54 protein-coding genes are annotated in these 56341 nt (G+C 71.5%); 15 read left to right on the top strand and 39 right to left on the bottom strand.

All coding sequences use genetic code 11. From position 1 onward, the window contains the following. Positions 1-686: 686 nt before the first annotated feature. Positions 687-1463, top strand: coding sequence for a DUF899 family protein (locus EBO15_RS19215; protein ID WP_122195790.1), 777 nt, complete (start codon positions 687-689; stop codon positions 1461-1463). A gap of 124 nt (positions 1464-1587) precedes the next feature. Then, the gene (locus EBO15_RS19210; protein ID WP_122195825.1) at positions 1588-1971 is read left to right on the top strand and encodes an Imm32 family immunity protein; all 384 of its coding nucleotides are present in this window, start codon (positions 1588-1590) and stop codon (positions 1969-1971) included. Between the two features lie 58 nt (positions 1972-2029). On the opposite strand, the gene EBO15_RS19205 is transcribed toward EBO15_RS19210, so the two are convergent. From EBO15_RS19205 to sigJ, 4 genes are all read right to left on the bottom strand, one after another. After that, positions 2030-2542 carry a GNAT family N-acetyltransferase gene (locus EBO15_RS19205; protein ID WP_122195789.1) on the bottom strand — a complete coding sequence of 171 codons (513 nt, stop codon included), beginning with the start codon at positions 2540-2542 and terminating at the stop codon, positions 2030-2032. Positions 2543-2613: 71 nt separating this feature from the next. Beyond that, positions 2614-3651, bottom strand: coding sequence for a ribosome small subunit-dependent GTPase A (gene rsgA, locus EBO15_RS19200; protein ID WP_233616294.1), 1038 nt, complete (start codon positions 3649-3651; stop codon positions 2614-2616). A gap of 295 nt (positions 3652-3946) precedes the next feature. Then, positions 3947-4888 (bottom strand): NAD-dependent epimerase/dehydratase family protein, encoded by a 942-nt coding sequence (locus EBO15_RS19195; protein WP_199744655.1) that lies wholly within the window; start codon positions 4886-4888, stop codon positions 3947-3949. An 83-nt stretch (positions 4889-4971) separates the two neighbouring features. Further along, positions 4972-5913, bottom strand: coding sequence for an RNA polymerase sigma factor SigJ (gene sigJ / locus EBO15_RS19190; RefSeq protein ID WP_122195787.1), 942 nt, complete (start codon positions 5911-5913; stop codon positions 4972-4974). 87 nt (positions 5914-6000) lie between these two features. On the opposite strand from sigJ, the gene EBO15_RS19185 reads away from it, so the two are divergent. Continuing rightward, entirely contained in the window at positions 6001-6609 is a 609-nt protein-coding gene (locus EBO15_RS19185) for a hypothetical protein (protein ID WP_147481549.1), read from the top strand. Positions 6610-6670: 61 nt separating this feature from the next. Here the strand turns inward: EBO15_RS19185 and EBO15_RS19180 are convergent, their stop codons facing one another. After that, positions 6671-6949, bottom strand: a complete 279-nt coding sequence (locus EBO15_RS19180) for a hypothetical protein (RefSeq protein ID WP_122195785.1) — start codon at positions 6947-6949, stop codon at positions 6671-6673. Between the two features lie 851 nt (positions 6950-7800). Next, entirely contained in the window at positions 7801-8058 is a 258-nt protein-coding gene (locus EBO15_RS19175; protein WP_122195784.1) for a DUF397 domain-containing protein, read from the bottom strand. Positions 8059-8218: 160 nt separating this feature from the next. Here EBO15_RS19175 and EBO15_RS19170 point away from each other — a divergent pair, with 160 nt between their 5' ends. Continuing rightward, a complete protein-coding gene (locus tag EBO15_RS19170; protein ID WP_233616293.1) occupies positions 8219-9136 on the top strand; it encodes an NADP-dependent oxidoreductase in 918 nt (305 codons plus the stop codon). Here the strand turns inward: EBO15_RS19170 and EBO15_RS19165 are convergent. The 3 genes from EBO15_RS19165 to EBO15_RS19155 are packed head-to-tail and all read right to left on the bottom strand — an operon-like array spanning position 9105 to position 10134. Then, the gene (locus EBO15_RS19165) at positions 9105-9299 is read right to left on the bottom strand and encodes a DUF397 domain-containing protein (protein ID WP_122195823.1); all 195 of its coding nucleotides are present in this window, start codon (positions 9297-9299) and stop codon (positions 9105-9107) included. The two genes, EBO15_RS19170 and EBO15_RS19165, sit on opposite strands and share 32 nt — an antisense overlap. Before the next feature lie 2 nt (positions 9300-9301). Next, the gene (locus tag EBO15_RS19160; RefSeq protein ID WP_122195782.1) at positions 9302-9904 is read right to left on the bottom strand and encodes a DUF5753 domain-containing protein; all 603 of its coding nucleotides are present in this window, start codon (positions 9902-9904) and stop codon (positions 9302-9304) included. 17 nt (positions 9905-9921) lie between these two features. Continuing rightward, positions 9922-10134: a helix-turn-helix domain-containing protein gene (locus EBO15_RS19155; protein ID WP_122195781.1), complete on the bottom strand. Its 213-nt coding sequence runs from the start codon at positions 10132-10134 to the stop codon at positions 9922-9924. A gap of 129 nt (positions 10135-10263) precedes the next feature. Between EBO15_RS19155 and EBO15_RS19150 the strand changes: the two genes are divergently transcribed. Then, positions 10264-10494 (top strand): hypothetical protein, encoded by a 231-nt coding sequence (locus EBO15_RS19150; RefSeq protein ID WP_122195780.1) that lies wholly within the window; start codon positions 10264-10266, stop codon positions 10492-10494. 85 nt (positions 10495-10579) lie between these two features. On the opposite strand, the gene EBO15_RS19145 is transcribed toward EBO15_RS19150, so the two are convergent. Then, the gene (locus tag EBO15_RS19145) at positions 10580-11557 is read right to left on the bottom strand and encodes an aldo/keto reductase (protein ID WP_122195779.1); all 978 of its coding nucleotides are present in this window, start codon (positions 11555-11557) and stop codon (positions 10580-10582) included. Positions 11558-11621: 64 nt separating this feature from the next. Here EBO15_RS19145 and EBO15_RS19140 point away from each other — a divergent pair, with 64 nt between their 5' ends. Further along, a complete protein-coding gene (locus EBO15_RS19140) occupies positions 11622-12104 on the top strand; it encodes an Lrp/AsnC family transcriptional regulator (RefSeq protein WP_122195778.1) in 483 nt (160 codons plus the stop codon). A gap of 4 nt (positions 12105-12108) precedes the next feature. On the opposite strand, the gene EBO15_RS19135 is transcribed toward EBO15_RS19140, so the two are convergent. Genes EBO15_RS19135 through EBO15_RS19115 form a run of 5 tightly spaced genes read right to left on the bottom strand, consistent with a single transcriptional unit; the run spans position 12109 to position 15567 of the window. Then, positions 12109-12927 carry a MerR family transcriptional regulator gene (locus EBO15_RS19135; protein WP_122195777.1) on the bottom strand — a complete coding sequence of 273 codons (819 nt, stop codon included), beginning with the start codon at positions 12925-12927 and terminating at the stop codon, positions 12109-12111. Beyond that, positions 12920-13453, bottom strand: a complete 534-nt coding sequence (locus EBO15_RS19130; protein WP_122195776.1) for a VOC family protein — start codon at positions 13451-13453, stop codon at positions 12920-12922. The genes EBO15_RS19135 and EBO15_RS19130 overlap by 8 nt, the downstream gene beginning before the upstream one ends. 33 nt (positions 13454-13486) lie before the next feature. Then, a complete protein-coding gene (locus EBO15_RS19125; protein WP_122195775.1) occupies positions 13487-14257 on the bottom strand; it encodes a phytanoyl-CoA dioxygenase family protein in 771 nt (256 codons plus the stop codon). Between the two features lie 46 nt (positions 14258-14303). Next, a complete protein-coding gene (locus tag EBO15_RS19120) occupies positions 14304-14861 on the bottom strand; it encodes a prepilin peptidase (protein WP_122195774.1) in 558 nt (185 codons plus the stop codon). Between the two features lie 10 nt (positions 14862-14871). Beyond that, on the bottom strand, positions 14872-15567 hold the full coding sequence (locus EBO15_RS19115; protein ID WP_122195773.1) for an SseB family protein: 696 nt from the start codon (positions 15565-15567) through the stop codon (positions 14872-14874). A gap of 155 nt (positions 15568-15722) precedes the next feature. Here EBO15_RS19115 and EBO15_RS19110 point away from each other — a divergent pair, with 155 nt between their 5' ends. After that, a complete protein-coding gene (locus EBO15_RS19110; RefSeq protein WP_122195772.1) occupies positions 15723-16634 on the top strand; it encodes a hypothetical protein in 912 nt (303 codons plus the stop codon). Here EBO15_RS19110 and EBO15_RS19105 read toward each other — a convergent pair. The 4 genes from EBO15_RS19105 to EBO15_RS19090 all read right to left on the bottom strand — a co-directional run bounded on the left by EBO15_RS19105 (position 16627) and on the right by EBO15_RS19090 (position 22071). Continuing rightward, positions 16627-18765 carry a glycoside hydrolase family 31 protein gene (locus EBO15_RS19105; RefSeq protein WP_199744654.1) on the bottom strand — a complete coding sequence of 713 codons (2139 nt, stop codon included), beginning with the start codon at positions 18763-18765 and terminating at the stop codon, positions 16627-16629. The two genes, EBO15_RS19110 and EBO15_RS19105, sit on opposite strands and share 8 nt — an antisense overlap. Positions 18766-18861: 96 nt before the next feature. Next, on the bottom strand, positions 18862-20028 hold the full coding sequence (locus EBO15_RS19100) for a pyridoxal phosphate-dependent aminotransferase (protein WP_122195770.1): 1167 nt from the start codon (positions 20026-20028) through the stop codon (positions 18862-18864). Between the two features lie 94 nt (positions 20029-20122). Next, entirely contained in the window at positions 20123-21103 is a 981-nt protein-coding gene (locus EBO15_RS19095) for an alpha/beta fold hydrolase (protein ID WP_147481548.1), read from the bottom strand. Beyond that, positions 21100-22071, bottom strand: a complete 972-nt coding sequence (locus EBO15_RS19090) for a hypothetical protein (RefSeq protein ID WP_122195768.1) — start codon at positions 22069-22071, stop codon at positions 21100-21102. The genes EBO15_RS19095 and EBO15_RS19090 overlap by 4 nt, the downstream gene beginning before the upstream one ends. A 155-nt stretch (positions 22072-22226) precedes the next feature. Here EBO15_RS19090 and EBO15_RS19085 point away from each other — a divergent pair, with 155 nt between their 5' ends. Next, positions 22227-23660, top strand: a complete 1434-nt coding sequence (locus EBO15_RS19085) for a carboxylesterase/lipase family protein (protein ID WP_233616292.1) — start codon at positions 22227-22229, stop codon at positions 23658-23660. Here EBO15_RS19085 and EBO15_RS19080 read toward each other — a convergent pair. From EBO15_RS19080 to EBO15_RS19065, 4 genes are all read right to left on the bottom strand, one after another. Beyond that, on the bottom strand, positions 23657-24262 hold the full coding sequence (locus EBO15_RS19080) for a response regulator transcription factor (RefSeq protein WP_122195767.1): 606 nt from the start codon (positions 24260-24262) through the stop codon (positions 23657-23659). The two genes, EBO15_RS19085 and EBO15_RS19080, sit on opposite strands and share 4 nt — an antisense overlap. Continuing rightward, positions 24259-25497 carry a sensor histidine kinase gene (locus EBO15_RS19075; protein WP_158628278.1) on the bottom strand — a complete coding sequence of 413 codons (1239 nt, stop codon included), beginning with the start codon at positions 25495-25497 and terminating at the stop codon, positions 24259-24261. The genes EBO15_RS19080 and EBO15_RS19075 overlap by 4 nt, the downstream gene beginning before the upstream one ends. 95 nt (positions 25498-25592) lie before the next feature. Beyond that, positions 25593-26417: an ABC transporter permease gene (locus tag EBO15_RS19070; RefSeq protein WP_158628277.1), complete on the bottom strand. Its 825-nt coding sequence runs from the start codon at positions 26415-26417 to the stop codon at positions 25593-25595. Then, positions 26414-27337 (bottom strand): ABC transporter ATP-binding protein, encoded by a 924-nt coding sequence (locus tag EBO15_RS19065; RefSeq protein ID WP_122195765.1) that lies wholly within the window; start codon positions 27335-27337, stop codon positions 26414-26416. Before EBO15_RS19065 ends, EBO15_RS19070 begins: the two co-directional genes overlap by 4 nt. Before the next feature lie 124 nt (positions 27338-27461). Here EBO15_RS19065 and EBO15_RS19060 point away from each other — a divergent pair, with 124 nt between their 5' ends. Then, positions 27462-28265 (top strand): carbon-nitrogen hydrolase family protein, encoded by an 804-nt coding sequence (locus EBO15_RS19060; RefSeq protein ID WP_122195764.1) that lies wholly within the window; start codon positions 27462-27464, stop codon positions 28263-28265. 27 nt (positions 28266-28292) lie between these two features. On the opposite strand, the gene EBO15_RS19055 is transcribed toward EBO15_RS19060, so the two are convergent. Further along, entirely contained in the window at positions 28293-28934 is a 642-nt protein-coding gene (locus tag EBO15_RS19055) for an NAD(P)-dependent oxidoreductase (protein ID WP_122195763.1), read from the bottom strand. 80 nt (positions 28935-29014) lie between these two features. Between EBO15_RS19055 and EBO15_RS19050 the strand changes: the two genes are divergently transcribed. Continuing rightward, positions 29015-29599: a TetR/AcrR family transcriptional regulator gene (locus tag EBO15_RS19050; protein ID WP_122195762.1), complete on the top strand. Its 585-nt coding sequence runs from the start codon at positions 29015-29017 to the stop codon at positions 29597-29599. Between the two features lie 30 nt (positions 29600-29629). Here EBO15_RS19050 and EBO15_RS19045 read toward each other — a convergent pair whose 3' ends face one another. Beyond that, positions 29630-31786, bottom strand: a complete 2157-nt coding sequence (locus EBO15_RS19045) for an MMPL family transporter (RefSeq protein ID WP_122195761.1) — start codon at positions 31784-31786, stop codon at positions 29630-29632. 201 nt (positions 31787-31987) lie between these two features. On the opposite strand from EBO15_RS19045, the gene EBO15_RS19040 reads away from it, so the two are divergent. Further along, the gene (locus tag EBO15_RS19040; protein WP_199744652.1) at positions 31988-32674 is read left to right on the top strand and encodes a response regulator transcription factor; all 687 of its coding nucleotides are present in this window, start codon (positions 31988-31990) and stop codon (positions 32672-32674) included. Continuing rightward, entirely contained in the window at positions 32671-34224 is a 1554-nt protein-coding gene (locus EBO15_RS19035; RefSeq protein WP_122195759.1) for a sensor histidine kinase, read from the top strand. The genes EBO15_RS19040 and EBO15_RS19035 overlap by 4 nt, the downstream gene beginning before the upstream one ends. Here EBO15_RS19035 and EBO15_RS19030 read toward each other — a convergent pair. The 7 genes from EBO15_RS19030 to EBO15_RS19000 all read right to left on the bottom strand — a co-directional run bounded on the left by EBO15_RS19030 (position 34221) and on the right by EBO15_RS19000 (position 44008). Continuing rightward, on the bottom strand, positions 34221-35306 hold the full coding sequence (locus EBO15_RS19030) for a thiopeptide maturation pyridine synthase (protein WP_122195758.1): 1086 nt from the start codon (positions 35304-35306) through the stop codon (positions 34221-34223). The genes EBO15_RS19035 and EBO15_RS19030 overlap by 4 nt on opposite strands. Further along, positions 35303-36220: a lantibiotic dehydratase C-terminal domain-containing protein gene (locus EBO15_RS19025; RefSeq protein WP_158628276.1), complete on the bottom strand. Its 918-nt coding sequence runs from the start codon at positions 36218-36220 to the stop codon at positions 35303-35305. Before EBO15_RS19025 ends, EBO15_RS19030 begins: the two co-directional genes overlap by 4 nt. Then, a complete protein-coding gene (locus tag EBO15_RS19020; RefSeq protein ID WP_122195757.1) occupies positions 36217-38703 on the bottom strand; it encodes a lantibiotic dehydratase in 2487 nt (828 codons plus the stop codon). The genes EBO15_RS19025 and EBO15_RS19020 overlap by 4 nt, the downstream gene beginning before the upstream one ends. A 78-nt stretch (positions 38704-38781) precedes the next feature. Beyond that, entirely contained in the window at positions 38782-38970 is a 189-nt protein-coding gene (locus tag EBO15_RS19015) for a thiomuracin/GE37468 family thiazolyl RiPP peptide (RefSeq protein ID WP_122195756.1), read from the bottom strand. Then, positions 38942-40564 (bottom strand): nitroreductase family protein, encoded by a 1623-nt coding sequence (locus tag EBO15_RS43650; RefSeq protein ID WP_147481546.1) that lies wholly within the window; start codon positions 40562-40564, stop codon positions 38942-38944. The genes EBO15_RS19015 and EBO15_RS43650 overlap by 29 nt, the downstream gene beginning before the upstream one ends. Positions 40565-40575: 11 nt before the next feature. After that, a complete protein-coding gene (locus EBO15_RS19005) occupies positions 40576-42336 on the bottom strand; it encodes a TOMM precursor leader peptide-binding protein (protein ID WP_158628275.1) in 1761 nt (586 codons plus the stop codon). Beyond that, positions 42329-44008 carry a hypothetical protein gene (locus EBO15_RS19000; RefSeq protein ID WP_147481545.1) on the bottom strand — a complete coding sequence of 560 codons (1680 nt, stop codon included), beginning with the start codon at positions 44006-44008 and terminating at the stop codon, positions 42329-42331. The genes EBO15_RS19005 and EBO15_RS19000 overlap by 8 nt, the downstream gene beginning before the upstream one ends. A gap of 351 nt (positions 44009-44359) precedes the next feature. On the opposite strand from EBO15_RS19000, the gene EBO15_RS18995 reads away from it, so the two are divergent. Beyond that, positions 44360-45271 (top strand): NaeI family type II restriction endonuclease, encoded by a 912-nt coding sequence (locus tag EBO15_RS18995; protein WP_233616291.1) that lies wholly within the window; start codon positions 44360-44362, stop codon positions 45269-45271. Positions 45272-45313: 42 nt separating this feature from the next. Here EBO15_RS18995 and EBO15_RS18990 read toward each other — a convergent pair whose 3' ends face one another. Beyond that, a complete protein-coding gene (locus EBO15_RS18990; protein WP_122195819.1) occupies positions 45314-45853 on the bottom strand; it encodes a very short patch repair endonuclease in 540 nt (179 codons plus the stop codon). Between the two features lie 106 nt (positions 45854-45959). Here EBO15_RS18990 and EBO15_RS18985 point away from each other — a divergent pair, with 106 nt between their 5' ends. Beyond that, the gene (locus EBO15_RS18985; RefSeq protein ID WP_122195751.1) at positions 45960-47231 is read left to right on the top strand and encodes a DNA cytosine methyltransferase; all 1272 of its coding nucleotides are present in this window, start codon (positions 45960-45962) and stop codon (positions 47229-47231) included. Positions 47232-47363: 132 nt separating this feature from the next. Here the strand turns inward: EBO15_RS18985 and EBO15_RS18980 are convergent, their stop codons facing one another. The 3 genes from EBO15_RS18980 to EBO15_RS18970 all read right to left on the bottom strand — a co-directional run bounded on the left by EBO15_RS18980 (position 47364) and on the right by EBO15_RS18970 (position 51366). Further along, positions 47364-49187 carry a DEAD/DEAH box helicase gene (locus EBO15_RS18980; protein WP_122195750.1) on the bottom strand — a complete coding sequence of 608 codons (1824 nt, stop codon included), beginning with the start codon at positions 49185-49187 and terminating at the stop codon, positions 47364-47366. Then, the gene (locus EBO15_RS18975) at positions 49184-50599 is read right to left on the bottom strand and encodes a ParB N-terminal domain-containing protein (protein ID WP_122195749.1); all 1416 of its coding nucleotides are present in this window, start codon (positions 50597-50599) and stop codon (positions 49184-49186) included. The genes EBO15_RS18980 and EBO15_RS18975 overlap by 4 nt, the downstream gene beginning before the upstream one ends. 80 nt (positions 50600-50679) lie before the next feature. Continuing rightward, complete coding sequence (locus EBO15_RS18970) at positions 50680-51366, bottom strand: hypothetical protein (protein WP_122195818.1); 687 nt, start codon at positions 51364-51366, stop codon at positions 50680-50682. 311 nt (positions 51367-51677) lie between these two features. On the opposite strand from EBO15_RS18970, the gene EBO15_RS18965 reads away from it, so the two are divergent. Beyond that, entirely contained in the window at positions 51678-52394 is a 717-nt protein-coding gene (locus EBO15_RS18965) for a hypothetical protein (RefSeq protein ID WP_122195748.1), read from the top strand. A gap of 18 nt (positions 52395-52412) precedes the next feature. On the opposite strand, the gene codA is transcribed toward EBO15_RS18965, so the two are convergent. The 3 genes from codA to EBO15_RS18950 all read right to left on the bottom strand — a co-directional run. After that, a complete protein-coding gene (gene codA, locus EBO15_RS18960; protein WP_199744650.1) occupies positions 52413-53696 on the bottom strand; it encodes a cytosine deaminase in 1284 nt (427 codons plus the stop codon). Between the two features lie 11 nt (positions 53697-53707). After that, positions 53708-55126, bottom strand: coding sequence for a purine-cytosine permease family protein (locus EBO15_RS18955; protein ID WP_122195747.1), 1419 nt, complete (start codon positions 55124-55126; stop codon positions 53708-53710). A 78-nt stretch (positions 55127-55204) separates the two neighbouring features. Then, a partial coding sequence (locus EBO15_RS18950) for an AMP-binding protein (RefSeq protein ID WP_122195746.1) occupies positions 55205-56341 on the bottom strand: 1137 nt, incomplete at its 5' end.

Below are 56341 nucleotides of genomic sequence, written 5' to 3'. Positions count from 1 at the left end.
CAGGTAACGGACTTCCACAGAAACCAACCCTCTGGGCTATCCCCATATACAGAGAACACACGCTTGCGCTCCAGGAAGACGCAAGGCAGGCCCCCGCGTGTGTGGGTGCAGGCCGGAGCTGTGGGGGCGCTCCTCACGGACCTGGGGTCATCCCCCACGAGCCGGGTTCAGGGGAGTTCGGCCGCACCGTGCCAGACGGTGGCAGGGTCATCCCCGCGCGTGCGGGGGGCAGCAGAACTACGCAGGCACCAAGGGGCCAATGCAGGGGCCATCCCCGCGCGTGCGGGGAGCAGACTTACTGACCTGCACGTTTGTGCGGTCACTACGCCAATTTTGAGCACTTCATGCGAGCCCGGCAAATCGGACCTGGCCCATGCGATGCCGTTCCCGCACCCACGGGGACGCCGACACCGCTGGCGGGGCTGCGTCTGGCCGTGTGGCAGATGGTAGCCCTCGGGACGCCTTCGTGCTCGATGGCGTTCCGCAGAGTGGGCGAGGCAGGAGCTCTGGGCCTGGCGTGAGGCGGGGTGCGGCGAGGGGATGGTGGCGGGCACTGTGGGCGCGTCCGGGGTTGTCTGGCTGGGGGCGGACGACGGGGACGGGTGCGATGAGTTTGGGGTGGGGGGCGGGTCTTAGGGGGAGGCGTCGGGTGATGGGCCTGGCGTGAGAACACCGTGGAGGATGCCATGACGGAGAAGTCGAGCGTTGTGTTGCCGGGGCGGCCGGCTGTTGTTGGCATGGAGGCCTGGCAGGCTGCGCGGGACGAGCTGCTGGTGCGGGAGAAGGCCCATACGCGTGAGGGGGACGCGCTCGCTGCGGCGCGGCGGCGGTTGCCGATGGTGGAGTTCGACGGGACGGTCGAGGTCGTCGGGCCGGACGGTCCGGTGCCGTTCCTGGAGTTGTTCCAGGAGCGCAACGAGCTCATCGTCTACAAGCACATGTGGTGGGACGGCGCGCCGCATCAGGGGCAGTGCGAGGGGTGCACCGTCACGGCGTGGCACATGAAGGACGCCGTCGTGTACCTCAACGCGCGTGGGGTCTCGTCCGCCGTCCTCACGGCGGGACGGTGGGACGAGGTCGCCGAGTTCGTCGGGTTCATGGGCTACACGCAGCCCTGGTACTCCGTCCGCGACCTGGACGAGCCGGTCGGCGGCACCATGGGTTACCTCACGTCCTACCTGCGGGACGGCGACCGGACGTTCCTCACCTACTCGACGACGGGGCGCGGTATCGAGCCGGTCGACGGGGCGTTCGGGCTGCTCGACAGGACGCCCTACGGGCGCGGCGAGGCGTGGGAGGACAACCCCGAGGGGCGTCCCGAGGGGCACCGGGCGTGCTGGTACTGGCGCACGGACGCGGACGGCACCCCCACCTGGGACCCGACCAGCCGTCCCACGCCCCAGTGGACCCGCCCCAGCGCGACCCCGGAGGACACCCTCGGACGGCAGGGCCACCACCACTGACGGACCGCCCTCGAAGGCCCGATGTCATCGTCACACCGGACCTTCGAGGACGATGGTCGTCACGACTTGGCACCTACAGTAGGTGGTTCTCAGGGCTTCTATCGATCTCGCGGGAGCAGTGTTGGTGAATCTTGTGTTCGATCCCGTTTTCGATGAGGTGGAACTCAACGGGGTGGAGGCGGAGCTGGCCCGGGTGGCGGCCGTGGTGGCCGTGGGCGAGGGGTTCGTCGGTGCGGTGTCCTCGGCCCCTCCCGGTTCCGAGCCGCTGGTGGGAGTCGAGGTCAGGCGGACTCCGGGGCCCGGGGTGTCGGTCCTTCTCGACGGGCCGCGCCAGACGCTCGTGGTCAGTGGCGATGCTGTCGCGATGGCGCTGTTCGCGGATCAACTCCGTGTCATGACGGCCGCGATGGCGTCGGAGGAGGGGGGCACCCATCGCCACATCCAGCACTATCCCGGGCATCCCTACCTGGCTGAGGGGTCTGTGCCTCTGATGATCGGCATCCCCTGACGGGCGGGTGTTGTGCGCCCCGGGGGCGGGCGGTGTGGTGCTCGCCCCCGGGGCGGTGTCAGACGCCGAACGCCTTGGCGTAGCGGATGGTGCCGGACGGTACGGGTCGGGACGGGTCGAGGCTCAGCGCCATCATGTTCTCGTCCGGCACCTCGAAGGGGGGACGGATCCCGTACCGGGAGGCCGGGACGAACCCGAACCGCGGGTAGTACGGGGCGTGCCCGAGGACGAGGACGAGGTTCTCGCCCGCCTCACGGGCCGCTTCGAGCGCGGCGCGGACGGCCGCCGAGCCCGCGCCCGTCCGCTGGTGTTCCAGGGGCACGGCGCAGGGGCCGAGCGCGAGGGCCGGCGCGCCGTCGACGTGACAGCGGGTCAGGAGCGCGAACCCGGTCGCGGTGCCTTCGGGGTCCTCCGCGATCCAGGAGCCCCAGGGGAGCCAAGCGCCCGGGTCCTGGCGCAGCGCGTCGACGAGGTCGGCCTCCAGCGGGGTCGGGAACGCCGCGAGGTTGATCTCGCGGATCGCGCGGCGGTCGTGGTCGTCGGTCTCGGGACGAGTGGTCCAGGTGGTCATGTCGGTGGGTGGTTCCTCGTGAAGATGCGAAGGGGATCCAGCGGACGCGTCGGAGCGTGACGGCCGGGCGTTCATGACTGCCGGTCCCGGAACTTGTAGGTGGCCCGCAGGTGGCGGGTGATGTCCTTGCGCTGGTTCTCGCGTTCCGCCCGGAGGCGCGCGTCCTCGCGGGACGCGGCCCAGGCGGATTCGCGGAGCAGCTTGCGGTAGCTGTCCAGTCGTCGCCGCGTGAGAGTGCCGTCGGCGATCGCGGCGAGCACCGCGCAGCCGGGTTCGCTCTCGTGCGCGCAGTCGGAGAACCGGCAGTCGGCGGCGAGGTCCTCGATCTCGGCGAAGACCTGCTGGATGCCGCCCTCACTGTCGTGGACGCCGACGGAGCGCAGGCCCGGCGTGTCGATGAGGACGCCGCCGCCCGGCAGCCGGACCAGCTCGCGGTGGACGGTGGTGTGACGGCCCTTGCCGTCCCCCGCCCGCACGTCGCCGGTCGCCAGCAGGTCCGCGCCGAGCAGGGCGTTCCCGAGAGTGGACTTGCCCGCGCCGGACGGCCCGAGCAGCACGATCGTCCCCGTGAGGACGGCCGTGAGGACGTCCATGCCGTCGCCGCTGACGGAACTGACCGCCAGGACCTCGACACCGGGTGCGAGCGCGGCGACCTCGTCCCGCACCGCGTCCACGGGCCGTTCCGCCTGGTCGGCCTTGGCCAGGACGATGACCGGGACGGCGCCGCTCTCCCAGGCCAGGGCGAGCATGCGCTCGATCCGGCCCGCCGACGCGGACGCGGCGAGCGAGACGACGACCGCGACGGTGTCGACGTTCGCGGCCAGGACCTGGGCGCGGGACGTGCGGGACGCCGAGGAGCGCGTGATGGCGGTCCGCCGGGGCAGCAACGCCGCCAGTTCCGGCCGTTCGCCGGGCCGCACGGCGGCCCAGTCCCCTGTGCAGGGCGGTTCGGTGGCCGTGGACCAGGTGGCGCGCACCCAGCCGTCCGCCGTGATGACGGTGGCGTGGCCACGGTCGACCCGGGCGACGCGTCCGGGCGTCAGGCCGTCTGAGTGATGTGCGGCGAAGGCGTGCTCACACGCCTCGTCCCACCCGTAGGCGGACAGCACGCCATCAGAAGGAAAGGATGATGAAGACAACAACGAAGGAGACCCTTGTGATCAGGGGCCTCGGCGGACACGAAGAGATCACGCCGAACGATCGCGCTGAGCGGATCGACTCAGTCGAGCACGACCGAGACCCGGGAAACGAGGTTGGCCCGAACGCCGCATGCGACAGCGGCCGCCTTCGCGGTCATCAACCCCACCTCCCTCTCGTCCGTGTTCCACACCGGTACCGATGATAACGATACCCATTGCATTATACCATCCACCCCCTCAACGGAGACCCCGGTGCCAGGGCGGGTCATGGGTTGGGGGTGAGGCCCTGGCGCCAGGTGGGGTGGGTGGGCTGCCAGGCGAGTTCGCGCTTGGCCTTGGTGTTGGACGCGCCGCGCAGTTCGGTCATGAGGACGACCCCGGCTGTTCCGGCGGCCAGTCGTCCGACGAAGCGCGGCACGCGCATCGGCTTCTTGGCGCCCAGCTTCGCCGCCAGTTCCGGGAGCCATTCGGCGACCGGGGCGGGGTCGTCGTCGACGATGTTGTAGACGCCGCGGCCGCCGTTCTCCACCGCGGCGACCGTGGCCTCGGCGGCGTCCGCGATGTGGATGAACGACCACACCCCGCCGCCGTCGCCGACGACCGGGAACTTGCGCCTGCGGATCATCTCGAGCTGTTCGGAGCCCGGCGCCATGGACGTCCCGGGCCCGTAGAAGGCGCCGTAGCGCAGCACGATCCCCTCGGTCCAGGCGGCGCCCAGGACGGCCTTCTCCAGGTGCCCGATCGCGGCGATCATCGAGGCCATCGGGGCGACGGGCGCGGGGTCCAGGGGGTCCTGCTCGTCCTTGACCGGCCCGCCGGTGCGGGCGTAGGTGAACGCGCCGTTGCTCTGGGCGATGAACCGCCGCACTCCGCCCGCGGCGCGCGCGGCCGCGAGCAGGTTGTCGGTGCCCTCGGTCCGCAGCCGGTCGGTCGCGGCGAAGCTGCGTTCGAACTTGCGGGTGTCGATGTGCCCGATGGCGGTCAGCTGGTCGATGATCACCTCCGGGGCCGCCTCACGGACGGCCGCCTCGACCTGGGCGCGGTCGAGCGCGTCCGCGACGACCGGCACCGCGCCGAGCCGCGACGCGGCCGCCTTCGCGGATTCGCCGCGGACCATGGCGAACACCTCGTGTCCCGCCTCGGCCAGACGCGGCAGCAGTTCCCTGCCCATCGCTCCGGTCGCTCCCGCCACCAGGATTCTCATCATCGGCTCCCTTGCCGTCCGGTTCGGATTCGCCTCTTGAACCGGACGGCCCGCCGATTCCTGACAGGAGGCGACCGTGACGTGGGTCACAACACGAGCAGGGGCTCTCCGTGGTCGGCCGCCGCCCACTGCCCGGTCGCGCGTTCGAGCTTGTCGGGGTTGGCCTGGGTGCGGCAGGCGGCGATGCCCTCCGCGGTGACCTCCAGGCACACGACGGTGACGACCCGGCCTTCCACGACGGCCACGACGGCGGGTCCGCCGTTGGCGACCCCGGCGTAGATCTCGGGTGCGCCGCCCACCAGGGCGCGCTTGGCCTCGGCGGGCTTGAGCATGCCCCACATGAAGCGCGCGACCGCGGCGGCTCCCTCGAACGCCCTGACGCGCGCGGGGATCCTCCCTCCGCCGTCGCCGACGGCGATGGCGTCCTTGGTGAGCAGGCGCACCAGCTCGTCGGTCCGGCCGCTGGTGGCGGCCGCGAGGAACTCCTCGACGACCCGCCGGGCGTCGGCCTCGTCGACGGCGCCGCGGGCCCTCCCGTCCGCGACATGCTTCTTGGCGCGATGGAAGATCTGCTGGCAGGCCGCCTCGGTGATGTCGAGGATCGCGGCGATCTCGCGGTGCGGGTAGTCGAACGCCTCCCGCAGCACGTACACGGCCCGTTCCTTGGGCGGCAGCCGCTCCATCAGGGTGAGGACCGCGTACGAGACCGACTCGCGCTGCACGGCGGTGTCGGCCGGGCCGAGCATCGGGTCGCCCGCGAGCAGCGGCTCGGGAAGCCATCGGCCCACGTAGGTCTCGCGGCGAGCCCGCGCGGAGGTGAGCTGGTTGAGGCACAGGTTGGTGAGCACCTTCGTCAGCCACGCCTCGGGGACCTCGACGCGGTCGACGTCGGCGGCCTGCCAGCGCAGGAACGTCTCCTGGACGACGTCCTCCGCCTCGTCCGCGGAACCGAGCAGCCGGTAGGCGATGGCCTCCAGCCGCGGCCGCGACAGCTCGAACCGCTCGACGTCGTCCACCCGCAGAGACATGCGCCGATCCTAATCGCCCGCACCCCGCCCCCCCCAGTCACGAACGTTCGGTGATCTCGAGAAGGGTCGGAATTCTCTCATGACCGGATGTCACATGAGGAGGCGATGCCCGGCGTCCGATCCGCCGCCTCTCCCAACAACCGAAAGGAGCTGCAAGGCCGCCTCAACCATGGTCAACTGACCGATATGGGTGCAGCGGTGACGAGCCTGATCGCGGTGGCCGGAACTCTTCTCGGTTCCTTGGCCACATACTCCTTCCAGCGTCGAATATCGCAACAGACGGAGCGTTTCGCGCTGGAGCGGCAACTACGCGAGCAGCAAGTCTCGGTGCTGAGTGAATTCGCTCGCGCGGTGGCCGACTATCGAGGCGGCCAGACCGACCTATGGCATCGCGCGAACGAGAGCGCGGGCAGCGCCGCACATGAAGAGGCACGCCTGCGCTCCCACCGGCTACGCGCCGTGGTCAACCAGGAGCTGTTCCGTTTGAAGATCCTGGTGTCCGATTCAGTGTTGACCCAAGCCGCCGAAGGCGCACTCGTATCCATCTGGACCCTGCACGACCACGAAGATCGGCAATCTTTCGAGGAAGGACGCTTGAAGTCCAGTCACACGATCGACGAGTATGTTCGGCTGGCCAACCGCTACGTCCAGGCCACTTTCGCCGTCGGCGGCCCAACCGGACGTACCGGGCCGTAGGCGGGTCAAGGGAGTCGAGGGCGACGTAGCAGCCCCCACACGACGGCTCCTCACCCAGTGGTCACTTGGGTTGTTCGGGAGTCGGGGAGGCCGGGAAGGGGTTGTCCCAGTCGATCCGCAGACGATGGGGGTTGCTGCGGCCGACCCGGCACGAATAGTTCTTGGAGACCGCGACGATCTTGACGACCTGGACGGGGTCCAGGACGGGGTCCTGCGAGCTCTCATAGTCCGGACGGCCGGGGACGTGCACACGGAAGCGCACCAGGTAGCTGTGGTTGCCGCCGTTGAAGGCACGGTTGCTCTGCTGGGTTTCGCGCACCGTGCCGGTGCACGGGATCATGTCCGCGCCGTCCTTCTCGGGCTCCCTGCGCTCGCCAGAGCCGCAGGCGCCGAGGAGGAGGCACAGGGCTCCCGGACCGAGCCGGAACGCGAGCTGCCGCCCCCTCTTGCCTTCCCCTCATCATGACGCCGACCCGGCCGTTCGCGGCTGGCACCGCTGAAAGGATCTTGAGGGAAGGCAGACACGACCGAAAAGCCAGCCGAGACTCGCCCCGGCCCCCGGCGGCCTGGTGTGAGCTCATGCCGTTTCGAACCGGGGCGTCGCCCGGCACCCTGGCCCCGGCCGACGGGACGCGATCACGCCGAAGGACGAACCCGGCTCCTCCCTACTTCGGACCTCTGCACACGGTCCGGAACTCCGCCAAGGAGGAAGTTCGGGCCTTGGCCGGTTCGCTGGAACCGGGAGGACTGGAGAAGTACAGCACCTGTCCGGGAGGGAGCAGGGCCAGCTTGCTTTGATCAAAGTCGACACTGAGGGTGACCGCGGAGTTTCCTCGATGCGCGGAGAGAACGAGGGGGCGCTCTCTGCTGAGAACACCCGGATCTCCGCTGCGCACCCACCCGTCACCACCAGCAACGAGCGGCCACATGCTGAATCCCCGTACCGGGGTCGAGCGATGCCACCGGACCTTTGGGTGGGTGTCATCGATCCGGAGGACCGCCTCGTTCACACTGCCCCGACAGACCTGAACGACACCGAGCAGGTCACCGGTGCTCGATTTCGACATCCCGGTGTACCCCACCTGTGCAGGGCCGCATCCCTGGAGGAACAGGCAGGGACCGCAGGCACATGCGGTCACCGCGATACGCCGAATCCGACCGGCCGTCGGCGCGTGCAATGTGCGACGCGCCCTACGCACGACCGCGGGCCCGGGCGACCAGGTTGCGCCAGGCGGCCTGGGTGAGGATCAGCTTCGGCCCGTCGGGGTCCTTCGAGTCCCGAACGACGAGGACGGCCACCTCCACACAATCCTGCCTGTCTTGGGAACTACGGCTTCTCCTGTGCCAGTGGGCGGCGGAAAGGTCGGCGATCTCGCTGCATTGGCCGCCTTGGCTGCTGCTGTGGGTGCTCTTGCGCCAGTGGGCGGCGGGCTGGGCGAAGGGGTTCATGTGCGGGTCTCCCCTGGCTTGACGCTCGTGTTGATCGGAGTGTCCACCGGCTTGGGCGGGGGCGCCACCGGCGTCCCAGGGGCGCGCGTCCTCGCCTCTGGTGCTCACCAGGTTCGGTCGTTTGACTCTCACATTGGTGTGAGTGCTTAGCGTCCTTGGCATGAGCGCTACTTTCATGCGGGCCGTGGGGATCGACATGCACGGTGGGACGGACGTGCTTCGGGTGCGGCGGGTGCCTGAGCCGGTGGTCGGGGCGGGCGAGGTGCTGGTGCGGACGGTCGCCAGCAGCCTGAACCCCGTGGACGCCAAGACGCGGGAGTGGGAGATCGGGACGCTGCCCGCGAACCTGGGATGGGATCTGTCCGGGGTCGTCCTGGACAGTGAGGACGAGCGGTTCCGGCCCGGCGATCGGGTCATCGCGATGTCCGCGCAGATCGCGACCGGACGCGGGACCTGGGCCGATGTGGTCTCACTGCCCGGGGATCTGCTGGCCGCCGCGCCCGGACGGGTGGGTCCGGAGGAGGCGGCGACGCTTCCGCTGGCCGGGCTCACCGCACTTCAGGCACTGGAGTCGGCCGACGTCGGGGCGGGCGATCGGGTGCTCGTCGTGGGAGCCGTGGGCGGTGTGGGCGGTCTGGCCGTCCAGTTGGCGAGGCACCTCGGGGCCCGGGTGGACGGGCTGGTGTCGCGGACGAGTCACGTGGACGCGGCGCGCGAGCTCGGCGCCGAACTGGTCGTGGACGACCCGGCGGAACTCGCCGACGGCGTCTACCAGGTCGTCCTGCACACGGCCGGACCGCACGTGACGCACGCGCTGGCCGAGGGGGGACGGTACGTGTCGATCGCGGACGCCCCGCTGCCGGACGTCCCCGGGGCGTCCAAGTCGTACGTCGAGCAGAGCGGGAAGCAGCTCGGGGAACTGGCGCGCCTGGTGGACGACGGTGTCCTGCGCCTGCGCGTGGCCGCCGACCTCCCGGTCGAGCGGGTTGGCGAGGCTCACGAGCTCTTCGAGGCCGGCGGCCTCACGGGCAAGGTCGTGCTGACCTTCAGCCCGCCGACGACCGGACGAGGCGAGTGAGGGAGGACCAGGCGGCCGCGTCGAGGATCAGCTTGGGCCCGTCCGGGTCCTTCGAGTCCCGAACGGCCACGACAGGCGCAAGCCCGGCCACCTCGACGCAGTCTTGCCCGCCTTGGGAGCTGTGGCTGCTTGTGCGCCAATACGCTCGGGACAGGTCCGGCATGGTCACGTGTAGTCCTCCGCTGCCCTCAGGATGAACTTGTGAGACTCGGATCGGGACATCGCCTCACTCATCACGAGATCCCAGCGTACTGAGTACTCCGCCACGACGGCAGGCTCTTCGATCACCTGGCTGATCTCCGGCCCCTCGTGGTAGCCGATGTCGAGACCACTGGGGAGCGTCAAGATGGTGAACGAACCATCATCCGCTCCAGCCGTCATCGCGGTGAAGGGCAGGACACAGACGGAGATGTGACGCCGGGTCGCCGAAAGGTGGACCAGCCACTCAAGCTGCTCGCGAATGACCTTCGCGCCTCCCAGCGGCCTCCGAAGTACGGCCTCGTCGAGGACCGCCACCATCCGCGCCGGAGGCTCACGGTCGAAGATCCCTTGGCGTTCGATGCGCGCTGCCAGGCGTTCCTCGACGCCACCGGCGGACTCACTGAGTTCCAGAACGGCCCGCGCGTAGTCAGGCGTCTGGAGCAGGCCCGGCACCCACTGGTTCGTGAACTGGCGGACACAGAGAGCGCCGCCCTCAAAGTCGATGTACTTGTCAAAGCCAGGGGGCGCCGCGATGTGTTTGCCTTCGCGTTTGATCTCGTCCCACATCGTCCAGAAGGTGCGGGTCAGGGACGTGCCGAAGCGGACGTCGCAGTCGTCGGCGGTGGCTTCGGAGGGGGTTTTCGGCCCGTCTCCAGCTTCTCGATCCAGGTCGCGCCGCAGCCGAGTTCGTCGGCGAGTTGCGGGCGGGAGAGGTTCGCCGCTTCGCGGTGGGAGTGCATGACCCGTCCGAAGGAGCGGAGCAGCGGGTCGCGGGTGTAGCTCGGGTCGTCCGGCATCGGGGTGTCCCCTCGAGGAGGTGGGGTGCCACTTGGGGAGTGATGGGTCCGTGACTGAGAGTAACCCACTGGTGTGAAGCTGGTCACAGGAAAGCGGACGGCTCCTCGAAAGTGAAGGTTCCTCTGGTCATGGACGCGTGCTCCCCCTCGGAAGAAGACCTGCTCGCCGCCCTGGAGGCGGACTTCCCCGCCTGGGGGTTCATCGTGAGCAGCAAGAAGCGCTGGTGGGCGCTGCGTGGGCCGCTTCCTATAGACCGGCTTCAGGAGAAGGACGTGTTCGACTGCGACACGGCCGCCGAGCTGCGGGCCGCGCTCGTCGCGGACGGGTGGGGGCGCCAGGAGTTGGAGGGCTCCTGGTGACCTCGTCCTACGAGTGACGGCGCGTCCCGCTGGAGAAGGCGGCGCGACCGGCGGGACCCCCGCTGCCGGTCGCGCCGCCGCCGTTTCAGGAGTGTCCGGCGATCCGGTGCGGACGGTAGGGGGCCTCCAGGCGGGCCACCTCTTCTTCGTTCAGGGAGACGTCGACGGCCGCGATCGCGTCGTCCAGGTGCCCGATCCTGCTCGCTCCGACGATCGGCGCGGTGACGCCGGGCCTTCCGAGGAGCCAGGCGAGGGCGAGCTGCGCGGGTGGCAGGCCGCGTTCGGCGGCGGTCGCGCGCACGACGTCGACGACGTCGAAGTCCGCGTCCGTGTACATGTCGGCGACGGGGTCGCTGCCGGTCCGCACGGTGTTCTCGCGCCCGTCGCGGTCGCGGCTTCCGGTGAGCAGGCCGCGCGCGAGGGGGCTCCACGGGATGACGCCCACGCCCTGGTCCCGGCAGAGCGGGAGCATCTCGCGTTCCTCCTCCCGGTACACGAGGTTGTAGTGGTTCTGCATCGACACGAACCGGGTCCATCCGGCGGTCTGCGCGACGTGCTGCGCCTTGGCGAACTGCCACGCGTACATGCTGGACGCCCCGATGTACCGGGCCTTCCCCGCCTTGACGACGTCGTGGAGGGCCTCCATGGTCTCCTCGATCGGCGTCTCGTGGTCCCAGCGGTGGATCTGGTACAGGTCGACGTGGTCGGTTCCGAGCCTGGTCAGAGACGCGTCGATGGCGGCGAGGACGTGCTTGCGGGACAGGCCCCGGTCGTTGGGACCCGGACCCGTCGGGAAGTAGACCTTCGTGGCGAGGACGTAGTCGTCCCGGCGGGGGAAGAGCCTGCCGAGCAGGCGCCCGGTGATCTCCTCGCTCACGCCGCCGGAGTACATGTCGGCGGTGTCGAAGAACGTCACGCCGGCCTCGACCGCGCGCCGGACGATCGGTTCGGCGGCGTCCTCGCCGAGCAGCCATGCCCGGTTGCCCGGGTCACCGTAGGTCATCATGCCCAGGCCGATCCGGGAGACGCGCAGCCCGGACGTGCCCAGCCTCATGTAGTGCATTCATGCCTCCTGAGGGGTGGTGTGCGGCATGACGACATCGTCGGGCAGGTCGTAATTTGGGAGAATGGCGAATCGAAGGATCAGACCCGAGCGGGCCTACGAACCCAAGGACATCGACGCTCTGGACCTTCGTCTTCTCACCGAGCTCCAGGCGGACGCCCGGCTGAGCCTCGCCGAGCTGGGCCGCCGGGTCGCCCTGTCGGCGCCGGCGGTGGCCGACCGGGTGCAGCGGCTGGAGGAGAGCGGGGTCATCACCGGCTACCACGCCGAGGTCGACCCGCGGGCCCTGGGATTCCCGGTGACGGTGATGGTCCGGGTCCGACCGGCGGTCCGGGAGCTCCAGCGCATCTCCAAGCTCGCGCAGGAGGTTCCCCAGATCGTCGAGTGCTACCGCATGACCGGTGAGGACTGCTTCTACTTCACCATGCACCTGCGCGCGGTGGACGAGCTCGAACCGATCCTCGACCTGTTCACGCCGTACGGGCAGACGACCACGTCGCTCATCCACACCGCGCCCGTTCCCCGGCGTCCGCTCCCCCTGGACTGAGGGGCTACTGCCAGGTCGCGGTGTCGGGGTCGATGTCGTGGGCGCGCGCGCTTGCGTCGACGGCGTGGCGGAACCAGGTGGCGAGGCCGGGGCGGATGCCGTCGTAGTGGGCGGCGAACGCGGGATCGGCCTCGAACCTGCGGCCGAGGCAGACCTGCATCTGTCTGGTGAGGGGAAAGTACGAGGCGAACAGTTCGCGGTGTCGTTCGACGAGGTGGTTCGCCTCCGGGGTTCCGGGGGTGACGCCCGCGTCCATCGCGTCCGCGAGGGAGCGTTCGAATTCGGTGACGGCGTCGGCAACGGCCTGCCATTCGCCGGGGTCGCGTGCGGCCGCGCGTTCGGCGAACTGCAGCCACTGGGGCGTGTCGCCGTAGCGCCGCCGGGCCTGGGCGGGCCAGTCCGGGTTCCATCCGGGGCCGAAGATCGCGGTCTGCTGCTCGCCGGTCAGCAGCGGGCCGCGTTCGTGGGCCTCGATCATCCGGTCCAGTCCGGCGCCGAGCCGCTGGAGGCGCTCGATCCGCTCGTCGACCTGGGCTCGCTGGGCGCGGAGCGCGCCGGGCACGTCCGCGTCCGGGTCGTCCAGGATCGCCTGGATCCGGTCCAGGCCGAGGCCGAGCTCGCGGTAGACGACGACACGGTGGACGCGGTCCAGGTCACCGGCGGTGTAGAGCCGGTATCCGGCGGACGTGCGCAGCGACGGCCGCGCGAGGCCGATCTCGTCCCAGTGGTGCAGCGCGCGGACCGTCACGCCCAGGCGCGCCGAGACCCGGCCGACGGTCAGGCCCTCGGCGTCCCAGGCGCCGGCGTCCCAGGTGTCAGGCATGTTCCCCATTGTCGCCGGGTGCGGCGGGTGCGGTGATCCCGAGGGCCGCCAGGTCGCGGGCCTCCTGGCTGGACGGGTCGAAGGGCTTGGCGGCGGTGAGGACGATCCGCGCGTTCTCGGGGGTGATCACCTCCACGTCGCGGGTGGTCCAGGGCGTGTCGCGGGGGCCGTCGACCGAGTCCGGACGCAGCGCGCGGCAGTCCTCGGCGATGCCGTCGAGCTGGCCGAGCACGCAGGCGAAGCTGACGCTCATGGCGGGCGGTCGCTCGGGCACCTCGTCCGCCGCGACGAGGAGGACGTCCTGGAACGCCCATCGGCGCAGGTGGACGAGGGTGCCGGGGATGGCGAACAGTTCGAAGAAGCCGAGGCCGCGGATCCAGAAGTCCGTGGACGCCGCCAGGTCGTTCGTGGGGATCGTCGCGAAGGCGGGCATGCCGTAGATGCCGCGGAACGGCTCCGGCGGGACGGCGTCCGGGCCGGGCGGGGGCACAGGGCTGATCTCGAACGCGTTGTAGTGATCGCTCATGCCCCCACCCTCGGGCCTCACGTCGCGTGAGGGTCAAACCGGCCGGTTCGCGAGGCCCAGCTTGATGGCGCGTTCGACCGGGGACGGGCCGTCCACCGACAGCGGGACGGCGGGTTCGAGGCCCGGCTGCGCCATGAACTTGACGGTCCGCCCCTGGTGGCGCTGCGCGGCGTGGACGAGGAACGGGTGGCACAGGTAGACGTCGCCCGCGCGGCCGGTCGCGAAGGCTACTTCCCGGTACTCACTCGCGGCGTCGGCGCGTTTGGCAATTTCCATAAAGGCGAGTCCGTCATCTCCTGCGTGTTCCAGGAGGGGCGGGACGTCCAGGTGCGAGCCGACGCGGACGCGGGTGGGCGCGTCGTCGTCTCCAACGTCCGAGAACAGGAACAGGACGAGCAGGGCGCGTCCGCGCGAGTTCAGGTTGACGCGGTAGGTCGTGTAGTCGTTCGGGTCGGGTCCCGGGAAACTCGACTCGATGTGCCAGCCCTCGTCGCCGGGGGCGTCCTCAACAGGGAACCGGACGGCGTAGCTGCCGCCGACCGTCTTCCTGGGGACCCACCGGTTCTCACCGACGAGCGCGTCGTACGCCTCGCGCAGGCGCGCGCTCTGCGCGGCCTCGCGGAACGGCGGCTGTCCCTGGTCGTACAAACGCACGACCGGTTGTGTCCAGGTGGACGGGTCGTCCGGCGAGCACCCGGACGCCTCCCAGAGCAGCGCGCGGCCCGCGTCGGCGACGTCCCGCGGGAACGCCTCCGGCACACGGACGAAACCGTCTCGGATGAAGCTCTCAACATCGATGTCCATATTGTGCCCAGCCTGCCCAAACGCGCGGCAACGCGTCCAACGGTTTTCAGGCGTGGGCGAGCACCGCGAGGAGGGTTCCGGCGAGCATGAACGGGCCGTAGGGGATCTGGTCCTTGCGTCCCGCGCGGCGGAAGAGGAGGAGGGCCAAGGCGAAGAGGCCGCCGAGGACGAACATCCCGAACAGGCCGGTGATCCAAGCGGGGCGGCCGAGCCAGCCCAGGTAGAGGCCGAGGACGGGGGCGAGTTTCACGTCGCCGAAGCCGATGGCGTTCGGGACGGCGAACCACTGCACCGCGAACACCAGGAACAGCACGCCCGCGCCCACGAGCATCCCGAACCAGCGCGACGGGTCGGCGACGGCCAGCAGGGCGCCTGCGATGGGGACGGACGGAAGGGTCAGCGGGTCGGGGAGGCGTTTCCGCGCGACGTCCACGACGCCGAGCAGCACGCACAGGACGCCGAGGAACGCGAACGCCGGGATCGCGGCGGGGTCGGGGGCGCGGAACGCCAGGACCAGGGCCAGTGCGGCGCAGCCCGCGAGCGTCCACGCGTTGCGGAGGGGCTCGGTCCAGTCGGCTCGCACCGACCACACGGGGGCGCTCATGCGCCGCAGCCTAGCGGCGGTAGAGGCTCAGCTCGACGCCGCCGACGACGCGTCCGCGCAGGGACTCGGCGAGGCGGTCGGACACGCGCTGCACGGTGGCGCGCTCGTCGTGGCCGGGCGCGATCGCGAACCGGACGGCCAGCTCGGCCTGCTCGCCCTTCGCGACCCGGACGCCCTGGACGCCCGGCTCCGCGCCGAACGCGGCGTCGATCGCGGCGAGGACCTCGGCGTCCTCGTGCGGGGGCGGGACGGGGCGGCCCTCGGCGAGCAGGTGCAGGCGCAGGCCGTCGACGGCGAACGGGACGGGGCCCGCGACGTCCACGACCAGGGCGTGCGCGCCCTCGTCGAGCGCCGCGGACGCGGCCTGCCGAGCGCTGACCGCGACGGGCCGGGCGTCGGCGCGCCACGCGGCCATGGACGCGGTGGAGGTGAACCCGAGGACGCCGCGGCGTCCGTCCTCGCCCATGAGGGTGGGCAGGGCCATCTCGCTGTTCTTCTCGCGGCGCAGCTCGCCGGGGGCGACGTCCTCCTCCTCGGTGAGGACGGCCACGATCGGGACGAGCAGCCGCTTGCCGGCGAGCGCCTCGAGGACCACGTGCCCGCCGGCCCGTCCCGCGGCGTAGGAGGCGAGCGCGTCCCGCAGGCGCGGGTCGGCGCTCCCGTCGTCGTCGGGGAACTGGGGCTCGGGAATGGTCAGGTCGGGCACGGCAGGAAGGTTACTGCGTCCGGTGGTCACCTCGGGACGGGGGTCCCGCACGTCCCGTGACGGGCGTCACATCACGTTCGCCCGCCGATCAGGGGGTGTGATGTAATTCCGCGCCCGGACGGGGACCGGAGTCCGTCGACCCCTTGGAGCACCTTGTGTCCGACCAGGCATCCGAGCTGCGCGCACGCTGGCGCGCGCTCTCCCCGTCCCTCCGCGTGCAGATCATCAGGACGGGGCGGACGAGCGAGCCCGAGGCGCAGTGGATCGCGGTGAACTTCGCCCGGATGGAGCTGGGGCGGGTCCGGCGGCGGATCTGGACGGCGCTGGCCGTCCACGTCGTCGTCCTCGGGACGCTGCTCGGGGTGCTGCGCTCGGTGGGCGTGGTCGGCGGGACGTCGACGGCGGTGGTCGCGGCCGTGGTCTCCGTCCCGGTCGTGCTGGCGTTGTTCGCGTGGGGGCGCGGGCGGATGATCGCGTTCAGCCGGATCCTCACGCTGAACGCGAGCAGCGCGCCGGACTCCGCTCCCGTGGCCGTGGCGCCGCGGCGGGGCGAGCGGCTGGACGTGCGGCTCGTGCTGGGCCGGGTCGTCGTCCGGTTCGGGGCGATCGCGCTGGTGCTGGCGCTGGTCGGCGCGGTCATGGCGGCTCTCAAGGGCGGTATGTCGGCGACCGTCGTGTGCGAGGGGGCCGCCGGGGTCATCCTGCTGTTGCTGTTGTGGGTGGTCGTGCGCGCGCGGAAGGTCAACCCGATCATGACGCTCTCCGAGAGCGGGGTGACGGTCGGTTTCTGGAAGACGACCGTGCCGTGGGAGCGGATCACCGGGATCAGCGTCGTCCCCCTGAACGGGCGGGGCGGGAGCGGCGGCTCGTACGTCCTCGCGTTGACCGTGGACGCGCCGGAGCGGTTCGTCGCCGGTCTCTCCGGCACGTACGCGCGGAACGCGCAGCGGTCGGCGAGCGCGTACGGCACCCCCCTGACGTTCGACGACCGGTACACCGACACCTCGGCCCACGCGGTCGCCTCGGCGGTGTCCGCGTGGACCGGGCTGCCCGTCCGCTCTACCTGAGGACCTTCAGCAGGCGCGGGGTGTCGGGGGCGCCGAGCCGGACGAACAGCGGCACGGTGCCCAGGTCGGCCCTGTATCCGCGCAGGTCACCGCCGTTCACGGCGCGGTGCCGGACGACGTCGTACCAGGCGCCGGGCGGCAGGTGCACGTCCCGGCTCGTCCCGGACGCGAGGACGGGCGCGGCGAGCAGCGAGTCGCCGAGCAGCCATTCGTCGGCGACCGTGTACGCCTTCGGGTCGTCCGGGTGCCGGAAGAACAGCGGCTTCATGATCGGTTCGCCCGTCCGGACGGCGCGGGCGGCCTGGTCGCGGATGTAGGGGGCGAGCGCGGCGTGCAGCCGGGTCGCGGCGGCGTAGGCGCGTCCGACCTCGGGCGGGTAGGTGACCCAGGTCCTGTTCACGAAGTCGTAGACCTTCAGCGGCGACGTCGACGCGTACTCGATCGGCATGACGGCGGCGGCCTGCGCCCAGCGGACCAGGACCTCGTTCGACGGCGGCGGCATGCTGTCCGAGCCGCCGACCATGTCGGTCGCGACGAACGGGTAGCCGATGACGGAGACGGCGAGGTTCTGCTTCACGGCCGCGTTGAGCGAGGCCCAGTCGGTGCCCTTGTCGACGGTGCGGGTGACGAAGCCGTACTTCTGCGCGCCCGTCCAGTGCACGCGGATGCCCGCGCCCTGGAGGTCGAACTGCCGGGCGAGCTCGGCGCCGAGCCTCCGGTAGGCGGCGGCGTCGAGCCCGTTGGACGCGGCGCACCGCTCGTCGAAGAAGCGGGTGTCGAACTTGAAGCCGTCCACGCCGTAGTCGGCCTGGAGTCTCCTGAGCTGGTCCTCGTACCACCTGTAGGCGTCGGGGTTGCCGAGGTCGATGAGCCCGGCCTTGCCGTTCCACCAGGTGACCGTGCAGGGCAGCGACGGGTCGTCCTTGGACTTCAGGAGGTAGCCCTTGTCCTTGGCGACCTGGTAGTTGTCGGCGTCCAGGTTGATCCACTGGGTGATCCAGACGCCGAAGTCGTAGCCCATGGCGTGGATCTGGTCGGACATGCCCTTGGGATCGGGGAACTTGGAGTTCCACGTGTAGTCGCCGTAGTGCGTCATCCAGCCGTCGTCGAGCTGCATGGTGTGGCCGAGGACGCCCGCGTCGTGCAGGGAGCGCGCGTAGTCGAGGAAGCCCTGCTGGTCGACGGTCGAGTAGAACTGCGCCCACGAGTTCCAGAGCGGCTTCTCGAACTGCGCGGGGGCCGCGCCGATGCTCTGGGGCTTCCCGGCGATGCCCACGTAGTCCAGGTAGACGGCGCGCGGGGTGCGCTCGACGAAGACCGTCGCGTCCAGGTTCGCGGTGCCGGTGACCTCGAAGTCGGCGACGCCCGCGTGGACGCGGCCCAGCGACACGTGCATGAGGTCGTTGGTCCTGACGTACAGCCCGGCGGACGTCGCGGTGAACCAGAACGGCTCGGTCATCAGGTACGACGCCGGGCCGAACGTGGTGTCGTCGACCTGCTCCTTGCCGGTCGCGGCGTCCAGGGGCCAGGGCTGGCGGGTGTCGGGCTCGCCCTCGGCGTCGGTCTTCGCCTCGCCGTGGCCGTACCAGTGGCCGCCGGACGCCATGTCCAGGCGCAGCGCGGACGCGGTGGCCGTCGCGCCCGTCACACCGGTCAGGACGCGGTACCGGTCGGACTCCGGGGTGATCTTCACGGTCAGGGTCGCGGCCGGGTCGGACGTCGCGACGGCGAGGTCGAGCGCGCCGTCCGCCCAGGTGGCGGTGCGGACGGCGGTCGGCGTGAGGTGCGTGCCGTCCGCTCGGGTGAGGTCGAACGCGCCGGACGCGGCGGTCGCGAGGACGGTCCTCCCCGCGCGGCGGGTGGTGATCGCGAAGGGGCCGCGGGCGATGTCGATCTCGTAGCCGCGGGTGGCGACGGTGACCGTCCGGTCGTTCTGGTGGACGGTCACCGCCGTCGCCGCGGCGGGGGCGGGGGCGGGCTCGCCGCTCCTGGCGGGAGCGGGGGCGGGGGCGGCTTGGGCGGACGGGGTGGTCGCGGCGGTCAGCGGCACCGCCAGAAGGGCGGCGGTGACCACTGCGGTGCTTGTTCTGCGGCGGCTGACGGGACGGGCGCGTCGGGAGTCACGCGACACGGACACCTCACAGGAATGCTCGATAGTGAGCGTTTCGCAAGCATCCCGAGCGTAAATGCGCATCCATCGAAGATCAAGAGACCCGGCGCCGGCGCGTCAGCGGGCGAGGCGGTGGAGGCGTTCGACGGCGGCGTCGATGACGTCCTCGCGTTTGCAGAACGCGAACCGGACGAAGTGCGCCCCGGCCTCCGCGTGGTCGTAGAACACCTGCGTCGGGATCGCGACGACTCCGGCGCGCTCGGGCAGCGCGCGGGCCAGTTCCAGGCCGTCCGCGAAGCCGAGCGGGCGGATGTCGGCCTGCACGAAGTAGGTGCCCTGCGGGCGCAGCGTCGCGAACCCGGCCGCCTCCAAACCGCTGATCAGGCGGTCCCGCTTGGACTGGAGCGACTTGCGCAGGTTCTCCACCCACGCGCCCTCCTCGCGGAGCGCGTACGCGGTCGCGCGCTGGTAGGGCGCGCTGGCGGTGAACGTGACGAACTGCGCGACCGTCCGGACGGCGTTCACGAACGGCGCGGGCGCGCACACCCAGCCGGTCTTCCACCCGGTCACCGAGAACGTCTTGCCGGTGGACGAGATGACGACCGTCCGCTCGCGCATGCCCGGGAGCGTGGCGAGGCTGATGTGCTCGACGTCGTCGAAGGTCAGGTACTCGTACACCTCGTCGGTGATCGCGACGAGGTCGTGCTCGCGGCAGACCGCCGCGATCTCCTCCAGCTCGGCGCGGGTGAACACCGTCCCGGTCGGGTTGTGCGGCGAGTTCACCATGATCAGCTTCGTGCGCGGGGTGACGGCGGCGCGCAGCTCGTCCGGGTCGAAGGTGAACCGGCCCTGGTCGGGGCGGAGGGTCACCGTCCGGCGGACGGCGCCGGCCATCGCGATCATCGCCGCGTAGGAGTCGTAGTACGGCTCGAAGACGATCACCTCGTCGCCGGGCTCGGCCAGGCCGAGCAGCGCGGCGGCGATGCCCTCGGTCGCGCCGACGGTCACGAACACCTCGGTCGCCGGGTCGTACTCCAGCCCGTACCGGGCGCGGCGCTGCCCGGCGACCGCCTCCCGCAGTTCCGGGACGCCCGGACCCGGCGGGTACTGGTTGTCCCCGGCGAGGATCGCGTCGGCGGCGTGCCGGAGCATCGCCTCGGGGCCGGACTCGTCCGGGAAGCCCTGCCCGAGGTTGATCGCGCCGGTCCGGACCGCCAGCGCCGACATCTCCGCGAAGATCGTCTCGCCGAACTCGCGCATCCGGCGGACCAGTGGCTCACTCATCCCGGAACTCTAACCGGCGGCCGCCGGGACGGGACGTCCCGGACCGGCGGCCGACCGCGGCCATGCCCGTCCGGCGACCCGTTCAGCGACTCGTTCAGCGGCGGGTCAGGGCGTCGATCGTGGACGCGACGACACCGGGATCGGACACGAAGGCCATGTGCTGGGCGCGCGGGATGAGCGTGGGCGGCGGGGCGCCGATGCGGGCGGCGGTCTCGGCGGGCGTGGACCTGCTGAACACGAAGTCGTCCGCGCCGAAGACCACGGACTTCGGCATGTTCAGGGTGCGGAGCCGCTCGAGCCGCGAGGTCGGGATGCCGACGACGCCTTCGCGGAGCATCGCCCAGACGGCCTTCTCCGCTCCCGGCACCATGAACGGACGCCGCCACTGGTCGACGCCCTGGGCGTCCAGGCGCGGGCAGCGCGGCCCGCACGCGCGCGCGTAGGCGGTGCGGACGAGCCAGTCGGAGCGGACGCCCAGGCGCAGGAGGGCCGTCCGGTAGGGGTCGATGAACAGGTACGGGAGGGGGCTCTTCTGGCCGGCGCCGGTGAGCAGGGCGTCCCCGTCGAGGAGCAGGAGGCCGCCGATCGCGTCCGGACGCCGCAGCGCCGCCTCCGCGACGACCGCCGCGCCGCTGGAATGCCCGACGATCACGGGCTTGGACAGGTGCATCGCCGCGATGAAGGCGTTCACCTGGTCGGCCAGATGCGCGGCGTTGTACGGGGGTCTGCGCTGGCTGTACCCGTCGCCGGTGAGGTCGATCGCGAGGACGCGGTGGGTGCGTCCGAGGATCTCGGCCGTCGGGGTCCAGGCGTCCGCGGACTCGAACGCGCCGTGCACCAGGACGACCGGGCTCCCGCCGCTCCCCCACTCCCGGTACCGCGTCCGCACGTCCCCGGCCTGCACGTACGACAACCCGGCGGGGACCGCGGCGCGCGTCTCCGTCGACAGGACGACCACCATGGACGCCGCCGTCACCAGGCCCCAGAGGGTCACCAGGACGAGCAGCGTCCGGCGCGACCACCTCCGTAGTCTCGTCCTCGGTTCCGGGGGATTTTCGGGGCTTTGGTCGGTCACGCCCCCACGGTACGGCTCTTGAACTCCCACACGGTCGTCAGCGGGATGCAGAGGCCGGGCTGGACGACCTCGACGCGCAGGACGCCCGTGGCCGCGTCGTAGTCGAGCCCCTCGGCCTCGAACGCGTGCTGGGCGTCCGGCTCGCAGGCGCTCTCCATGGGCAGCGGGCCGAGCGCGGTCACGTGGCCCGCGACGTCCCGGCCGTCCGGGGCGTGGGCGAGGTCGACCTGGAGCAGCGGGCGGACGACGCCGTCGACCGTGCCGTTCCCGTCGTCCGACGAGCAGACCAGGCGGGTCGCGGTGGTGAAGACGCAGCCCTGGACGTCGCGGACGGGCTTGTCGAGGACGACGCGCCCGGTGAGGGGAAGGTCCTTCGCCGGGTCGGTCGCGGCCTCGTTGACCATGGGCATCGGGGTGACGAGCAGCCGGTCCTCGGTCTCCCACTCGCCGGACACGAGCCACCGGCCGTCCCGGCTGACGGCGGCGAACGAGTTGTTCATCGCCTCGCCCGGGGCCAGCCGGTGCACGAAGTCGGACGACCGGAACCCGTTCGCGGTGTCGTACACGCGGAACATCTTGGACGTCGGGGACGCCGCTCCCGACTGGTACGGCTCCACGACGTAGCCGTGCGAGTAGTCCGGGTCGCCGACGTGGTTCCAGCCCTTGAGCTGCGCGTCCGGCGCGACGACGTTGCCGGTGTACCAGAGGTGGTCGCCGCCGAACGCGCGGACCGTCGCGAGGCCCTGGTTCTGGAACAGGCTGCTGACCAGGGACGATCCGGTCGCCTGCCACGGCCCGACGGCCGGGAGGGCGGCCGCCGCGGGGGACGCCTGTGCCTGGAACGCGGCCGGGGACGCCGCTGCCGAGGACGCCGCTGCCGGGGTCGCGGCGGCCGGGGTGGACGGGGCGAGCGCGGCGGCCAGGGCCAGGGTGCCGGTGGCGGCCAGGATCGCGGTGCGGCGCGGCATGTGGTGTCGTCCTCCCGGTGCGGAAACCGGGTCAGCGTATCGGTGATCTTCGCCGGGCCCGTGGCATCGGGAGAAAGTGTCATGAAACGGCCAGTGCGCGGCGCGTGCACGGTGTGTGCGCGCCGTGTGCGGTGGGCCCGGTAGCGTCGGGACACGTGACCGAGAACGTGCTCGCGCGGACCGACCGGGGTGTGGTGCGCGGAACCGGGACCGACGGGCTGGCGATCTTCCGGGGCGTCCCGTACGCGGCCGCGCCGGACGGCGCACGGCGGTTCCGGCCGCCCGTCCCCGCCGAGCCGTGGGACGGCGTGCGCGACGCGACCCGGTTCGGCACTCCCCCGCCGCAGCTCGCGGCCGCGCCGTCCGCGCCGCCGATCTGGCGTCCCGGGGACGGCCTCGACTGCCTCAACGTCAACGTCTGGACGCCCGACGCGGGCGGGTCCGGGCTGCCCGTGATGGTGTGGTTCTACGGCGGCGCGTGGCGGATCGGCGCGAGCCCGATGCCGCACTACGACGCGTCGCGGATCGCGCGGGCGGGCGTGGTCGTCGTGACGTTCGACTACCGGACCGGGTTCGAGGGCTTCGGCCACCTGCCCGGCGTCCCGGACAACCGGGGCCTGCGCGACCAGATCGCCGCGCTGGAGTGGGTGCGGGGGGACATCGCCGCGTTCGGCGGCGACCCGGACCGGGTCACGGTGTTCGGGCAGTCCGCGGGGGCGGCGTCGATCGTGCTGCTGAGCGGGGCGCCCGCGGCGCGCGGACTGTTCCGGCGCGCGATCGCGCACAGCGTCCCGGACGGGTACCTCTCCCCCGGCGAGGCGTCCGGGATCACCCGGACCATCGCGGACGCGGCCGGGGTCGAGCCGACGTGGGACGGGTTCGCGACGCTGCCCCCGGAGGCCGTCCTCGCCGTCCAGGACGCGCCGGTCGACCCGGTCACGCGGCCCGTCACGGCGTTCGCGCCGGTCATCGACGGCGACCTGGTCACCGGGCCGCCCTGGTCGCGGATCGCGGACGCCGCCGACGTCGACCTGGTCTGCGGGTTCGTCCACGAGGAGGCGCGCGCGTTCCTGTCGTCGCCGGTGCCGCCGGAGCTCACGCCCGAGACGGTGTCCGGCGCGGTGAAGGTCGGCGCGGCCGGTGCGAGGCGGTACCGGGAGGCGTATCCGCGGCTCGGCGACGTCGACCTGACCGTCGAGCTGCTCTCGGACGCGATGTTCCGGATGCCGACCACGCTCGTCGCCGAGGCCCACGCCGCGGCGGGCGGGCGGACGTGGCTGTTCGACTTCGCCTGGCGCAGCCCGGCGGGCCTCAACCGGCACTCCATCGACGTCCCGTTCGTGTTCGGCCTCCCCGACTCGCGCTTCGCCGCCCGGCACCTCGGAACACCCGTCCCGGACGGGTTCGACGCGCTGTCGGACGCCGTCCGGAAGGCGTGGACGTCGTTCGCCGCGTCCGGTGACCCGGGCTGGGCCCGGTACGAGCCGTCCACCCGGATCGCGCGCGTCTGGGACGACGAGATCACCGATGGGCCGGCGCCGGTCGCGCCGTCCCTGCCCATCTGGATGGACGCCCTCGGCCTCGGCTAGATCCAGCCCATCTCGCGGGCGGCGCGGACGGCGGCGACGCGGTTCGGCTCGCCCAGCTTGGTCATCGCCGTCGACAGGTAGTTGCGGACGGTGCCCTCGGCGAGGTGCAGCAGCCCGGCGATGCGCGCGGTCTCGGTGCCCGCGCCGATCAGCCGGAGGATCTCGCGCTCGCGGTCGGTCAGCGGGTTGTCCCCGGCCGCCATCGCGCTCGCGGCGAGCTCGGCGTCCAGGTAGCGGCCGCCGCCGTGGACCTTGCGGATCGCGGCGGCCAGCTCGCCCGCCGGGGCGTCCTTCGCGACGAAGCCCCGCACCCCGGCGGCCATGGCGCGGCGCAGGTACCCGGGGCGGGCGAAGCTGGTCAGGACGCACACCGCGCAGCGCGCGCCGTCCTCGGCCAGCCGCTCGGCGACGGTCAGGCCGTCCATGCCGGGCATGTCGATGTCGAGGACCGTCACGTCCGGGTCGTGGGCGGCGACCGCGGCGGCGACCTCGTCCCCACGGCCCACCTCCGCGACCACCGCGAGGTCGCCCTCCAGGCCGAGCAGCGCGGCGACCGCACCCCGGATGAGGTGCTCGTCGTCCGCGAGCAGCACCGTGATCACGCCGCCGGCTCCGGGACGCGCGCCGCCCCGTCCAGCGGGAGGACGGCCCGGAGCAGGAACCGGTCGCGGCCCTGCGGCCCGGCCGTCAGCTCGCCGCCGAGCATCGCGACGCGCTCCCCCAGCCCCGCGAGCCCGGACCCGGACCCGGCCCCGGACGAAGGCGGCGTCGCGTGCTCCGCGGCGCGGCGGACGCCGTCGTTGGTCAGTTCGAGCACCACCGTGTCACCGTATCCGCTCAGCCCGACCGTGCAGGAGCGCGCGTCGCTGTGCTTGATCACGTTCGTCGCGCCCTCCCGGATCACCCAGGCCAGGACGGCCCGGACCTCCGGCGGCAGCCCGTCCGGCACGGGCCCGGCCTCGCACCGGACGCCCGCCGTCTCCAGCACGGCCCGCACCCCGGCGAGCTCGGCGTCCAGCTCGATCGCCCGGTAGCCGCGCACCGCCGCGCGGACCTCGCGCAACGCGTCCCGGGCCGCGCGCCGCACGTCCTCCATCTCGGCGCGGGCGCGCCCCGGGTCCGCCTCGGCCATCCGCATCGCCAGCTCGCTCTTCACCGCGATCAGCGACAGGCTGTGGCCGAGCAGGTCGTGCAGGTCCCGCGAGAACCGCTGCCGCTCCTCCGACACCGCGGCCCGCGCGAGCGCCTGCCGGACGGCGTGCGTCTCCTGGTGCAGGTCCCAGATGCCGCGCTGGTAGCGGTTGATGAACGCCACGACCCCGGCGGTCGCCGCGAAGACCGCGAACACCGGCGGCACCGTCCACCAGCGGACCGGCCGGTCCTCGGCCACCGCCCACGCCACGCCCGCGACCAGCACCTCGACGGCCGACGTCCCGAGGCACAGCAGGACGATCGTCCGGACGCGCATCGGGGACAGCGCGACCGCCGACAGCCAGAGGTACGGGATCATGACGGCCAGCGGATGCGCGGCGATCAGCGGGCTCAGCGCCGCGGCGACGATCCCGCCCGCCACGACGTCCCGGCGGTCCGCGCCGCCGTCCAGGCCGCGGGCGATGATCCGCGTGTAGAACCAGAACAGGACGCCGAGGCCCGCCAGGGCGGGCGGCAGCAGCAGGAGCGGCAGCCTCCCCTCCCGGTGCCCGAGGAACAGCCCCACGACCGTCGGCGAGATGATCCCGGCGCCCGCGATCAGGAACGACCGGTAGGTGACCCGGCGGTACCGGCCGGACCGCGCCGTGGCGCGTCGCTCCAGCTCAGCGGAGGTGGTGGCGTCCATGTGCGGCACCCTACTTTCCGGTGCGATCCGTGGCGGGCCGGGAACGGCGGGGGTCGGGAGCGGCGGGGGTCGGGAGCGGTGGGGGTCAGCTCCCATTAGGAGCGGCGCGGGTCCCAGCGGAAGGCCCGCGCGGCGAGGCGGCGCGCGACGGCGGCCCACGCGGCGAGGATCGCGAAGGACGGCAGGCACGCGACCCAGCCGCCGCCGACCCCGACCGCGGGCGGGACGCCGTGCGCGGTGAAGTCGCGTCCGAAGTAGCCGGTGCGGACGATCTCCACGACCGGCGTCAGCGGCAGCGCCCGCAGCGACTGCTGGACGACCTCCGGCAGCACCCCCAGCGGGAACATCACCCCGGCGCCCGCCATGCACGCGAACATCACCGGCAGGACGGTCAGCTGCGTCAGCTCGGTGGTCGGGGTGATCCCCGAGACGACGGACGCGAGCAGCGCGAACACCACGACGCCGCCCGCGATCCCCGCGAGCGTCAGGACCGGGTCGGCGGGCGCCCGGCCGCCGAACGCCGCGACCAGGACCACCGCGAGCACCGCCACCTGCGCCATGTACAGGACGGTCGCGGTCAGGACGCTCCCCCCGAGGATCTCGGCGTCGCCGAGCGCCGTGCCGCGCATCCGCTTGAGCGTGCCGTCCTCGCGGCGGGTGGTGAACACCGTCGCCAGGTTCATGAACACCGCGAACAGCAGGAAGAGCGCCAGGTGGCCGGTGCCCTGGAGGAGCGCCGCGTCCACGCCCTGGATCCGCTTGCCGTGCATCGGGACCAGCATCCCGACGAAGAGCAGCGGCATGCCGGCCGCGACGAACAGCGCCGTCCGGTTGCGCCACAGCAGCCGCGCCTCGAGACGCGCGACGCGGGTGAGCAGGACGCGGTCGAGATGGACGGGGAACGCCCTGGTGCCGATCACGATTCCGCTCCCGCCGTGCTGAGGAAGACGTCCTCCAGGGACGCGTTGTCGACGCGCAGGCCGGGCAGCGCGAGGCTCCGCTCGTCCGCCCAGCGCAGCAGCCCGTACACGCCGGGCTGGAGGTCGTCCGGCGGGAGGGTGTAGGTCGCCGTGGCGTGCCCGGCGTCCACCTCGATCCCGGCCGCGACCCCCCGCAGGACGGGCAGGTCCGCGACCGGCACGTCGGGCGGGACGCGGAACCGGACCCGGTCGCCGTGCCCGCCGACCACCTCCGCGACCGTCCCGGACGCCACGACCCGCCCCCGGTGCATGATCGCCAGCCGGTCCGCGAGCTGCTCGGCCTCCTCCAGATAGTGCGTGGTGAGCAGCACCGTCAGGCCGTCCCGGACGAGCTCGGCGACCGTCCGTCGGGTGGCGTGCCGCGCCTCGGGGTCCATGCCGGTGGTCGGCTCGTCCAGGAAGAGGACCTCGGGACGCCCGGTGAGGGCGAGCGCCAGGTCGAGGCGGCGCTTCTGCCCGCCCGACAGCTGCCGCGCCCGGACCCCCGCCTGTTCGCGCAGGCCCGCGAGGTCGAGCAGCTCGTCCCGGGGGCGCGGGTCCTCGACGAAGCCGCGCCAGTGGTCGATCGTCTCGGCGGTCGTGAGGTCGGCGAAGAACCCGCCCTCCTGGAGCATGATCCCGAGCCTCGGCCGGACGGCCCGCCGCTCCCGGTACGGGTCCCGGCCCAGCACCCGGACCTCCCCGGACTGCGCCGCCCGGTGCCCCTCGACCGCCTCCAGCGTCGTCGTCTTCCCCGCCCCGTTCGTCCCGAGCAGCGCGAACAGCTCGCCCCGCGCCACCTCGAACGACACCCCGGCCACGGCCTCGAACTCCCCGTACCGCTGCCGCAGCTCCCTGACCCGGATCGCCGTGTTCTCCATGCGTCCAGGGTCCCGGCGGCGCGTCCGGGCCGGTAGACGCGGACGTCACCGGTCCCGTGGGCGCCCGTCAGGCGAAACGGATGACGACTGTCATATCCGCACGTCGAACGGGCAGAATGAGGTCATGCGCGTGGCTCTGTGTCAGATCGAGGTCGGCGACGACCCCAAGGAGAACCTGGACCGCGTCCTCGCGGCGCTCGCCGAGGCCGCCGGGACGCCGGGCGGCTGCGACCTGGCGGTGTTCCCCGAGGCGTCGTTCCTGCGCTTCGGCAACGACCTCGCCGCGGCCGCCGAGCCCCTGGACGGCCCGTGGGTCACCGCCGTCCGCGAGGCCGCCCGCGAGCACGGCGTCAACGTCGTCATCGGGGTGTTCGAGCCCGCCCCGTCCGGCCGCGTGCACAACACCGTCGTCGGCGTCTCCGCCGAGGGCGAGCTGGTCGGCTCCTACCGCAAGCTGCACCTGTACGACGCCTTCGGCGACCGCGAGTCCGAGCGCGTGGCGGCGGGCGACCGGCCCGTCACCCTCGACCTGGCCGGGCACCGCCTCGGCGTCATCACCTGCTACGACGTCCGGTTCCCCGAGCTGGCCCGCGCGCTGGTCGACCGGGGCGCCGAGATCCTCGTGATCCCCGCCGCCTGGGGCCAGGGCGTCTTCAAGGAAGAGCACTGGACGACCCTCGTCCGCGCCCGGGCCATCGAGAACACCAGCTGGGTCATCGCCGTGGACAAGGCCCCCGACCGCACCGCGCCCCCGCGCGGCCTGCCGGGCGGGGTGGGCCGCAGCCTGCTGGTCGACCCCATGGGCACCGTCGTCGCCGACCTCGGCCCGTTCCCGTCCGTCCGCGTCCTGGAGCTGGACCCGGACGCCGCGGCCCGGGTCCGCGAGATCCTGCCGTCGCTGAGCCACCGCCGCCGCGACGTCCTCTGACCGGCGGGCCGCCGGTCAGGCCAGAGGTCAGGCGGCGACCCAGGCCACGTGCCCGATCGACGTCGGGTCGCCGGCCAGGTCGAGCATGGCCGCCGCGACGTCCGCGCGCCGGATCCTGCGGGCCTTGGGCGGCGCGAGGTCCAGGCCCAGGCGGTAGGTCCCGGTGGCGGGCCCGTTCTGGAGCATCGGCGGCCGGACGAGCGTCCAGTCGATGCCGTCCGCCTTCTCGACCAGGTCGTCGGCGCGGAGGAGGTCCGCGAAGGGCCGCTCGAGGATCTTGCTGACCAGCGGCTTGAAGACGCGGCCGCCGAGGAACCCGTCGCCGGGGTCGGGGTAGGGCGCCGCGGCGCTGACCGTCAGCAGCCGCCGGGCGCCCGCGGCGCGCATGCCCTTGACGACGGACGTCGCGGCGTCGGTGAGCACCGTCGTCGCGGCGCGGCCGCCACGGCTCCCGAGGCAGGACAGGACGGCGTCGCGCCCCTCGACCGCGGACTGGACGGCGGCCGGGTCCATGACGTCCGCGACCACCACGTTCACGCGTTCCCGCACGTCGGCGGGGAGCCGCGCGGCGTCCCGGACGACCGCCGTGACCTCGTGGCCGCGCTCGGCGGCCTCGCGGCAGGCCGCCGTCCCGATGCCGCCGGTCGCTCCGAAGATCGTGATCCTCATGGTGTCCTCCTGGGTTAGTAAATGCTCACTCACCCCTAGAGTGGGTAAGCACTCACCCACCTGTCAAGGGGACACGACGAATGACCACCGCTCGCGAGCGCATGCTCGACGCCCTCGCCGAGATCATGCGCACCCGCGGACTCGCCGAGGCCACCACCAAGGAGATCGCCCGGCTGGCCGGATGCTCCGAAGCGCTGCTGTACAAGCACTTCCGCGACAAGGAAGAGCTCATGCTGAGCGTCCTGCGCGAACGCATGCCCCCGTTCACGCACCGCCTCAACCCCGGCGAGGACACCGTCCAGGACAACCTCACCGCCACCGTCCGGGGCGGTCTCCGGTTCTACCGGAAGGCCTTCCCGATGATGGCCGGAATGCTCACCCAGCCCCGGGTCCTGGCCGCCACCCGCGAGTCCCTGAGCAAGTACGACGCGGGTCCCGGCGAGCCCGTCATGGCCGTGGTCCGCTACCTGGACGCCGAGGTCGAGCGCGGCCGGGTCCGTCCCGAGGCCGACACGGCCTCCGTCGCCGCACTCCTCCTCGGCGCCACCTTCCAGCAGGGCTTCCTCCTGTTCTTCGCCTCCGGCCCCGAGGGGCCCGACCCGACGGAGGAGGAGGCCGCCCGACTCGTCCGGCCCGTCCTCCCGTCCCTGCTCCCGGCCTCCTGAACTCCGCCGCCCGCCCTGGCTGTGACGTCCTCACGTCCTCTCGCGGGCGGCCCGCGCGGGCAGCCACCAGGCGGCCGCACCGAGCAGGGTCATGACGGCCGGGACGAGCATGGTGCGCAGCACGAAGGCCTCCACGGCCACGGCGCCCGCCAGCCCGGCGCCGACCAGCATCCCCTCCCGGTCGCCGCTCATCACGAACGCTCCGAACACCGCGATCATGATGACGGCGGCGGACACGATCACCCCGCCTCCGTGGACCAGCCCGGCGTGCACCGCCCGCCGCGCGTCCCGGGTCCGCAGCCACTCCTCGCGCATCCGCCCGGTCAGGAACACCTGGTAGTCCATGGCCAGGCCGAACAGCATCGCGATCATGAGCACCGGCAGGAAGGAGGTGACCGGCACCGGCTTGCCGATGCCGAGGACGCCGGTGCCCCAGCCCCACTGGAACAGCGCCACCGTGATGCCCAGCGCGGTCCCCGTCGCGGCCACGTTCAGCACCGCGGCCAGCAGCGGCACGGCCAGGCTGCGGAAGGCCGCCAGCAGCAGGACCGAGCCCAGCGCGACGATCACGGCGAGGAAGAGCGGCAGGCGGGCGGCCAGCGTCGAGGCCAGGTCCTTGTCGACCGCCGTGGCGCCCCCCACCAGGACCTCCAGGGAGCCGTCGCGCGCCGCGGGGCCGGTGCGCAGCCGGTCGATCAGCGCGCCGGTCCCGGCGTCCTGGGGCGAGGTCGCCGGTATCACCTGCACCACCGCCATCCGCGGAGCGGCACCACCCGCGCTCATCCCGCCGCGCGCCTGGCCGGGAAGCGGCATCACCGTGGCCTTCGCCACTCCCCTCGTCGCACGGACGTCACCGACGAGCCGCTCCAGCACGGCCGGTGGCACCTCCGCGCCGCCGTCCCGCGGGCGCACCACCATCTGCAGCGGGCCGTTGAAACCCGGGCCGAACGCGTCGGCGAGCATGTCGTAGGCGCGGCGCGCGGTGTTGGACTCCGGCAGTGTGCCCTGGTCGCCGACGCCGAGCCGCAGCGAGAACGCGGGCAGCGACAGCACGGCGACCAGCGCCGACGCGACGACCGCGAACGTCCTCGGACGGCGCTGCACGACGTCGGCCCACCGCGCGGCCCGACCGGGCCGGGGGGTGGTGGGAACGCCGGAGCTGGAGGCGGCGGGCGGGAGGCGGCGTTCGCGGCGGCTCAGGACGCGTGTACCGAGCAGGCCGAACAGCGCGGGCAGCAGGGTCAGCGCGGCGGCGACGCTCAGCAGGACGGTCAGGCTGGTGGCCACGGCGACGCCGTTCAGGAAATCCAGGCCCATGGCGAACATGCCGAGCAGCGAGACGCAGACGATGCCCCCCGCGAACAGCACCGACCGTCCGGACGTGCGTGCGGCGTCGATCGCGGCCGGCTCCGGCGGCAGCCCCTCGCGGAGACCGCCGCGGTACCGGGAGACGACGAACAGGGCGTAGTCGATGCCGACGCCGAGGCCGATGAGGGTGCTCAGCAGCAGCGCGGCGGACGGCATGGTCATCGCGTGACCGAGCAGTTCGATCCCGGCCAGCCCGAGCCCCACGCCGAACAGGGCGGTGACGAGCGGCAGCAGCATCGCCGGGAAGGATCCGAAGGCCAGGTAGAGGACCACCGCGGCGACGGCGAGCCCCGCGAACTCCGCCAGGTGCGGCGGCGGCTGGTCGACGCCGCCGGCCGCGGGCCCGCCGACCTCGACCGTCAGCCCGGACGTCGCGGCCGACCTGGCGGTGTCCACGACCCGTTCGATCCGGTCCGCGGCGAGGTCGCCGGTCGGCCGGGTGTAGGTGATCTGCGCGTAGGCGGTGCGTCCGTCGGCGCTGGTCTGCCCGGCGCCGTCCGCCCGGTAGGGGCTCAGCGCCTGGCCGACGTCAGGGAGCGCGGCGATCCGGTCGAGGACGGCCCGCATGCGGTCGCGGACCGCGGCGTCCCGGACGGTCCCGGGCCCGTCGACCCGCCAGACGACCACGTCGGTGTCGCCGGATCGCGCGGGGAAGGCCGTCCGCATCAGGTCGGCGGCCCGGACCGATTCCGAGGCGGGCGGCTTGAAGTCCTTGGCGTAGGCGCCGCCCGCGAGCCGTCCGGCCAGGACGGTGCCTCCGAGCGCGACGGCCCAGAGCAGCAGGACGACGAGGTGGTGCCGGAAGCACCAGCGTGTCATGGCGGCCAAAGCGAGGCTCCTGTCCGTGTTCGAGGGGTGGGAAGGGCCTCAGCCTCGATCACCGTCCGCGCGCCCGGCCATGGTCGCGGCGGCTTTCACAACCGATTCTCAAGATCCTCCGAGGTCGTCCGGAGGTTCCGGCGCCGGGGTCTGCCCGATACTGAACGCGGCAGGGAGAAATCGGACGAACGGGGGCCCTCGTTGGAGGCACCGACCGTTCTCGTGGTCGAGGACGAGCCGAGTCTGGCCGACATCCTGCGGATCGCCCTGGAGTTCCACGGCTTCCGGGTGCTGAGCGCGGGGACCGGGGCGCGGGCGGTCGAGCTGGCCCGCGAGCACCGCCCGGACCTGCTGCTCCTGGACGTGATGCTGCCGGACGGCAACGGCTGGCAGGTGTGCCGGGCGGTCCGCGGCGAACGCGAGGACGTCCCCGTGGTCTTCCTGACCGCGCGGGACGCCCCGTCGGACGTCATCGGCGGTCTCACGCTGGGCGGCGACGACTACATCACCAAGCCGTTCAACATCGACGAGGTCGTCGCACGCGTCCGGGCGGTGCTGCGGCGCGCGCGCCGCCAGAACCCGCCGCCCGCCGTGCTGCGGCACGGGGACGTGGTGATGGACGAGGCGACCCGCACCGTCCGGCGGGCCGGCACCCCGGTGGATCTCACGCCGACCGAGCTCGCGCTGCTGCGCTACCTGATGCTCAACGCGGACCGGGTCGTCACCAAGGAGGAGCTTCTGCGCGAGGTCTGGAAGTACGGCTTCGCCGGGGAGTCCACCGTGGTCGAGACCTACATCGGCTATCTGCGGCGGAAGCTGGACCCGCTCGGGACGCCGCTGATCGTGACGCGGCGCGGACACGGCTACCGGTTGCGGACGGCCGAGTGATCCGGCGGCGAGGCCGGGCGCGTCCGCGTTCGCTGCGCGCCCAGCTCACCACCGCCAACGTGCTGCTGTTCGCGGTGGGGCTGGTGCTGTTCGGCCTGGCGGGCTCGGTGGGGCTGGACCGGTTCCTCGTGGGAGCCGTCGACGACGACCTGCACGACGCGCGACGCGCCGTCCAGGGCACGCACGCCGACCTCGCGGCGATCCGGCGTTACGCGGACCTCGGCGCCGCGCTCGGCGCCTTCCCCGGGACGGCACCGGCCGGGGAGCGAGACGTGATCTTCGTGCCCCTCTCCCCTGACGGCCGGGCCCTGTCGCTTCGCGCTTCAGGAGCCCCCGGCGTGCTCCAGCAGTCCCTGGCCCAGGCGTACGGCGATCCCGCCGGCCCCGCCGGCCCCGCCGGCCCCGCCGGCCCCGCCGACAAGGCGGACGGTGCGCCGAGGACCGTCAGGACCGGTGGCACGCCCTATCGGGTCACGACCCTGCGGCTCCCCGACGGCGGCCACGTGCTGCTCGCCCAGTCGCTGGAACCGGCGGAACGCGCCGTCCGGCGCCTGCTGCTGCTGAACGGGTGCGCGGGCGGCGCGCTGCTGCTGGTCCTGGCCGTGGTGTCGCGGGCGGAGTCCCGGCGCAGGCTGCGCCCGCTCGGCGACATGGTGCGCACCGCGTCGGCGATCGCCGAGGGCGACCTGACGCGCCGCGTCACCGATCGCGGCCCGTCCAGCGCCGAGGTGGCGGAACTGCGCGGGGCGCTCAACGCGATGCTGCACCAGATCGAGTCGGCCTTCGAGATCCGCGAACGCAGTTCGGCGCAGCTGCGCCGGTTCGCCGCCGACGCCTCGCACGAGCTGCGCACGCCCCTCGCCGCGATCCGCGGCTACCTCCAGCTGTCGGGCCAGGGCATGCTGGACGGCCGGCAGCGCGACCGGGCGATGGCGCGCATGGCCGCCGAGGCCGACCGGATGGCCCGGCTCGTGGACGACCTGCTCATGCTCGCCCGGCTCGACGAGTCCCCCGAGACGCGTCCGGCGCCGGTGGACCTGGCCCGCGTCGTCCGCGACGCCGCGGCCGACCTGCGCGCCGTCCAGCCCGCGCGGCCCCTGCGCGTGGACGTCCCCGGCCACGGCCTCGCCATCGAGGGCGACGAGGGCCCGCTGACGCAGATCGTCGCGAACCTGCTGGCCAACGTGCGCGCCCACACCCCCGGGGACGCCGCCGTGCGGATCACTCTGCGGCAGGAGGCCGGCCACGCGGTGCTGGAGGTCGCCGACGACGGGCCGGGCATGGACCCCGGTGACGCCGAGCGCGTGTTCGACCGGTTCTTCCGTGCGGGCGGAGCGGGGCGGGCCCCCGGTGACGGCACGCGGGACGCCGGGGAGCCCGGCGACACGCACGGCGGCAGCGGGCTGGGGATGGCGATCGTCCGCGTGGCGGTCGAGGCGCACGGCGGCACGGTGCGCGTGGACACCGGGCCGGGCGAGGGTTTCACCGCCACCGTGCGCCTGCCGTCCCCAAACGCTGCCGAAACAGGCCCGGCCATCGGTGGGGCCTAATCGGGGTGGGCGTCGACGAAGGTGCGGACGAGGTCGATGGCGTTCAGGTCATGGACGTCCTCGACGGCGTTGGCGGCGAGGTGGCAGAGGCGGAACCGCTCGGGCGGGGTGAGGCCGAGCCGGTTGATGTGCAGGTAGGTGTAGTTGATGAGGAGGCGGTAGCGGCGGAAGGCCGGGTCGTCGAGAACGGCGCGGTGATAGGCGCGGTTGCCGAACATCATCCGATGGAATTCGGAGGGCCACTGCGCGGCCTGGCCGGCGTCGTGGACGGACGGGGGAATCAGTTTCCCTTCGGCGATCAGCGGGGTGGCGCGGTCGCGGTAGGCGGCGATGAGAGCGGCCCATTCGGCGATGAACGGCACGGGTGTGGCCGTGTCGTTCTGGAGCGTGGCCATGACGGCGCGGACGCGGTCGGTGAGGTCGGCGCTGTGGGATTTGTAGTAGGCGTCGAAGCGGGCGCGGGTCGCGGCGGGGTCGGCGCATTGGGCGAGGAAGCCCTCCGCGTGGGACCGGTAGGAGACGAAACTCCGGGTGATCGGCGGCAGTGCCGTGACGGACGCGGCCAGCATCAGCCCCAGGCCGATCCGCTCGGCGGTGTCGTGGCCGGACCGGACGTGGTCGAGCATCGCGAACAGCAGCGGAGTGCCGTCGGTGTAGAAGCCGGTCAGCAGGTCGGCCGACTCCGCGTCCCCGAGCACGTGCCGCCGGTCGTCGAAGGGGACGTACTGGACGCTGTTGTCGGGGTGCCAGGGCGTGAGCGGTCCTCGTTCCTGCTCGTGTTCCGCCAGGAACCGGTGCTGGGCCATGGCCCTGTCCCGGTCGACCCGTGCCGTGGAGGGGTGCGCGGCCAGGTAGCCGCCGACGACCTCGTCGATCGCGGGCTGGACCGTGTTCGTCCAGCTGTGCGGGTCGGTGCGGATGTTGAGCCGCAGGTGGGGGCCTCGACGCCAGTGCCGCAGGACGTACGCGTCCCGGGCCGTCGGGCGCAGGCGGTCGAGCAGAGGGCGGACGCCGTCCAGGAGCAGGCCGGTCTTGTCGGGCTCGTAGTAGTAAATGTGCGCGGCATGCCATCGGACGGTCATGGCAGGTCTCCCGATGCGTGCAGGACGGACAGGGTGCGGACGGCCAGCAGGGCCAGCCGATGTTCGGCCGTGGCGGCGATGCCGAGCCGGTTGTTGAGCAGGTGCGTGCAGCGCAGCAGGACCTCGGCGGTCCGGCGCCGCTCGGGCGGTGCGGCTCGGGCCATGAAGGACAGCGGGGATCCGGCGTCGTCCGGCGCGCACCGGTTCTGGACCAGGGCGTCGCGCAGGGTGAGGACGGAACCGGACCAGGCCGAGGTGAACGGTGTTGCAGGGGCGTCCGTCCATAGCTGGTAGGTCTGGCTTAGGAGGTCGTCGCGGCGCTGTAGGAACCGGTGGTCGAGGTCTGGGGGCAACGTAGGGGCGGGGAGGTCGGCCGGGGCGACGGAGCAGGCGGCGAGGCTGAGGGTGAGGGCGGCCAGGCCGAGGGCGGCGCGCCGTCCCTGGCCCGGACGGGCGGCCAGGACGCCGAGGGCGAGCCGGCTGGACGCGTCGAAATGGGCTTCGACCGCGTCCATGCAGGCGGCGTCGCCGTAGGCGCGGTGTTCGCGGCGGTAGGGGACGAACTCGACGCCGTCGTTGGGATGCAGCCGCCCGTCGTGGTCGCGCAGGCGCTCGCCCCGGGCCTGGCGGGCGGCGAGCGCGCCGTAGTCGCCGGTGGTCATGCGGCGCTCGGAGGGGTGCTCGTCCAGGTGGTCGCGGGCCCGAGCCTCGATCGTGCGCCTGACTCGGCCGGCCTGGCGGGAGTCGCGGGGACGCAGCCGAAGCCGCAGGTGGGGGCCGCCTTCCCAGTAGCGCAGGAAGAACAGGCCGTCGACGTCCCCGGCGAGGTCGGCCGCGAGCGGGGCGACCAGGCCGGTGATGAGTTCGTCCAGGTCACCGGCATGGAAGAGGTGGGCGCTGACCCAGGCCGTCACGTCTGCTCCCGGCCGACTTCGAAGACGTACTCGGTCACGCGGGCGCCGTGCGGGCCGTAGGTCGGGGCGTCGGCCGGGTCGGGCAGCGCCTCCTCGAGGACGAGCACGTCGTCGGCTCCCCGGAAGGAGCGGATCAGGGACAGGAGCTGGAAGTGGTCGGTCACGTCGACGTACAGGGGTTTGCGGCTTCTGTGTCCGACGTGGTTCTCGTGGCCCCGTGCCGTCAGGCGGGCGAAGAAGCGGCGCGGGATCCGGTGCCCGTCCAGCCATCGGGCCAGACGCGGCAGGTAGGCGGCTTCGCTTTCGCCCTTGGCCGGTACCGGGAAGTCACCGGCGCGCAGCCGCCAGGCGGCGCGCGCCAGGACGACCCGGCCCAGCCGCAGGCGCGGCCGATGATGCACCGGTCCGGTGAGGTCCTCCCCCGGCCAGGGCGCCGGTGGCAGGGCGACGGGAGGCTCGCCGAAGACCTGGATCAGGAACCTCCAGGCGGGCGGCAGGAGCATCTCGCCGCTCATCCCGGTGTGGGCCGGTGTCACCGGCCGGCCGTCCGGGTCCGACAGGGTGAGCCGTCCGCCGGACGCGTCGTGGGAGACCCACAGGTCCGTCAGCCTGAGCCGGGCGTCGGTGCTGGTGAAGGGGTAGTCCAGGCCGGTGGACGACGCGGCGGGACGCAGGTTGAGGTTCGCCGCGAAGCTGCCCCGGCATTCGAGCACCGGAGCGGGCGGGCCGTCCGGCGACGCGATGCCGGACCGGCCGAGGAGATGGCGGATCCGGCCGGTATGACGCTTGTGGCCGGAGTAGACGGTGTTGAGGACGAGACCAGGCCCGTCCGGGGCGGCGACGGCCTGGCCGTAGCAGCAGAGGGACGCCGGCGGCCGGATCTGGGCGGGCCAGCCGTCCGCCAGTTCGCTGATCAGCTCGCGGTCGACGGTGATCACGCCGTCGGGGTCTCGCGGACGGCCGTAGAGCGTCTCCCACGTCCGCCGCCGTAGTTCGGCGGGGTGGGCCGTCCACGGAGACCGCTGATCCGAGGTGCGGTGGAGTAACGCGCGCAGCTGCGGGGACGAGGTGTGCACCGCCCGGTAGAGGTGCAGGAACGGCACGGGCTCGGTGTGATGGCGGAGGTAGTGGTCGGCGGCGGCCAGCTTGACGGGGAGCCCGGAGTCGAACACTCCGCACATCCGGCGGAGGGCCTGGAGGTCGTCCAGCACCGGTCGCCACGCGTCGGTGTTCAGCAGGGCGAGGTCGTCGGGGCTGAGCGCGCTGTCCAGGCACAGGGTCTTGCCGGACGGTCGTCCCCGGTGCTCCAGGAGGCCGTCGACCAGTTCGCCCATGCGGGTGAGGGCGCGTCGGCGCTCGGCGATGCCGGTCTCGTCCCGCGCCGGGGCGCCGGGGGTGCGGGCCAGATGGTGCAGTTCCTCCAGCTCGGACGGCAAGGAGGGATCTTGTGCGGGCCGAGCCGCGCGCAGCCAGCCGATCAGGTCGCCGAGCGGGTCGTCCGCCTGGTCGGTGAACGGCGGACGCCGCTCCAACAGCCCGGCCGCCACCAGGCGGTCGGTGACCTGCGGTGCGCCGGTCACGTCGTCCACGGTGGCGAGGGTGGGACGCGCCAGATCGCGCACGCGCGCGAGCAGGGACACCACGGACGGCTCGGACGGCACGCTGTTCAGCGGTTCGTGTGCCCCCGCCCCCAGGAAGCACAGCCGTCCGTCCTGTTCGGTGAGGCTGGTGTTGACGCGCACGCCCACCGCCTGCCGGAGCTCCGGGCGGCGCGCCAGCAGGTCCCACGCGCGCCACATCGGCGCCCGGTCGAGTTCGGTGACGAGGATCGGGCTCAGCCTCCGGGACGGCGCCACCTCCGGACCTTCGGGCGTCCACCGGCCGAGGCCGCTGATGGTGAAGGTCGCGAACGGGCTGGTCTTGGTCGCGGCCCTGGTCAGGTACTTGGCCAGCCGGATCACGGCGGGGCGGCCGGGGTGCGCGGCCGGGTCGGCGAGCCAGCCGGACAGGTGCAGGGACAGCGTGGGGCTCGACATCAGCAGGCCGTGCTGGAAGGCAGGGTCGGCGGCCAGGGCGCGCAGGGCCGTGGTCGCGTCCGCGAGTTCGGCGGCCAGGACGTCCGGGAGGCGCTCGATGATGCCGGCGCGCCGTGCCCGGCGTCCGCGCCAGGCTTCGACGCGCTCGGCGAGATCGCCGGGGAGGGCGGCGAGCGCGTCGTCCAGCCCGTCGAGACGCCGACCCCGGTGGATCGCGCGGCGCAGGGCCACCAGGACGGGTTTGCGTTCCGGCCGTTCGTCACGGCCGATCAGCTCGTAGAGGGCGTCGGACAGGGCTGCGCCGTCCGCGGACATGCGCGCGTCCAGGGCCGTCAGCTCGTCCACCAACGCCCAGGTGCGGCGGCACCGGAGCTCCCGGACCCGGTCGAAGGGGAGCCCGGCGACCCGGACACCGAAGACCTCGTCTGCCGCGTGCGGTGATGCCACGCCGCCCGTCCTGCTCACCCGCCCGTCCTCCTCGCCCGTCGGACGGCGGGGCCGGGCGGACCCGGCCCCGCCGCTGGATCAGAACTCGTCGAGCTCGCCGTCGTGCGGGGCACCGCAGCTGCCGCACGGGCGAGTGAACTCGTGGCCGCACGAGGCGGAGACCTCGGTCATGCCGTGGCCGATGTCCAGCGCCTCGATGCCGTCGGCGGGCAGGACGTCGATCGAGTCGACGGGCAGGTCACTCAGGTCCGCGAAGTCCTTGGACATTCCGCATTCCTCCCTCTGGCACTCGCGTGCCGTTCGGACCGGCCGCGCGGGGTCGTCCCCGCGCGGGCCAGGCCGGTGCTCGTCGCACCGGCCCGTTCATGCGGGGGGAACCGAGGAAGACGACGCCCAGCGACCGCCACGCGGTGGCGTCCAGGCCGAGAACGGTGTCGGTCGCCGCGTCGGCGGCGTCCGAGTGGATGCGGGCGGCGCGGCCGAGCGCGTGCGCGGCGAGGGTCGCGCGGTGGACGACCAGCCCGCACTCGGCCTGCTGGATCCGGTACCAGAGGTCACCGAAACGGCCGACGCGCGCCAGCGGGTCGCCCACGGGGACGAGGGCCGCGGCGGCGCGGCGCAGCGCCTCCCGGGTGTTGGGACGCAGCGGTCCTCCGAGGAGCGGGCCGAGCGCCGCCCCGTCACCGACCTCGGCGAGAACATGCTGGTCAGGCAGGTACCGGTAGACGCCGATGGGGAGGCCGGGGACGCGCAGCGCCAGCACGTAGGGCGCCACCCCGGGCGGTTCGTCGGCGATGTCGGGCAGCTCCCGGCTGGACGTCCGGCATGCGGCGGTGAGGATCCGGGCGAGTTCGCTCAGGGGGATGGGGGCGGGCCGGAATCCGTTGGGCGGGGAGGCCCGATGGGCGATCCCGTCGGCCGGGCCGAGCGGCGGCGCATCGGGTAGTGCGATGAGGCGTCCGTCCGGCTCGGGCGGTACCGGATCGCTGTCCGCATCGGCGAGGGAACGGCGCTGCGTCGCCGCGTGCAGAGCCGCCAGGTGCGGCAGCCGCGCCGTGACCGACACAGGCGAGTCGGCTGGAACCGCGGCCGGGCCGCTGGGGAGCGACGACGCGTCGGTGCGGGTCGTCGAGGGCCGTCGGGAGACGGTGATCAGCGCCAACGTGCCCTCTGCGGACGGATCCAGGCCCAGCAGCCGGTCGGCGGCCCGGGCGTCGAAGTCCAGGTGGACGGTCGCGCGCAGGCCCAGCGGGCCGGCGAGCGCGAGCGCCTGCGCGGCCAGCACGCCGATCTCCTGGCACGCCAGCCGGTAGGCGAAGTCGCCGTACTTGAACCCGCCCCGCCACCACCGCGCCGCCAGGCCGACGACCAGCCCGGACGCCGCCGACGGCCGGGCGAACAGCTCCTCCAGCGCCGGGCGGTGATCGCCTGCCCGGACGACCTCCAGCCCGTGGTGGACGACGTCGTAGTGGCACAGCGACCGGCCGTCCGCCACGTACGCGTCGATCGGATACAGCCCGCCACCGGACGGCACGGACCGCGCGACGCGCAACCGGGGCCGCCCGGGGACGGGCTCCCCCGTCTCGTCATGCGGGTGCTCCCAGTCGATCCGGGTCACACTGAGCAGGCCGCGCAGCAGCTCCCCCGCCCAGGCGCCGTCCTCCAAGGGGATGCGCTCGGTGCGCGCGTAGCGCTTGTGGGCGGGCGGCGCCGCGTCCCAGTCGATCGGCTCCGCGCGGCGTTCGTCCATCGCCCGCAGGTACCGGCGCGTGGCCTCGCCAGGCGCCGGTGCCTCCGCCGATGCGCGCGCGTCGGCGGACGGTGTCGGCGGTGGCGTGGCCTTGTCGAGAGGCGCGTCCATGTCGTGGCCGTTCATGGAAAGGGGTGCGGGTGCGGGTTGAGTTCGTCAGGGCGCAGGTCGCGGTCGCGGTGGCCGAGCAGGCGCGGCACCGTCAGCAGCCGTGGCAGGTCGTGGACGCGGCGGTGGCGGTGCCCGAACGTCATCGGCACGGCGCCGGGCACGAGGACCTTCGCGGCGGCCAGGCCGGACGCCTCCAGTTGCGGACAGGTGACGTCCACGGCGATCACGTCCAGGCCGGTGGCGAGGAAGCATCCGGCCAGTTCGGCCAGGTCATCGGCCAGGTCGTCGTGCGGCGGCCGGCGGTCGACCAGGTCGGTGAGCGGCCGTGCGGGCTCGTCGGCGGGCAGGAAGGCGAAGCGCGAGGAGGCGTCCGGATGGCAGTACAGCCGCCGGTGGTCCTCCATGTCCCGGACGAGATCGGCGTCGGCCAGCATCGCCGCGGCCGCCCGCTCGTCGTAGACGTCGCCGAGCGCGGACAGGGACGGCATCAGCTCGAACAACGCGTTGCCGAGGGCGTGCTCGGGATCGGGGTGGGCGCTCGCGGCGCACAGCGTGCGCGGACGCCCCGGGCCGCCGAGGACGTCGACGGCCATGGCCCACACGGCGGGCACGCGCTGCTCCATCGGCATGGCGAACGCCCTCAGCTCGTATCCGGCGTCCTGACGGGTCAGGGCCGCGAGCAGCGGGATCCGCCGGTCGGTGACGGCGTCCAGGTCGACGCGCGGGACGGGCAGGCGTCCGTACCAGGTGATCAGGAAGGCGTCCCGTTCGGCGACCTCCAGGAGCCCGTAGAGGACCGCCTCGGCCAGGCAGCCTCCGAGGGCGGCGCCGTTGGAGCACTCGTAGGCCCAGCGGCGCTCACGCCGTCCGCCGTAGTAGGCGAAGTCCTGGGGAACCAGAACCGGACGTCCGGCGCGCAGCGAGTACCCCCAGACCCAGCGGGCTTCCTCGTGGGGGTCGAACCGGGTGAATCCGAAATCCGGCTCGTCGTACCACTCGTCCGGGTAGAGACCCAGCGTGCGCGGGTCCAGCGCGTGATCGGCGACGTCGGCGTAGCGCGCCCGCACGGGACGCCGTCCACGGGGACGCACGGTCGCGTAGCGTTCCAGCGCCTCACCGATCGCCAGGCGACGCGCCGACGCGAAATCCATGGCGCGCCCATAGCCGTGCCGACCGTCATCGCCCTTCCGCCCCGGATCGAGCCGGGCGACCACCGTGGGAAGGACGGCCTGGGCGGACGTCCCCAGCGAACCGATCAGTCCGCTCTCGGGATCGACGAAGCGTTCCTCCAGGTCGTCCGTAAGCGGACGGACACGGAGGGCCGTCGGATCGGGCTTGGGCGCGGAGCCCAGGTCATAGTGCCGGGGGTGTTCGTCCACCGGCTCCGAGCAGTCCGGACACACCGGGTCGGCCGTCAGCCGGTGTGCGGTGACGACGGCACTGGTGGTCGACACTCGCAGCACACCGTCACGTGTACGAGGGAACGCGGCGGCGACCTCCTCCTTGACCAGCGCCTCCACCAGCGACGACACAACCGGAAGGAGTAACCGCCCGTCAGAAGGCCGGGGCCCGTAGAGCTCGTCCAGGACCGCCCGTGCCTCACTGTCGCCCCGGTTGGCGTCACGGCGCCGCCGCAGGCAGGTGGGACACCCCGGACGCCCCGGCAGGACGGCCGGGCCGATCGACACCCAGCCGGAGGTCACCTCGACCGGCAGCCAGGCACCGTCGCCCTCCGCCGGGACGCGAGTGTCGGCGACGAGCGCCTCACTCATCGCACACCACCCGCACCACATGCGGAAGCAGCCGCGCCACCTCGACGTCCCGATCCAGCAGGACGACACGCGGCGCGTGCCCGGCATCGGTCAGCGCCCTGACGAACACCTCCGCGTCCTCGCCGTCATGCCACAGCGTGACCGGATCGGCGTAGCAGGGCTGGTCGTTCGTCCGCGCCTGCCACGCCAGCAGCCGATGCTCCAGCGCCCGCCGCATCGCACGCTCCGGCGTACTCGCACACGCCGGGGCAGCAGCCCCGGACGCGTACGCGGGAACCCCCAGGACCGGCGTCAGATCACGCAGCCGCACCGCCTCACCGGCCGCGTCCAACAGCGCCACCAGACGCAGAACCTCAGGATCATCGAACGCGGACACAACGGGAAGGTCATCGCGATCGACCCGGCGCAGCAGCTCCTCGCACCGCGCGACGAGCCCGGCCGTCACCGCCGCTTCCCGGGACAGCCCCGCCCCCACCCCCACCAGCGTCGGCGGACGGGGCCGGGCGAGCGACGCCTGATAGGCGGCCAGTCCCCCGAGCACGGCACGCAGCCGCGCCGAGGCCCGGTCGCGTCCCCAGCCGATCACCGGCGCCGCCGCGTCCGTTCCGAGGACGCCCAGCGGGTCGGACACCCTCGCCCGGCACACCGCCAACGGGACCTGCACGAGATCCCCTTCGCCGACCTCCCTCAGCACCCCGGTACGCGCATCGACGAAACCCGCCGCCCGCTTCAGCAGTTCCTCGGCGTCCAAGGGCTCCCCGGCATCGGACGCCGTCCCACCACGAAGGGTGAACTCCGAAACCCGATGACGGCGCGTGTCCAGGCTGCGCAGGTCGACCCGGGTCATGGTCAACCGCTCCGCCGGACGCGCCATCTGCGTCAGGTACTCGAAACACGACAGCACCAGCTGCGCCGCCAGCACCCCCGGCACCGCCCCGGTCAGCCAGTCGTCCGCCCCACGACGCAGCCCGTCCAGACGCGTCCAGGAGGAAACGGCCGACGCCGTCGAGACCGGAGTCAGCCACGCCTCGTCCGCCCCGACCCACACCTGCCCGAACGCGACCTCACGCTCACCGCACACACGCCCAAGCTCCAGCAGCCCCGAAGGCCGCTCCCCGCCGTAGACCTGCAGGACGACATCCACCGTCTCGGGCAGCTCCGAGCACACCCGCACGACCTGCGCGGCGTCCCGACGCCCTCGAGCCACGGCGACATCGGCATCAGGGTCGCCGACGACGAACACCTCGCGCCACCCCGACCCCAACCCCGCCTCGACCAGCGCATGCATCACCGGTCCATCGCCGACCAGCGCGACGCGTGCCCGGCGCAGCCGCTCGAAGCGGGCCTCGGCCGAGTCGAACCCGTAACGGATGAAAGCGATCTCCGGCGCGTAGACGGCCAGCTCGTCGGCGCTGAGCGTGTGCGGTTCGCCGTCGCGGCCGTCCACCACGAACCGCCGCTCGGCCAGCACCCCCACCAGCCGTTCCACCATCCGCCGGTGCGCGTCCGGCAGGCCGCCGGTCAGCTCGTCCACGGTGCGCTCACCCGTCAGGAGGGGCGCCAACCTCGACAACCAGGCATGGCTGTGAGGCCCGGTCAGCGTGCAGGCGTCCAGGTCGCTCTCGACATGGACCCCACCCTCCACCTCGACGTACCGCACATCGTCCAGCAACCGAGGACGAGCGGGCCCGGCAACGAAAGTCACCCTCGCTCGATGCCCGCCGACCCCCCACCCCTAGCTCAAGCAACCCCCCGCTTCCCCCCATGGAACCCATCCGGGGCCCGGCGTCGGGGGCGACGCGTTCGGGGCACAGCTCCCAGGTCAAACGGCTGAGGCCCCGTGACCGCACGGGCAAGCATTCGTGTGTGGCCTTGGATCCTGGCCCGTGAGGGACCCGAACCGCCCGAAAACGTCAGCGGGAGCTTCTAGTCTCCCGGTGTGGACGCTTCGCGTGATCAACTACAGCCTGGTCCTGGGGAGACACCTCAGCCGGCCCCAGAGGCAGACACACAAATCTCCCTGGTGGCCGGGGAGCTCCTTGCCCTTGATCCCCATGGCGAGCGAATCTCTGCAACGCTCCGCAAGACTTACGATGTACTTCTCGACGGCCAGCACACCGGCCGATACAGGTGGGACGAGCTCTACAAGACAGAGAAAACACACTTCGGCACGCTGCTCGAAATCAATCTTCAGCGGGAGTTCAGTTTCACTGACGGCGTCACCATGGACTTCGCCATCCGCGACATCGATGTCGACTGCAAGTTCTCGCAGCACAAGGCCAAATGGATGATCCCTCCGGAGGCCATGGGCCATCTGTTGCTCGGCCTGTGGGCCAGTGACGATGAGGGCAAATGGTCCGCCGGCCTGGCAAGGGTGCGCACTGAGCATCTGAACAAGGGGCAGGGAAACCGTGATCAGAAGCGCAGCCTGTCCGCCGATGGCCGGGCATCCATTCACTGGCTGTTCGAGGACAAGCCACTGCCAGAGAATGTGTTGCTGCGCCTGCCTGCGGCCGACGTCGATACGATCTTCAACTGCTCACCCTTTGGCACCAAGCGGGTGGACATGCTCTTCCGGCTGGCGCAACAACGGCGCATCAGCCGGGCCGCGGTGGCGACCGTCGCCCAGCAGGACGACTACATGAAGCGAGTGCGTGGTAACGGCGGCTCCCGGACCAGCCTCCGGCACGAAGGCATCGTGATCCTCGGACAGTACAACAGCCATAAACAACTGGCTGAGACCCTGGGCCTTCCTCTCCCCAGCGCTGGAGAGTTCGTCAGTGTCCGTCTTGCCCACCGCTCAGATCATCATGGCGGTGCCGCGTCGGTGATGCTAGATGGGCGTCACTGGGTGGTCGCACTCCCGGATGACCTGGCAGAGATGGCCCCGGTACTCCCAGATATAGGCAAGAAGCCAGCCGGAGACGCGCAGTGAGTCCGGCACGAGCTCAGCCGGCCGCCAGGCGTGTGAGGTGCGCTACTCCACGCCTGCCCCACCTGGGCCATCGGATAGCTGTTCCCCTCCGGTGATCTCGCGCTCACTTCGGGTGGACGCTGGGCCAACAGCGTCCGTCACAGCATCAACAGCTTCCGAGAGAGATACGTGTTCCCACAGGCGAACCACTCGCCAGCCGGCTGCCCGGAGCGCAACGTCAGCGACCCGGTCCCGCTCGACGTTGCGCCGGAGCTTGGGTGTCCAATACCACTCATTGCTGGTGGGCTCCCTGCCGTGCTCAGGGCACACATGCCAGAAGCACCCGTCAACGAAGACTGCGACCTTCCGGGCGGTGAAGACGATGTCGGGCCGCACCCGGACGCCGCTGGACAGATCCATCCGGAAGTCCTTGCGGTAGCGATAGCCGCGGGCATGCAGGGCCCTTCGCAAGGCGATCTCCGGCTTGGTGTCCGAGCGGCGGTTGGCCTTCATGTTCCGGGAACGGCCTTCGCTGGAGGGGCGGGGGACCTTCCCCGCAGCCCAGGCCGCCTCTCGCCGCTCGTCGCTGCTCGCAGCAGACACGATGCCGTCACCAATCACTCGGTTCGCCACACAAGTGGGATCATGCGTGAGACTACTGTGTACACGATGCCCACCCCACCCATCATCTCGCCGCCAGGAGGCCGCAGTGACTGGTCTTGAAGTCGTCGAGATCTGCGCAGGAGCAGGTGGCCAGGCACTCGGCCTCGAGCTGGCAGGTTTCGAGCACCGGCTAGCCGTGGAGCTCGACGACAACGCTGCCAACACGCTCGCCGAGAACCTGGAAGGCCCCCGGGATCTTCTTCCTGGCAGCATCGTCGCGCGTGGTGATGTCGCCGATCCGGAAGTCTGGAAGCCCTCCAACTACCAGGGCGTCGCACTGCTGGCGGGAGGAGTTCCCTGCCCGCCTTTCAGTATCGCCGGCAAGCAACTTGGCGCCAGCGACGAACGTGATCTCTTTGCCTGGGCCGTCGAACAGGTCCAGTTCATGGAGCCCAAGGCCCTCATGCTGGAAAACGTGCGAGGCCTGAGCATGCGCAGGTTCGCGGGTTACCGGCAGCACGTCCTTGATCGCCTGCAGGAGTTCGGCTATGTGGCTGAATGGCGCCTGCTCCATGCCTCTGAATTTGGAGTGCCGCAGCTTCGCCCCCGATTCGTCCTTGTCGCACTCCAGGAGGAGTACGCCCCTTACTTCGACTGGCCAACCCCCATCGGCGAGGCCCCGACCGTGGGTGAAACTCTCGTCGACCTGATGGCTTCCCGTGGCTGGGAAGGCGCTGAAGAGTGGGCCAAGGGTGCTGATGAGATCGCTCCCACAATCGTCGGCGGCTCAAAGAAACACGGTGGCGCCGATCTTGGCCCTACGCGCGCCAAGAGTGCCTGGGCGAAGCTCGGGGTCGATGCTCTGGGGGTAGCCAATGATGCCCCCCTCCCTGGCGCCACCTTCGAGGTCGGCCCAAAGCTGACCTGCGAGATGGTTGCGCGGATCCAGGGTTGGAAGGACGAGTGGGGCTGGAAGTTCCTCGGGCGCAAAACCTCCGTGTACCGCCAGATTGGCAATGCTTTCCCCCCACCAGTTGCCCGGGCCGTCGGCGACTCGATCGCCAGCGCGCTGGCGAAGAAGGGAAAGCCACGTGCGCGGATCAGCCCCGAAGAGGATCCCATCTACCGCGAACTCCGCAGAGCTGGCGATTTCGTGACAGCCAATCGTCTCATAAGCGCTGCCCGCAAGGCTGGCCTCGACCTCGATGACGCTGCCTTGGAGCATCGGATCACGCTTCTGGGCAGTGACTTCGAGATCGAGTCCGTTGACGGGGCCAGTACGGTTTCATACCGGCTCGGCCAGTTCAAGGCGTTCACGGGCCAGGCAAATCATGACCGCCATGACCAATTCCTCAAGCATCGCGCCAGAATCAGCTAGGCAGCCGAAGCCGCCACCAGGAACAAGCGGGCGCGATGCTCCGCCTGCCAGCCAACCCCCATGCATAGCCCCTCGTTGAGCTCCAACTCTATGGGCCGCTCCAAAGACGCAAGGAAACTCGTCACCCAAACCTCACTGCTCAAGATGGCTCAAGAGTTCACGGATATCCGCCAAGTCGAGGCCAGCGCCAACCGCTGGCTCCTCGACGAGGTCGGCGAGCTGACGCACCTCGGGATCGTCTAGGATGCTACCCATGAACTTGAGTTTTTCATCAAGACGCAGCTGAACCACTTCGTCAATGGTGCCTTCCGCGACCAGAACAGTGACCCGGGTCTCGGTCCCGGGGGCCAGGCCAAGGCGGTGGATACGGTCGAGGCTCTGCAAGAATCTGCCGGCCATGAAGTCGCGGTCAATATAAATTGCGTCGTGACAAACCTGATGCAGGCTTATCCCTTCACCCAGAGTCGCCGGATTTGATATCAGGACCATACAATCCGGATCTTCCCGAAATCTCCGGATCTCCTCATCTCGGTCAGCTACTCCTCCGTGAACTACAGCAGGGGCATAAGGCTCGAGAAGCTCAGCCAGGGTCGTGATGTTGCGGACAAAGGTCGTCCACACGATCGTCTTGCGGCCGGCCTGTGCATTGGAGGCAACAATCTGGAGGGCCTCTTGAAATTTCGGAGAGAGTTCATACCGAGGCAGGTCACGGAGGAGCTGGTACAGCGAATCATCGGGAGCAGCTTCCAACGGGGGAACCCGGTGGTCCAGCGGCTCGTACGGACTGCTGCCCTCGGTCAGCAGAGCGGGGCTCGTTGCCGCCATGATCAGGCGGAGCGCGGCTCGCCCAAGCGCTTCGATGTCACTCCGGGACGCCTCGGCTCGCGCGGAAAAATTACCCTTCAGTGCCTCGTAGACCTCCCGGTGAATGGGCGGCAATCTCACATAGTGAACCTTCGGCCTGTAGGGAGGCAACCCAAGTTCGCTCTTGGTGGTGCGCGTGAACAATGGCCTCAGCACACTACTGGCATAGGCCAGATCTCCGCCTCTCACCGCGTCGGAGACTACCCGCTTACCGCGGCCCGGCCAGACAAACGACAGCAGGTTCTCAAGGTCACGGGCCCCATTCGGAGCCGGAGTACCAGTGAGGATGAGGCGGCGGGCAGCAGCTGGCCCCAGGGCAAGGCAGGCTGACCCGTAGGTCCCATTGGCGCCAAGCTTCATGCGGTGAGCCTCATCGAGCACAAGCATCGATGGCACGGCGGTGAGCCACGACATGAGGCCGGGGACAGCCCTGGACAGGCGCTCATAGTTAACCAGGAGAACTTCAGCTCCCTGGTCGGGATTCCGGCCCATAACAGCGGTGCGTGGCGGCGTGCGGAAACAAACTTGCCCTTCGGTCTGCCATGCCTCGTACGCAGACTTGGGCCCGACGACCAAGAGGCGCTTGGCCAGTCCCTGCTCACGCATCGCGTGAAAGACCGCCAGTGAGACGCGAGTTTTCCCTGCGCCAGGAACACTGAAGTTCGCCCCATGGCCAAGCGAAAGCAGCCGAGCGATGTCACGAAGCTGAAAGGAAGTGAGATCCCCAACCCAGTTGTCTCCGAGGAGAGACGGAACCTCGTCTGACGCGACTATGCCCTGGTTGCTGCCAGTGCCCTCATGGAGGGTTTGCTCTGCCCGCTCCGCATCATCAAGGACGCCGTTGACAAGCCGGAGAAGCGCGTCCTCCCACTCGACACCCTCATGACGCCAGGAACCGAGTTCGATGAGGCGGTCGAGGAAATCGTCGAGGTCAAACTCGCCAACCAACGGTCCGCGTTGACCACCCGGGGCAATTCTTGCAGCAAGAGCCGCGAAATCCTTCTCGTGCCCCGGCACTGTGCGCAGGACCACGCGGGTCCGCGACACGTCGAAGGCGATCCGGAGCGACAGATCCGTGTGCGTCGCTGTCACTGATTCTTCCCTACGGCTTCATTGAGCCAGGTCAAGCCGCCCCCAGGGAGCAGAACGCTCTTACCGGCTTCGACGGCAACGCGCCGCATCACGCTGCGCATCTGAAGCAGAGCATCGTCGAATGCCCCCTCGTCCAAGCTCCCGTTGCCACGCGCAAGGACAAGGTCAGTGACGCATTGCTCCAAGTCCTTGCACGCATCGGTGACGCGATCCGGGGCAGCAAGGCGCTTCTTACGGAGCCGGGCATCCTTCCCAGCGAATTCCAGCGCTTCATCGAAGACCTTCCGTGCGCTCTCGAAGAGCTCAGCCGCTGCCGCTTGCTCCTCGGGCCTTGCAGCGGAACCAGCCGCCTTCACAGCCCTGGCACGCAGAAAGGAGTCGGTGAGCGCCTTGGCGGCGGAAACTCTCGGGCCGGAGGCCTGTACCGTGCGGCCTAGCCCAGGTATGGCCACGGCTGTCTTCTCCTGTACCGGAGACGGCCTGAGCTCTGCGGGGAGCCGCTGGTCCAGGAAACGATCATGGAAGTCAGGCTGGATGTACCGGACGTCCGTCTTGGCGAATTCGAGGACAATGGCCGCCAGGCGCCCTTCTTTCATGAGATCGGCCCGCTCCTGGTTACGCGCACGTTCAGTGTTGTACGCGCGATAAAGCTCGAAAAACCTCTCCTTGGCATCTTCGAAATCCATGAGCCGGAGGGAGATATCACCGGTGACACTGCGACTGAGGAGCTCCCTCAGCTGAGCGAGAACCCACAGATCCCGATCGCAGGCTGGTGTCGTTGTATGAAAGCTACGGGCGATCTCCGCCATTGATGTTCCGAGCTTCACCTGCTCCTCCAGGGCGAGCAGATGATTGATGTACGAATAGTCTCGCCGCGTATCCGGCCTAAGCTGGAGGGAGAGCTCCACAGCATGGATATCGCTCCACTCGCAGCTCTCCGGCAGGACGCCGACCCGCATGCTGGGACGCCCGATGTCCTTGAGGGCAGCGCGGCGGGTGTTGCCGTTGACGAGGATGCCTTCGCGGGTGATCAGCCCGGGTTCGTTCTGCTGGTACTCGCGCAGGCTCTCGGTCAGATCATCGAACGCCTTGTCAACCTTAGAAGGGTCGGCCGGCAATGCCTTCAGAAGATAGTGAAGATAGTCCTGGCTCTCCTCACTCCAGGGGTCCTTTTCCAGAACGCGGTCCCGGGCCGGGTCATAGGCGCGCTGTGCGCGGATGCGGTGCGTGCCAGGGTTGTAGCGCAAGGTCTCGACCGGCATGTCGATGACCTCAACGTGGGTGGGCTTTCCGCGCCACTCGATGGTCAGCGTCTCCGGGACCCCGCTCCCGTCGCGCAGTTCCTTCAGGCGCTGAGCAACGAGCTCACGGTTGCCGGCGGCCTCTCGGGGCTGGCCGAAGTTGATCGGCATGTGTGTTCCTTCGCGTGGGTGGCTTGCGGATGACGGCGTAGCCAAGGGTGCCTGACGGGCAACCCTGGCGGCATCAGCTCTCAGGTGTGGGCAAGAGACATCTCGCGGGCCGTGGCGCGCGCCGCCGCCGGCATGGTGCGGTAGACGCCCCAGAGCTTCTCGACCTCGTTGAACGCCCGGGCGTCCCGTTCCATCCAGCTGAACAGCATCTTCCGCTCATACGGCGACAGCTGCTCCAGCGCCGATCCAAAGGCTCCCAAGTCGCACTCGCCACGGCCACCGGTGCGGCACCGGTTGCACTCAGTGACCAGCTGCACCTCGATGTCGCCCTCGGGCAAGAGCACCTTGCGGCGGGCGATGTCCAGTTGGGAGGTTGCCCCGTGGTCGTCGCCGTACGCTTCACCGTTGCCGATACCGCAGGTCCGGCACAGGTAGTTGTCCTTCACCAGCACGGCACGGCGCTGTGCCGCTCCGACGGACTCGGCCGGCTTACGACTTGCCATGCCAGGCTCCCACACCGGCACTCCCTGACTGACAAACCGGTGCTCGCTGGGGTCCAGGGCGGGGTCCTCCCGGTTGGTATCGATCTGCCAGCCGTGATCCCGCAGCTCCCTCATCCTGCGGTCGACCTGGCTCACCCCTTCGAACGCAGCCCGCAGCTGCTCCTTCGTGAACACACTGCCGGCTCCCACTTCCTGCACCAGCCACAGCGCGACACGCTTCTTCGTGCCAAGTCCCTCGCTCTTCCAGGACGGCTGCTCCACCATGCACATCACTCCCTCGGGTACGACGGCCCGCAGGCCTCGCCAGCGAGCTCGCCTCGCCCAGCCCCTCAAGAGAAGCCCAGACCCCGGCTACTTGGAAGTCGTTTCTGTCTCTCGGTGTCTCGCGTGCGTCCCCCCGCATCCCATGTACCGCATGTCCCGGAGTGTCCCTCCCTCACCAAAAGACTCCCAGCCGTCATGGGCGTCCGTCAGGATTGAGCCGGTATCCCCTATACCGAGGGAGTTTCATGCCTCCAAGCGGTTATTCGAAGGGGCTTGATCCCGACCTTCCCCCAGCTCGTCGTGAACTCGCGATGGCAGTGCTGGATCTCAAGCAGGCGACGGGCAGGACATACCGCGACATCGCGCGCCTGATCCACAGCTCACGCGCCTCCCTCCAGCGGCTGGCAAGCGGCAAAACCCGGTTCGTTGACAGGGAGACAGTCCTCAAGGTCCATGAACTTGCAGAGCAGCTGAGTGGCCCGCAGTCCATAACCAAGGCCTACCTGCAGGACCTCCTTCAGAGAGTTCACGAGGAAGCCCTGGCCGCAGCCGCCAAGCCGGCCTCGGAGGCTGCTGAAGACCTCCAAGGCGAGGGACCGGCGGCGCCAGTTGCCGGGACCGGCATCCCGCGTGGTGCGCCGGTCCCGGTACCCGGCTGGGACCGGCGCAACGACTCGGAGCTGGACCTGGGCTGGCCGGTCGACGAGCTCGCGGTGCACCTCGACAACGACCGGTTTGAGCACGCCATGGGCATGCTGGACTATGCCGGCGGCGAGGCACCTGCGGTCGAGTCCGCTGCCGCAATCCAGGCCTGCCGCACTCGAGGCTTCGGTGAGGCCGCGGAGACGCTCCTCCGGAAAGTGCGGAGCCGTCCCGCCGATGATGTCCTTCGCGTCATCGGCCACCTGATCAGTGTCGGCGATTACCTGGACGCCCAGGCATTAACTCCGGTCTCCCACATCACGAGGCCCCGGGTCAGGAGAAATCCGATCTGTCTCCACTGCGCGAAGTGCCTGGCACGAACTTGAGGCAGGACACGCGGGAAGTTAGGGGGCGGTGGGGTGGGTGAAGGTGATCTGGCGCGGGGGTTCGTCGGGCCAGGTGAGGTGGGTGGGGGTGGTGGGGGTCCGGGCGATGAGGCGGGCGTTGGAGATGACGTGGGTGGGGCGGGTCTGGCGGCGGATGGCGTCGTAGGGGGACGTCGCGGGGAGGATGACGAGGCTGGCGGGGCGGGATTCCTCGAGGCCGTAGGCGTCGCCCAGGTGGAGGACGCGGGCGGCGCGGTCGGTGATCATGCGGAAGGCCTCGTCGATCTCGGCGGTGCCGGTGAGCTGGGCGGCGGCGATGCCGACCAAGGCGACCTGGAGGGACGAGGCGGTGCCGAGGGGGTACCAGGGGTCCATGACGTCGTCGTGGCCGAAGGCGACGTTGACGCCGGCGGCGAGCATCTCCTTGACCTGGGTGAGGCCGCGGCGCTTGGGGTAGTCGTCGAAGCGGCCCTGGAGGCAGAGGTTGGCCAGGGGGTTGCTGACGAGGTTGATGCCGCTGCGGGCCAGGACGCGCTGGAGCTTGTAGGAGTAGGCGCCGTTGTAGGAGCCCATCGCCGTGGTGTGGGACGCGGTGGCGCGGCCGCGGAGGCCGCCGCGGCGGGCGAGGGTCGCGAGGACCTCGACGAAGCGGGACTGCTCGTCGTCGATCTCGTCGCAGTGGGCGTCGAGGAGCAGGCCGTGCCGCTCGGCGATGTCGAAGGCGATCTCGAGGGAGCGGACGCCGTCCTCGCGGGTGTCCTCGAAGTGCGGGATGGCGCCGATCACGTCGACGCCGCGCTCGGCCGCCTTCTCCAGGAGCTGCGGTCCGTCGTCGAAGGAGACGATGCCCTCCTGGGGGAACGCGACGAGCTGAAGGTTCACGACGTCGCGGACGTTCTCGCGGACCTCGATCATGGCGTCCAGGGCGACCAGGCCGGGGTCGGTGACGTCCACGTGGCTGCGGACGTGCAGGACGCCGTTCGCGGCGTACCAGCGGAGCACCTCGGTGGCGCGGTCGATGACGTCCTGCCTGGTCAGGGATTGCTTGCGTTCGGACCAGACGGCGATGCCCTCCCACAGGGAGCCGGACGCGTTCCAGCGCGGCTCGCCCGCGGTGAGGGTGGTGTCCAGGTGGACGTGCGGCTCGACGAACGGCGCCGAGGCGAGGCCGCCCGCGCCGTCCGCGAGGAGGTCGCCGGTGCCCTCGCCCGCGGGGACGATCCGGGCGATCCGGGCGTCCTCGACCTCGATGTCCCACAGGCCGTCGCGGCCGATCAGGCGGACGTTCCGGATCACCTTCACCGATGGGCTCCTCAGCTGGTCGAACGAACGGGGACGAGGGCGTCCGCGCGGCGGCGGGACAGCACCAGGTAGAGGCCGCCGGCGACGATCACGCCCGCGAGCCACGAGAGGTCGATGCCGCCGAGCGCCTTGGCGCCGGGGCCCTGGAGGGCGACCGGGACGCCGTACTGGAAGGTCCAGGTGGCGAGGGCGCCGAGCAGGAAGGAGACGACCGCGTCCCAGCGGAAGTCGCCGAGCCGGGACGAACCGGGCGGGTCGTACAGCGCCTCGATGTCCACGTTCTGGCGCTTCACGACGTAGAAGTGGACGGCCATGACCGCGGCCCACGGGACGACCCAGGTGACGAGCCCGGCGAGCCAGGCGTCCAGGGTGTGCGCGAAGTCCTCCTGGAAGACCAGCAGGATCGTGAAGGCGGCGGCGAAGATCCCGACGCCGTAGGAGACGGCGCGGCGGGACACGTTCCAGTCGACCGTCTGGGCGGCCAGCGAGCACGAGTAGACGTTCAGGATGTTCGTCGCGATGGGGCCGTGCACGACCAGCAGCAGCACCGGGATCGCGAGGGCGCCGAACGAGTCGACGATCAGCTTGCCGGGGTCGGTGCTCTGGCTGACGGTGGCGAGGGACGCGCCGAGCGCGCCGAGCCACACGACCGGGACGAACTGGCCGAGCACGCTCGACCAGTAGAGCTTGCGCCGCGACACCGACTGCGGGACGAACCGGGAGTAGTCGGAGGCGTAGGCGAACCAGGTGATGCCCCAGCCGACGCCGATCGCGGTCATGACCGTCGTCATGGCCGAGATCCGGTCCTTGCCGCCGAGGTGCGCGCCCGGGAAGTCCCAGTGCACGCCGGTCTTCGTCCAGGCGACGGCGGTCATCGCGGCGAGCACCACGAGGGTGATCGGGACCGTCCACTTCTCGAAGGAGGCGATGGCCTTGAAGCCGGACGCCGCGATCCCGACCTGGAGGCCCATGATCACGAGGACGACGACGATCTTCAGGGCGGTCCCGCCGCCGTGGACGCCGAGCTGCCCGAGCAGCGCCATCACCAGGTCCAGAACGATCCAGGTGTTGACCGCGCACCAGCCCGCCGACATCACGCCCTGGAGCGCGGCCGGCAGGTACGCGCCGCGGCGGCCGAACGCGGACCGCGCGAGGACCATCTGGGTGACGCCGGTCTTCTGCCCCATCAGGACGAACAGCCCGAACACCGACATCCCGAGGACGTTGCCGGCGACCAGCACGAGGAGGGTGTCGGTGAGGCTCAGGCCGAGCTTGATGCCGAGGGCGCCGAGCACCCAGTTGATGGGGGCGATGTTCGCGCCGGCCCAGATCCAGAACTGGTGGAGGGCGGTCGAGCTGCGGGCCCCGGGCGGGACGGGCTCCAGCGAATGGGCGTGGTCGGAGGCCGGGGTGGCGTGCGTGCTAGTCATCTCGAGCCCTCAGCCTATCGGCCACGCCGCGTGGAATGTACGTTTCCGTCCCGAATACCCCTTCTGGTCGTCGCCCGGTCAGGGGGCCAGGCGGGTCTTGACGATCTTGCCCATGGCGTTGCGCGGCAGGGACGGCACCAGATGGACGGCCCGGGGCCGCTTGTGCGCGGAGAGGCGCCCGGCGACGAAGTCGATCAGGTCCTTCTCCCCGACGCCGTCCTCGGCGACGACGAACGCGGCGACCTGCTCGCCGAGATCCTCGTGCGGGACGCCCACGACGGCGGCCTCGCGGACGCCGGGATGCGCGAGCAGGGCGTTCTCGACCTCGCCCGCGCCGATCCGGTAGCCGCCGCTCTTGATCAGGTCGGTGGACGCGCGGCCGACGATCCGGTGCCGCCCGTCCGGATCGACGACCGCGATGTCGCCCGTGCGGAACCAGCCGTCCGGGGTGAACGCCCCGGCGGTGGCGTCCGGGCGGCCGAGGTAGCCGTCGAAGACCGTCGGGGCGTGGATCTCCAGGTCACCGGGGGTCTCGCCGTCGGCGGGCACGGGCTCGCCGTCCTCGCCGGCCAGACGCGTGCGGACGCCGGGCAGCGGGAACCCGACCGCGCCGGGGACCCGGTCGCCGTCCGCGCGGGCGCTGACCGTGATGAGCGTCTCGGTCATCCCGTACCGCTCGACCGGGCGGTGGCCGGTGAGCTCCGCGATCCGCTCGAACACCGGGACGGGCAGCGGCGCGCTCCCCGACACCAGCAGCCGCGCCCCGCGCAGCGCCTCGGCGGCCCCGGGGTCGCGGGCGATCCGCGACCACACCGTCGGGACGCCGAAGAACAGCGTCCCGCCGTCGCGCGCCGCGTCCGCGTACGCCCCCGGGCTCGGCCGCCCGGTGTGGACGAGCGGCGACCCGACCCGCAGCGGCCCGAGCACGCCGAGCACCAGCCCGTGGACGTGGAACAGCGGCAGCCCGTGCACGAGGGTGTCGTCGCGCGTCCACTCCCAGGCCTCGGCGAGCGCGTCCAGCCCGGCGGCGACCGCCGCGCGCGAGATCAGCACGCCCTTCGGCGGGCCGGTCGTGCCGCTCGTGTACAGGATGAACGCGGTCGATCCCGGGTCCGTCCCCGGGACGGCGGCGGTGCGGGCCGTGCGCCCGACGCCGGTCGCCCGCTCGGGCGCGGCGGCGGTCCGGAGGCCGTCGGGGGCCCCGGCCGGACGCAG

The organism is Actinomadura harenae (genome assembly GCF_003696215.1).
GTDB lineage: Bacteria > Actinomycetota > Actinomycetes > Streptosporangiales > Streptosporangiaceae > Spirillospora > Spirillospora harenae.
The sequence above is the reverse complement of the archived record's forward strand: the minus strand, read 5'-3'. Positions and strand labels throughout refer to the sequence as shown.

Excerpts from the sequence above, each read along its gene's own strand:
- EBO15_RS19215 (WP_122195790.1), top strand. The coding sequence starts at position 687 with ATGACGGAGAAGTCGAGCGTTGTGTTGCCGGGGCGGCCGGCTGTTGTT.
- EBO15_RS19205 (WP_122195789.1), bottom strand. The coding sequence starts at position 2,542 with ATGACCACCTGGACCACTCGTCCCGAGACCGACGACCACGACCGCCGC.
- EBO15_RS19195 (WP_199744655.1), bottom strand. The coding sequence starts at position 4,888 with ATGATGAGAATCCTGGTGGCGGGAGCGACCGGAGCGATGGGCAGGGAA.
- sigJ (WP_122195787.1), bottom strand. The coding sequence starts at position 5,913 with ATGTCTCTGCGGGTGGACGACGTCGAGCGGTTCGAGCTGTCGCGGCCG.
- EBO15_RS19185 (WP_147481549.1), top strand. The coding sequence starts at position 6,001 with ATGTCACATGAGGAGGCGATGCCCGGCGTCCGATCCGCCGCCTCTCCC.
- EBO15_RS19180 (WP_122195785.1), bottom strand. The coding sequence starts at position 6,949 with ATGATCCCGTGCACCGGCACGGTGCGCGAAACCCAGCAGAGCAACCGT.
- EBO15_RS19175 (WP_122195784.1), bottom strand. The coding sequence starts at position 8,058 with ATGAACCCCTTCGCCCAGCCCGCCGCCCACTGGCGCAAGAGCACCCAC.
- EBO15_RS19170 (WP_233616293.1), top strand. The coding sequence starts at position 8,219 with ATGAGCGCTACTTTCATGCGGGCCGTGGGGATCGACATGCACGGTGGG.
- EBO15_RS19165 (WP_122195823.1), bottom strand. The coding sequence starts at position 9,299 with ATGCCGGACCTGTCCCGAGCGTATTGGCGCACAAGCAGCCACAGCTCC.
- EBO15_RS19160 (WP_122195782.1), bottom strand. The coding sequence starts at position 9,904 with ATGTGGGACGAGATCAAACGCGAAGGCAAACACATCGCGGCGCCCCCT.
- EBO15_RS19155 (WP_122195781.1), bottom strand. The coding sequence starts at position 10,134 with ATGCCGGACGACCCGAGCTACACCCGCGACCCGCTGCTCCGCTCCTTC.
- EBO15_RS19150 (WP_122195780.1), top strand. The coding sequence starts at position 10,264 with ATGGACGCGTGCTCCCCCTCGGAAGAAGACCTGCTCGCCGCCCTGGAG.
- EBO15_RS19145 (WP_122195779.1), bottom strand. The coding sequence starts at position 11,557 with ATGCACTACATGAGGCTGGGCACGTCCGGGCTGCGCGTCTCCCGGATC.
- EBO15_RS19140 (WP_122195778.1), top strand. The coding sequence starts at position 11,622 with ATGGCGAATCGAAGGATCAGACCCGAGCGGGCCTACGAACCCAAGGAC.
- EBO15_RS19135 (WP_122195777.1), bottom strand. The coding sequence starts at position 12,927 with ATGCCTGACACCTGGGACGCCGGCGCCTGGGACGCCGAGGGCCTGACC.
- EBO15_RS19130 (WP_122195776.1), bottom strand. The coding sequence starts at position 13,453 with ATGAGCGATCACTACAACGCGTTCGAGATCAGCCCTGTGCCCCCGCCC.
- EBO15_RS19125 (WP_122195775.1), bottom strand. The coding sequence starts at position 14,257 with ATGGACATCGATGTTGAGAGCTTCATCCGAGACGGTTTCGTCCGTGTG.
- EBO15_RS19120 (WP_122195774.1), bottom strand. The coding sequence starts at position 14,861 with ATGAGCGCCCCCGTGTGGTCGGTGCGAGCCGACTGGACCGAGCCCCTC.
- EBO15_RS19100 (WP_122195770.1), bottom strand. The coding sequence starts at position 20,028 with ATGAGTGAGCCACTGGTCCGCCGGATGCGCGAGTTCGGCGAGACGATC.
- EBO15_RS19090 (WP_122195768.1), bottom strand. The coding sequence starts at position 22,071 with ATGCCGCGCCGCACCGCGATCCTGGCCGCCACCGGCACCCTGGCCCTG.
- EBO15_RS19075 (WP_158628278.1), bottom strand. The coding sequence starts at position 25,497 with ATGGACGCCACCACCTCCGCTGAGCTGGAGCGACGCGCCACGGCGCGG.
- EBO15_RS19065 (WP_122195765.1), bottom strand. The coding sequence starts at position 27,337 with ATGGAGAACACGGCGATCCGGGTCAGGGAGCTGCGGCAGCGGTACGGG.
- EBO15_RS19060 (WP_122195764.1), top strand. The coding sequence starts at position 27,462 with ATGCGCGTGGCTCTGTGTCAGATCGAGGTCGGCGACGACCCCAAGGAG.
- EBO15_RS19055 (WP_122195763.1), bottom strand. The coding sequence starts at position 28,934 with ATGAGGATCACGATCTTCGGAGCGACCGGCGGCATCGGGACGGCGGCC.
- EBO15_RS19050 (WP_122195762.1), top strand. The coding sequence starts at position 29,015 with ATGACCACCGCTCGCGAGCGCATGCTCGACGCCCTCGCCGAGATCATG.
- EBO15_RS19045 (WP_122195761.1), bottom strand. The coding sequence starts at position 31,786 with ATGACACGCTGGTGCTTCCGGCACCACCTCGTCGTCCTGCTGCTCTGG.
- EBO15_RS19030 (WP_122195758.1), bottom strand. The coding sequence starts at position 35,306 with ATGACCGTCCGATGGCATGCCGCGCACATTTACTACTACGAGCCCGAC.
- EBO15_RS19015 (WP_122195756.1), bottom strand. The coding sequence starts at position 38,970 with ATGTCCAAGGACTTCGCGGACCTGAGTGACCTGCCCGTCGACTCGATC.
- EBO15_RS43650 (WP_147481546.1), bottom strand. The coding sequence starts at position 40,564 with ATGGACGCGCCTCTCGACAAGGCCACGCCACCGCCGACACCGTCCGCC.
- EBO15_RS19005 (WP_158628275.1), bottom strand. The coding sequence starts at position 42,336 with ATGAGTGAGGCGCTCGTCGCCGACACTCGCGTCCCGGCGGAGGGCGAC.
- EBO15_RS18975 (WP_122195749.1), bottom strand. The coding sequence starts at position 50,599 with ATGCCGATCAACTTCGGCCAGCCCCGAGAGGCCGCCGGCAACCGTGAG.
- EBO15_RS18970 (WP_122195818.1), bottom strand. The coding sequence starts at position 51,366 with ATGGTGGAGCAGCCGTCCTGGAAGAGCGAGGGACTTGGCACGAAGAAG.
- EBO15_RS18965 (WP_122195748.1), top strand. The coding sequence starts at position 51,678 with ATGGCAGTGCTGGATCTCAAGCAGGCGACGGGCAGGACATACCGCGAC.
- EBO15_RS18955 (WP_122195747.1), bottom strand. The coding sequence starts at position 55,126 with ATGACTAGCACGCACGCCACCCCGGCCTCCGACCACGCCCATTCGCTG.